This window comes from Streptomyces sp. NPDC007157, from assembly GCF_040634235.1.
Lineage (GTDB): Bacteria > Actinomycetota > Actinomycetes > Streptomycetales > Streptomycetaceae > Streptomyces.
On sequence record NZ_JBEYFE010000004.1, the window covers coordinates 229,150 to 286,258 of the forward strand.

Genomic DNA, 57,109 nt, shown 5'->3' on the forward strand with positions numbered 1-57,109 from the left:
GTCAATAACTAGATAGTTACTTGGTAGGGTGGTGGGCATGTCACGCGATTCCAGTGCCACCAAGGCCCGGCTGCTCGACGCCGCCTTCAGCGAATTCGCCGCCTACGGCATCGCCGGTGCCCGGGTGGACCGGATAGCCGAGGCCGCGGGGGCGAACAAGCGGCTGATCTACGTCTATTTCGGCAACAAGGAGCAGCTCTTCGACGAGGTGTTGCGGCGGGCGATGACGGCGGGTGCCGAGTCCGTGCCGTTCGACGTCGAGGACCTGCCCGGATACGCGGGCGCGATCTTCGACCACCTGGTGGCACGGCCCGACCTGATGCGCCTGCGGCTGTGGAAGCTGCTGGAGCGCCCCTCCGTCACCGGACTCGAACAGGACGCGTTCCGCGACAAGGCGGCACTGGTGGCCGAGGCGCAGGGGCGCGGCGACCTCGACGGGGACATGGCGCCCGACGACCTGCTGACCATGGTGCTCGCCGCGGCCCAGGCCTGGTTCTGGGCCGCGGAGGGGGTCGACCCCAGGGAGGTCAGCGAGTCCTGGCCGCAGGAGCGCCTCGCCCTGCACCGCGCGGCGGTCGTCGAGACGGCCCGCCGGATGACCGAGCCGAAGAAGCCCTAGCCGAAGAAGGGTTGGCCGAAGAAGGCCGAGCCGGAGAAGGGTTGGCCGATGAAGGCGGAGCCGGAGAAGGGTTGGCCGATGAAGGCCGAGCCGAAGGAGGCCGAGCCGAAGGAGGCCGAGCCGAAGGAGGCCGAGCCGGGGAAGCCCTAGTCGACGGGGGCCGTCCGCTGCCACGGCCGCAGGGTCTCCAGTGTCCGGGCCACCTCCAGCAGGACCGCCTCCGAGCCCGGCCGGCCCACCAGCTGTACGGCGCACGGGGCGCCCGAGGACAGCGTGCCGAACGGCACCGACATCGCCGGCCAGCCGGTGAGGTTCCAGGCCGGGGTCAGCGGCGAATAGTTGGAGCCGGCCAGCGCGTTGCGCAGCCAGCCGCGCTCGTGCCACGGTGCCGCCTTTGGGGCGCGGCGCGCCAGCGCCGGGGTGAGCAGCACGTCGTACTCGGCGAAGAACGGGGTGAGCCGGGCGCGCAGCCGCTCGCGGGAGTCGCTCGTCCGGACCCCGCTCAGGAAGCGGCGGCCGATCGCCGCGTGCACCCGGGTCCGGCGGGTCAGCAGCGCAGGGCCCAGGTCGGCAGCGTCCACGGCCGTCCCCGCGGTCCAGTGCCGGAGCGCGGTGACACCGATCGACGCCGGATACGGCGGCTCCGCGCGCCGCACCTGGTGCCCGGCGCCCGCCAGCAGTCCGGCCGCCTGCGCCACCGCGTTCGTATACGGCCTGGTCACGGTCGTCCCGACCAGAGGGCTGCGCCGCGAGACGGCGATCTTCAGCGGAGCGCCCTGCGTGGTGTTCTCGAACCCCTTGTCCGCCAGGATCGAGAGCACCAGCCGGACATCCTCGACGCTGGTCGCCAACGGCCCGTTCTCCGACATGCCGAACCAGTCGCCGTGGCCGATCCCGGCGGGGACCACTCCGAACCCCGGCTTGATGCCGACCAGACCGCAGTTGGCCGCCGGGATGCGCAGCGAGCCCATGCCGTCGTTGCCGAGGGCGATCGGCGCCAGCCCGGCGGCGACCGCGGCCGCGCTGCCGCCCGAGGAGCCGCCCGCGCTGCGCTGGGTGTCCCACGGGTTGCGGGTGACGCCGTGCACCCCGTCGGTGGTACCGAAGACACACAGTTCGGGCACGTTCGTCAGCCCGACGACCACCGCGCCCGCGGCCCGCAGCCGGGCCACGGTGGCGTGGTCGGCGTCGGCGGGCGTGTCCGGTGTCGCGGCCGAACCGTCCAGATGTGCCTCGCCGCGCACCGCCAGATTGTCCTTCACGGCCAACGGCACACCGGCGAGGGGGAGTTCGTCGAGGTCGGCGCGGGCCGCGACCTCGTCCGCCTCGGCGAGCGCCGCATCGGCCCGGACCTTACGGAACGCGCCGATCCGTCCGTCCAGTCGCGCGATCCGCTCCAGATGTTCGGCCACCACCTCGCGGGGCGTGACCCGCCGTTCTCGTACGGCGGCGGCGATTTCGGCGGCGGTCCGGCCGACCCAGCTGGTCACAGGCGCTCCTGATGGTGCGGGAGAGAGGCTTACTCGTCGGTACGAAAGGGCACTCTGCCCCGCCATGGGCTTCGCGTCGAGAGCATCCGCTCCCGGACGCGCGGACGGGGTGTGCGGCGGGCCGGTCGGCGGTGTCCGTACTGTTCCCGCAGGTCCTCCGACCACTTTCTCAACTCCGGCGCGTGCACGCCCCATTGACAGGCTTCTGAGCCCGCTCAATCATCAGACATCCGATGAATGGAGCCGCGCATGAGCATGTCTCCCTATCCAAGACGCCAGGTTCTGGGGGCCGCCGCGGGTGCCGCCGCCGCGGCCGCGCTGCCGCTCGCCGCGACGACCCAGGCCCACGCCGCCGAACCTGCCGCGACTCGCGCCGCCGGGTCGGCCGACGCCGGTGCCGCGTCGCCATGGGTCCCCGTCCCCGCTCCGGTCCCCGTACCGCTCGACTCCCTCTACGACAACGACGGCATCGACACCGCCGACGCCCGGGGCGGTGACTTCGACGGCTCCGGCTACACGTTCCCGGGCGAGGAACTCCCGACCGGCCGGGTCGAGGTCGACGGCATCCCCATCGACTTCCCCGCCGCGACGGCGGGCGCCAAGAACAACGTTGTCGCGCTGGGCCAGCGCGTCGACCTGCCCCAGGGGCACTACCTGTCCGCCGTCTTCCTCACGGCCGGCAGCTACGGCACCGCTTCCGGCCGGGCCACCGTCCACTACGCCGACGGCACGACCACCACCGCCGGCCTGAGCGGCGGCGACTGGTACGCGGTGGGCGGCCCGTTGGCAGCGTCGTACCGCTACCAGCCGGACGGCGGCAAGGACCAGCACGGTGTCGGGATCGGCACCTGCGAGGTGTGGATCGACCCGCAGCGCGAGGCCGTCGCCCTCACCCTGCCGGTCACCAACCCGGCCGAGGCCGGCAAGACCGCCCTGCACGTCTTCGCTCTCTCCCTCCAGCCCGTCGCCCAGGGGCGGGCGCTGGCCCTGCGCGACGCCCGCTCCACCGGTTCCCTGCTGGACGCGACAGGCGCCCAGAGCGTCGAGGCCACCGTCGTCAACGCGGGCACCGTGGCGATCCTGGCCCGCGACGAGGTGTCCGTACGCGTCGACGTCCCCGGCGCCCGCACCGTCGAGCCCGCCCGCATCCGCCGTCTCGACCCCGGCGAACAGGCACGCGTCCGCGTCGGCATCCGCAGCCGTACCGGCACCGCGCCGGGCAGCGAGCGCGACGGCACGGTGAGCGTGCACGGACGCGGCACCCAAGTGGCCTCCGGCAAACGCTCGTTGACACTCGGCACCGCCGACTACCAGCCCACCGAGACCTCGTTGGCCGGGCACCAGGCCCCGTACTGGTTCAACGAGGCCAAGTTCGGCATCTTCATCCACTGGGGCGTCTACTCGGTGCCCGCGTGGGCGCCCGTCGGGGTGCAGTACGCCGAGTGGTACTGGGACCAGATGCAGGACCCGAACAACCCCACCTACGCCTACCACCGGGACACCTACGGCGAGGACTTCGCCTACGACGACTTCATCCCGCGCTTCACCGCCGAGAAGTTCGACCCGCGGGCGTGGGTGGAGCTGTTCCGGGACGCCGGTGCCCAGTACCACGTACTGACCTCCAAGCACCACGAGGGCTTCGCGCTCTGGGACACCAAGGTCTCCGACCGCAACGCCGTGAAGCTGGGCCCGAAACGGGACCTGGTCAAGGAGCTCTTCGAGGCGTCCCGACGGCACACCCCCGAACTCCACCGCGGCCTGTACTTCTCCATGCCCGAGTGGTTCAACCCCGACAACCCCTGGATGGGCCACGCCCCGCGCAACCCTTACACACTGGAGCCGCTGCCCTACACCGGATACACCTCCGGCAAGGACTACGTACGGGACTTCCAGGCCCCGCAGATGCTCGAACTGATCCACGGCTACGACCCGGAGATCATCTGGTGCGACATCGGCGGCGCGAACGACAGCGTCCACGTCCTCGCCGAGTACTTCAACCACGCCAAGAACCGGGCCCGTCCGGTCGACGTGACCGTCAACGACCGCTCGGGCATCGGCTTCCACGACTTCACCACGCCCGAGTACACGACGTACGCCGACACGGTCGTCGCCAAGTGGGAGGCCAGCCGAGGCCTCGACCCGCGCAGCTACGGCTACAACCGGGCGACCCCGGACGACGCCTACATGACCACGGAGGAGGTGGTGCACAGCCTGGTCGACATCGTCTCCAAGAACGGCAACTTCCTGCTCGACATCGGCCCCCGCGCCGACGGCACCATTCCGGAGATCATGCAGACCCGGCTGCGGGAGACCGGCGCCTGGCTCGCGGTCAACGGAGAGGCGATCTACGGCACCACGTACTGGTCGCGCATGGGCCAGCTCGGCGAGGACCTGCGGTTCACGGTCCGCCCGAACGAGGCCTTCTACATCCACTCCCTGACCCGGCCCGGCGCCAAGCTCACCGTCGAGGCACCCGTGCCGGTCCGGGCCGGTGACAAGGTGACCATGCTCGGTCACCACCGGCCGCTGACCTGGACCGTCGCGGGCGGAGCACTGGTGATCGACGTGCCCGAGTCGGCCCGGCGGGCGGGACAGCACGTGTGGGTGTTCAAGGTGGAGTGGCATGGGTGAGGAACGACGCGCGGTCCGGCCCGCCGGGTTCGCGCTGTTCCGGTCCGCGGTCTAGGAGCGGACGGCGGCGGGTGCCGTGCTGCCCCGTATCGTCAGTCGGGGCACCGGCACCCGCACCGCGCGGGCCGAGCCGCCGTCCAGCAGGGCCGTCAGCTCGCGGGCCGCCACCCGGCCGAACTCGGCGCTGTCCCGGGAGAGCGCCGACAGCCACGGCTTGACCATGCGGCACAGGGCCGAGTCCTCCCAGGAGACCACCGAGACGTCCTCCGGGACGGAGTAGCCGAGTTCGGCGGCGGCCGCGACCCCGGCCACCGCCATCACGTCGTTGTCGTAGATCAGGGCCGTCGGGGACGGGGTGGCACGCAGCACGCGGCGGGTGACGGCCGCGCCCTCGGCGTCGGAGTAGTCGGTGGTGACCGAACGGACCTCGGTCAGACCCCGGCCGTCCGCCTCGCCGCGCAGGGCGCGGATCCGGCGCTGGGTGTGGGCGAGGCCGGGCAGTCCCGCGATGTGCACGATCCTGCGGTGGCCCAGTGCCGTCAGCTCGTCCACCACCGACGCCATCGCGGCCGCGTCGTCCGCCCAGACCGTCGACAGCCCCGGGTGGCGTTCGTCGGGGGCGCCGCCGATCACCACCGCCGGCAGGCCCAGCTCGTCCAGCAGGTCGGGGCGGGGGTCGTCGGCGCGCGGGTCCACCATCAGGATGCCGTCGACGCGGTGTTCCGCCCACCAGCGGCGGTACACCGCGCACTCGTCGGCCACGTCCTCCGCCATCTGGAAGAGCAGGCCGAGATGGCGTTCGGCGAGCACCTCCTGGATGCCGGAGACCAGTTGGAGGAAGAACGAGTCCACGCCCAGCGAGTGCGCGGGACGGGCGAGGACGAAGCCCACCGTGGCCGCGCCCTCGCCGGACAGGGCGCGGGCGGCCGTGCTGGGCCGCCAGCCGAGCTGCTCGGCGACCCGGTGCACCCGGGCCCTGGTGGTCTCGGAGACCCCGGGGCGGCCGTTCAGCGCGAAGGAGACCGCGCTCTCGGAGACTCCGGACCGGCGTGCGATGTCCTTCATCGTCGGCCGGCGCGCGGGGATGCGTTTCTCCGCCAACTCAGTTCCTCATTCGGTCGGGACCGTGATCCGCTAATGCGCTTGAGTTCGAACACTCTAAAGCGTATTAGTGATCGACCGCAATACGTTCGTAACGCCTTGCTGAGCAGGGGTTTTGAGTCACTAATGACTTTAGCTCCGCCGAATCCATTGACTCGTCCCGGAAACGGCGTGCAAGGTCTGCCGCGGCACCTTCGGCCGCCCCCCGCTGCAAAGGAGCAACGGACCATGCGCATCTCCCGCAGAGCCCTCGCCCTCGCCGCTGCCGCCTTCCTCGCCCTGCCGCTGAGCGCCTGCGGCTCCGGGGCGGACGGCGGTGGTTCCACCGACGCCTCGGGCAAGGTGGAGGGCGACATCACGTTCCAGACCTGGAACCTGCGCGCGAACTTCAAGTCGTACTTCGAGGGCCTGATCGCGGACTTCGAGAAGAAGTACCCGGACACCCACGTCAAGTGGATCGACCAGCCCGCCGAGGGCTACGCCGACAAGATCAGCGCGGACGCGGCCGGCGGTACCCTGCCCGACGTCGTCAACGTCTCCCCGGACCTCGCCGCCCCGCTCGCCAAGGCGGGCCTCGCCCTCGACCTCGACAAGGCGGCGGCCAAGTACCGGCCCGAGTATCTGGACGGGGCGTGGGCCAGCCATCGGATACCGGGGATGAGCGGGACGTACGCCTTCCCCTGGTATCTGAACACCGGACCGCTCTTCTACAACAAGGCCCTGTTCAAGCAGGCCGGACTCGATCCCGCGCAGCCGCCGAAGACCTACGACGACCTCTTCGCCGACGCCCTGAAGATGGCACAGCAGAGCGACGGCAAGGTCGCCACCCTCGCCAACGTCCCCACCGTCGAGGACTTCGGGCGCTACGGCGTCGAGCTGATGGACAAGCAGGGCACCGGGTTCGCCTTCAACGACGCGAAGGGCGTCGAACTCCTGACCAAGTACAAGGAGTTGTACGACGCCAAGGCGCTCGACCCGCAGGCGCTGACCGCGACCCCGGAGTCCTCCGGCAAGAAGTTCCTCACCGAGGCCGTCGCCATGAACCCCGGCAGCGCCCTCGACCTCGCCAACTTCCAGAAGCAGGCGCCGAACCTGTACAAGAACATCGGGATCACCGACCAGATCACCAGCACCGGGCACGTCAACATGTACGTGATGGGTGTGATGGTCAACTCCCGGACCAAGCACACCGCGGCCTCCGTCGCCTTCGCGCACTTCGTGACCGACGCGCAGAACCAGATGTCCTTCGCCAAGCAGGTCGCCATCTTCCCCAGCACCGCCGGCTCCCTCGACGACCCGTACTTCACCAAGGAGGACGGCACCGACGAGACCCGGGTGCGGATCGCCGCCGCCAAGTCACTGAAGAACGCGGTCAACTACACGCCGGTGCTGTTCAGCGACCAGATGAAGACCGCGCTGCGCAACGAGGTCGCCAAGGCCCTGCAGGGCAAGGAGAGCCCCAAGACGGCTCTGGACAACGCTGTCAAGGCCTGCGACCAGCTGCTCCAGCAGCAGGGCTGAGCGGGGAGACATGGCCGGCGTGTCCCGCGTGCGGCGCCAACTCCCCACCAGTCCATGGCTGTTCGCCGCGCCCGGACTGCTGGTCATCGGCGCCTTCGTGCTCTATCCGTTCGTCTCGACGGTGGTCAACTCCTTCACAGACCGTCGCACCCTGATCCCGGGCCGGTTCGTCGGCCTCGCCAACTTCCGTGAGCTGATCCACGACGACATGTTCTGGACCGGCCTGCGCAACAGCACGCTGTACGTCCTCGTGGTCGTGCCGGCACTCGTCGTCCTGCCGCTGCTGCTCGCACTGCTGGTGCAGAAGAACATCCCGGGCATCACCTTCTTCCGGTCCGCCTTCTACACCCCGGTCGTCGCCTCGATCGTCGTGGTCGGGCTCATCTGGGTCTGGCTCCTCGACGAACGCGGCCTGGTCAACTCCCTGCTGGAGACGGTCGGGGTCGGCCGGATCGGCTTCCTCAGCGACCAGTGGCTGCTTCTGCTGAGCGCGATGGCGGTCACGGTCTGGAAGGGCCTCGGCTACTACATGATCATTTATCTGGCGGCGCTCGCCAACGTCCCGCGCGAACTGCACGAGGCCGCCGCCGTGGACGGCGCGGGAGCGGTGCGCCGCTTCCTCTCCGTCACCGTGCCCGCCGTACGCTCCACGATGGTGCTGGTCGCCGCGCTCTCCTCGGTCGCCGCCTTCAAGGTGTTCTCCGAGGTGTACCTGATGGCGGGCCCGAGCGGCGGCCCGGCCGGCGAGGACACCACCCTCGTGATGCTCGTCCAGCGCACCGGCACCGGACTGACCGGCCGGGTCGGGTACGCCTCGGCGCTCTCCGTCGTGGTCTTCGTCGTCACCGTCGCGCTGATGCTGCTGGTGCTGCGCGCCGACCGGAGGGACCGCTCATGAGCACCCCCAGGGCCCGCTTCACCGACGAGCACGGCCGCCGCATCCGGACCGGCGAACTGGCCCTGCGCTACGGCCTGCTGCTGCTTGTGCTGGCCGTCACCGTCGGACCGTTCCTGTGGCAGCTGTCCACCTCGCTCAAGGGACCGACCGAGGACATCTTCAGCTCGCCCCCGAGCTTCCTGCCCGAGCATCCCACCCTGCACAACTACCAGCGGGTCGCCGACACCATCCCCGTCTGGGACTACGCCCTCAACTCGCTGAAGGTGGCGGGCGCGAGCGTCGTCACCAACTGCGTCGGCTCGGCGCTCGCCGGATACGCCCTGGCCCGGCTGCGCTACCGGGGCCGCCGGGTGGCCACCCTCGTCTTCATCCTCGCGATGCTCGTGCCGGTGGAGGGGATCATCATCGCCCAGTTCACCACCATGCGGGAACTCGGCCTCAACAACACCCTGATCGGCGTCGTGCTGCCCGGCTCCATCGGCGCCATGAACGTGCTGCTGATGCGCAACGCCTTCCTCAACCTGCCCTACGAGATCGAGGAGGCGGCCTATGTCGACGGCGCCGACGTCTGGCAGCGGTTCCTGCGAATCGCACTCCCGTCGGTCAAGGGCACCGTCGCCGTCGTCGCGATCTTCGCCTTCATGGGTGCCTGGGACGACTTCCTCTGGCCGCTGATCGTGCTCAGCGACCCGTCCAGGTTCACGCTCACCATCGGCCTCAACTACCTGCACGGCACCTTCGCCAACGACGAACGTCTCGTCGCCGCCGGCACCGTGATCGCCGTGGCCCCGCTCATCGCCCTGTTCGCCTGCCTCCAGCGGTACTTCTTCCGCGGGGTCGGCGAAGGCGCCGTCAAGGGCTGAACCCCCGTTCCCGCAAGGAGACCGCATGCCTCCGGCCGTGCGCTTCGGCGTCAACTACACCCCCAGCGAAGGGTGGTTCCACCACTGGCTCGACTTCGACCTGGACTCCGTGCGCGCCGACCTCGACTCGATCGCCGCCCTGGGACTCGACCACATCCGGGTCTTTCCGCTGTGGCCCTACTTCCAGCCCGACCGCACCCTGATCCGGCCGCGGGCCGTGGAGCAACTGGTAGCCCTCGCCGACGCGGCCGCCGAACGCGGGCTCGACGTCAACGTGGACGGCCTGCAGGGGCACCTGAGCAGCTTCGACTTCCTGCCGGCCTGGACCAGGACCTGGCACCGGCGCAACCTCTTCACCGACCCGGAGGTCGTGGCGGGGGAGGCCGCCTACCTGCGCACCCTGGCCGCCGCGCTCGCGGACCGGCCGAACTTCATCGGGATGACGATCGGCAACGAGGTCAACCAGTTCGCCGCCGGCCCGCATCCGGATCCGGACCGGGCCACCGAGGCGGAGGCCGAGCGCTGGCTGGCCCGGCTGCTGGCCGCCTGCGCCGAGGCCGCCCCCGGCAAGCTGCATCTGCACGCCTCCTACGACGCCGCCTGGTACCAGGACGACCAGCCCTTCACCCCCGCCCACTCGGCCCGCCTCGGCGACCTCACCGCCGTGCACTCCTGGGTGTTCGACGGCACCGCCCAGCGCCACGGCCGTACCGCCCCGCAGACCGAGCAGCACGCCGCGTACCTGGTGGAGCTCAGCAAGGCCTGGGCCGAGGACCCGCACCGGCCCGTATGGCTCCAGGAGGTGGGCGCGCCCGCGCCGCTGATCCCCGCCGAGCACGCGGCCGCGTTCACCGAGGCGACCCTCACCGCCGTACTGGACTGCCCCGACCTGTGGGGCGTCACCTGGTGGTGCTCGCACGACGTCAGCAGGAGCCTCGCCGACTTTCCCGAACTCGAGTACGGACTCGGTCTGTTGACCAACGACCGCAAGCCCAAGGACCTCGCGCACGCCCTCGCGGCGGCCGAGCCCAGGGCGGCGAAGGCACGCACCACGGCGCTGGTCGTGCCCTCCGACCCCGCCCGGCGCTCCCGGTGCGCTCCCGGTGGCCCCGTCTTCGACGCCTGGTTCCGCCTCGCCGTCGACGGCGCCCGCCCCACCACCGTCCTCGACACCCGCGCGGACGACCAGGAGCATCTCGCCGCGCGCGGCATCACCGAGGTCGTCACTCCCGATCAGGTACTCCCCACCCCACCAGGAGGCGCCCGCTCGTGAACCCGAGAAGACGCGCCGTCCTCATCGCCGCCACCGCGGCGGCCCTGGCCTGCTTACTGCCGGCGACGGCGGCGACCGAGGCGGCGGCCGTCACCCGGCGCTTCCTCGGCGCCACCGGCCAGCGGGCCTTCCACCTGACCGGGCTCCAGCCGGAGCAGGGCGAGGTGACGGCACGGTTCGAAGTGCGTGCCGCAGGGGAGCTGTACACCTCGTCGGACCCCGCAACGGTCACGCACACCTGGTAACCGGTAACGAACAAACGGAGCACCCCACATGCATGACGACCGCAGCTTGGTTGAAGCCCGCCTCAGGCGCGTCCTCGACGAGCGCATCCGTCCCGCCGTGTACCCCGAGTCCGTGCCGCTCGACGTCGCCGTGTGGCACGCACCCGGCGAACCCGTGCCGGTCGCCGAAGGGCTCGCGGCCGAGCCCGGGCCGATCGAGGTGGGCGCCCGGTGGGGTGCTCCGTGGGGCACCAGCTGGTTCCGGGTGACCGGAACCGTTCCCGAGGAGTGGGCGGGGCGGACCGTGGAGGCCCTGCTCGACCTCGGATTCGACGAGAACATGCCCGGCTTCCAGTGCGAGGGCCTGGTCTACCGGCCCGACGGCACCCCGGTGAAGGGCCTCAACCCGCGCAACCAGTGGGTCCGGATCGGCGCCCCGGTGGCGGGCGGCGAGCAGGTACGGCTGCACGTCGAGGCCGCGTCCAACCCCGTCATCCTCGACTACCACCCCTTCCGGCCCACCCGGCTGGGCGACAAGGACACCGCCGGGCACGAGCCGCAGTACACGCTCACCCGGATGGACCTCGCCGTCTTCGACGAGACCGTGTGGCAGCTGGTGATCGACCTGGAGGTGCTCGGCGAGCTGATGGCCGAGCTGCCGGCGGACGCCCAGCGCCGCTGGGAGATCCTGCGCGCGGTCGAACGGGCCCTGGACGCGATCGACCTCCAGGACGTCAACGGCACCGCTGAGCAGGCGCGTTCCCAACTCGCCGGCGTCCTGTCCGTACCCGCCGCCCCCTCCGCGCACCGGATCAGCGCGATCGGCCACGCGCACATCGACTCGGCCTGGCTGTGGCCGCTGCGCGAGACGGTCCGCAAGGTGGCCCGTACGACCGCCAACATGACCGCCCTCATCGAGGACGAGCCCGACTTCGTGTTCGCCATGTCCCAGGCCCAGCAGTGGGCGTGGGTGAAGGAGCACCGGCCCGAGGTGTGGGCGCGGGTGAAGAAGGCCGTCGCGGACGGCAGGTTCGTGCCGGCCGGCGGCATGTGGGTGGAGTCGGACACCAACATGCCGGGCTCGGAGGCGATGGCCCGTCAGTTCGTGCACGGCAAACGGTTCTTCCTCGACGAGTTCGGGATCGAGAACGACGAGGCCTGGCTGCCGGACACCTTCGGCTTCGCGGCCGGGCTCCCGCAGATCATCAGGGCGGCGGGCTCCACCCGGCTCCTCACCCAGAAGATCTCCTGGTCCCAGACGAACAAGTTCCCGCACCACACCTTCCAGTGGGAGGGCATCGACGGCACCCGGATCTTCACCCACTTCCCGCCCGTCGACACCTACAACTGCTCCATGAAGGGCAGTGAACTCGCGCACGCGGCCCGTAACTTCAAGGACAAGGGCCGGGCCCGGCACTCCCTCGCGCCGACCGGCTGGGGCGACGGCGGCGGGGGCACGACCCGCGAGATGGTCGCGAAGGCGGCCCGGGTACGGGATCTGGAGGGCGCGCCGACGGTCGTCTGGGAGACCCCGGAGGAGTTCTTCAAGAAGGCGGAGGCCGAATACCCGGATCCGCCCGTCTGGGTGGGCGAGCTCTACCTCGAACTCCACCGCGCCACCCTCACCAGCCAGGCCAGGACCAAACAGGGCAACCGGCGCAGCGAACACCTCCTGAGGGAGGCCGAGCTGTGGGCCGCGACGGCCGCCGTCCGCACCGGATTCCCCTACCCCTACGAGGACTTGGACCGGATCTGGAAGACGGTCCTGCTGCACCAGTTCCACGACATCCTGCCGGGTTCGTCGATCGCCTGGGTGCACCGCGAGGCCCGGGCGACCTATCAGCGGGTCGCCGCCGAACTCGACGGGATCATCGAAGCGGCCCAGCGGGCCCTGGCCGGGGAGGGCGACCGGCCCCTCCTGTTCAACGCGGCGCCGCACAGCAGGAACGGCGTACCGGCCGGGGGCGCCGGCGAGGAGGCGCCGCCCGGGGAGGTGACGGTCTCGGAGCGCCCCGAGGGCGGCCGGATCCTCTCCAACGGCCTGCTCCGGATCGAGATCGACGACCGGGGCCTGGTCGTGTCCGCGTACGACGGCACGGCCGTCCGCGAGACCATCGCCCCCGGCACGGCCGCCAACCTGCTCCAACTCCACCCGGACTTCCCGAACATGTGGGACGCGTGGGACGTCGACGCCTTCTACCGCAACGCGGTCACGGACCTCACCGACACCGACGAGCTGACGGCCGGCGCGGACGGCCGCTCGGTCCGGATCACCCGGTCCTTCGGCTCCTCCCGCGTCACCCAGGTGCTGTCACTGGAGCCCGGCGAGCGCCGCCTGCTGATCGACACGGAGGTGGACTGGCACGAGACGGAGAAGTTCCTGAAGCTGGCCTTCCCGCTGGACCTGCACGCCGAACGCTATGCGTCGGAGACCCAGTTCGGCCACTTCCACCGTCCGACCCACACCAACACCTCATGGGAGGCGGCCAAGTTCGAGGCCTGCAACCACCGCTTCATCCACCTGGACGAGCCGGGTTGGGGCGTGGCGATCGTCAACGACTCGACGTACGGCCACGATGTGACCCGCGCGGTCCGCACGGACGGTGACCGGGGTACGACGACCACGGTCCGCGTCTCCCTGCTGCGCGCCCCGCGCTTCCCCGACCCCGAGACCGACCAGGGCGTGCACCGCTTCCGGCACGCACTGGTACCGGGCGCGGCAGTCGCGGACGCGGTACGGGAGGGCTGGCGGATCAACCTGCCGGAGCGCAGGGTGACGGGTGCGCGGGAGGCGGCTCCGCTGGTCACGGTCGACCACGACGGCGTGGTCATCACCGCCGTGAAGCTGGCCGACGACGGCAGCGGCGACGTCGTGGTCCGCTTCCACGAGGCCCACGGCGGCCGGGCCCACGCGACCCTGACGGCGGGCTTCGAGGTCACGGGGGTCACGGCGACGGACCTGCTGGAGCGGCCCCTGGCCGATGCCCCCGCACCGATCCTGGACGGGGCCGACGTGACCCTGCGCCTGCGTCCGTTCGAGCTGAGGACACTGCGCTTCAGCAGGGCGTGACCCACCACGTCCCGGCCGGAACACCGCCGGATGCCCCCGCCCCGCGCGGAACGCCACGTCATGCGCGCGGTGGTGGGGGCACCGGCGCCCCCACCCGGCCGGCCCGCCGGCGGTCACGTACTCACCCGACAGGGACACCGGCCCCCGCCCCTCCGTATGTCCGCCGTCGACTCTGGTGGCACAGCGGGCCGACCGGTGAAACCCCCTTGTCCCCAAGTCAGTTGTGGACCCCTGCCACAACAGGCCCGGCGGATCGGTGAATCCTCTGCCTCAGGCGCCCAGCTGCGCCCGCAACCACTCCTCCACCTCACCCACATGCGCGGCCGCCGCGGCCCTCGCCGCCTCCGGATCCCGGGCGACGAGGGCCCGATGGATCGCGGCGTGCTCGCGGCGCGTCCTTGCGAACGCCCCCTCCTCCTGAAACCCCCGCCACACCCGCGCCCGGAACGTCCGCGACGACAGTCCCTCCAGGATCGCGGCCATCGTGTCGTTCCCCGCCGCACCCGCGATCACCCGGTGGAACGCGAGGTCGTGCGCGAGGATCTCCTCCGGGTCGTCCGTCGCGTTCATCGCCGTCAGATGCTTCTCCACCTCGGCCAGTTGGTCGGGCGTGATCCGCGCGGCGGCCAGTGCCGTCGCCGTCGACTCCAGGACCCGCCGGACCTCCAGCAGTTCCACCAGCTGCGGTCCACGTGACAGATCGGCGACCACTCCGAACGTCTCCAGCAGGTCACCCGCCTCCAGCTGGGTGACGTAGATGCCGGAACCGTGCCGGGCCTCCAGGACGCCCAGAACCGTCAGCGCGCGGATCGCCTCGCGCATCGAGCTGCGGGACATGCCCAGCTGTGCGGCGAGATCCCGTTCCGTCGGCAGCCGCTGGCCCGGCTCCAGGCGGCCCTCTCCGATCATCGCCTTGATCCGCTCGATGGCGCGCTGCGTCACCGTGCCCTTCTGCGGGGCTGTCTCGTCCACACCGCTCCTCCGTTCGCCGGTGCGCCGCAGTCTAACCAGCGATGTGGTCCGACCACTACGGCTGATTTCGCGGAAAAACGCGTCCGCAGGGTGTTGACGGCGCCGAGTGGTCTGATAAGTATGCGGGCATCTGCTCGAACACGCTCGATGAGGAGCTGCCAGATGCCCGGCAGAACACTGGGGAAGCGGAACAGGTACCGGATCTTCGGCGCGACGGCCGTGGCCGTCGGCGCCTCGCTCGCGCTGGCCGCATGCGGCAGCACGAAGGACACCGGCAGCGGGAGCGCCGGAGGCGGCGGCACCGGCAAGGTCGGGGTGATCCTGCCCCTGCTGACGTCGCCGTTCTGGCAGTCGTACAACGACTACGTGCCCAAGATGGCGAAGTCGGAAGGCGTCGAGGCGCTGAAGACGGTGAACTCCAACAGCGACCCGTCGCAGCAGATCACCGACATCAACAACGAGCTGAACCAGGGCGTGAAGGGCCTGGTCGTCGCCCCGCTCGACAGCGCGGCCATCGAGGCGGGTCTCGATCAGGCCGAGCGCAAGGGGGTGCCGGTGGTCGCCGTGGACGTGGCGCCCGACAAGGGCAAGGTCGCCATGGTGGTGCGCGCCGACAACGTCGCCTACGGCACCAAGGCCTGCGACTACCTCGGCTCGCACGTCACCAGCGGCAAGGTCGTGCAGATCATGGGCGACCTGGCCTCGGTCAACGGCCGGGACCGCTCGGAGGCGTTCCGGGACTGCGTGAAGAAGAAGTACCCGAAGCTCAAGGTGCTGGAGATCCCCGCCAAGTGGGAGTCCGACACCGCCGCGTCCAAGCTGGACACGCTCCTCAACGCCAACCCCGACATCAAGGGCATCTACATGCAGGCCGGCGGTGTCTACCTCGCGCCGACCCTGCAGACCCTGAAGTCCAAGGGCATGCTCAAGACGGCCGGGCAGAGCGGGCACATAGTCATCGTCTCCAACGACGGCATCCCGCAGGAGTTCGACGCCATCCGCAAGGGCCAGATCGACGCCACCGTCTCCCAGCCCGCCGACGCCTACGCCAAGTACGGCATGTACTACATCAAGGCGGCGATGGCGGGGAAGACCTTCAAGCCGGGTCCGACCGACCACGACTCCACGATCGTCAAGCTGCCCAGCGGCATCCTGGAGGACCAGCTCCCCGCGCCCCTGGTCACCAAGGACAACGTGGACGACCCGAAGCTGTGGGGCAACACGGTCAAATGAGCACGCCACTTGTTGAGGCCCGGGACATCGTCAAGCGGTACGGCCCCACCGTCGCCCTCGCCGACGGCCGGCTCACCGTGCGGCCCGGCGAGTCCCACGCCCTCGTCGGCCGCAACGGCGCCGGCAAGTCCACCCTGGTCGGCGTCCTCACCGGCCTCCAGGCCCCGGACGGGGGCACGGTCCGCTTCGACGGCGAGCCCGCGCCCCCGCTCACCGACCGGGATGCCTGGCGGAGCAAGGTCGCCTGCGTCTACCAGAAGCCCACGGTCGTACCGGAGCTGACGGTCGCCGAGAACCTGTTCATCAACCGGCAGCCGCTGCGCCGAGGTCTCATCAGCTGGCGGCGGCTGCGGAGCGAGGCGGCCGCCCTGCTCGACACCTGGGACGTCCATGTCGACCCCGAGGCCCGCACCGCCGACCTCAAGGTCGAGGACCGCCAAATGGTCGAGATCGCCAGGGCGTTGAGCTTCGGCGCCCGGTTCATCGTGCTCGACGAACCGACCGCCCAGCTCGACAACCGGGAGATCGAGCGGCTGTTCAGCCGGATGCGGGCGCTCCAGGACTCGGGCGTGACCTTCCTGTTCATCTCGCACCATCTCCAGGAGGTCTACGAGGTCTGCCAGACCGTCACGGTGCTCCGTGACGCCCGCTGGATCACCACCGCGCCCGTCGCCGAACTCCCGCGCCGGGCCCTGGTGGAGGCCATGGCGGGGGAGTCGATCGCCGAGCAGGACCACAGCCGCGACGCGGTGGCGGACGGATCCCCGGTCGTGCTGGACGCGCGGGGGCTGACCTCGCCGACGTACCAGGACATCGACCTCACCGTGCGCCGGGGCGAGGTCGTCGGGATCGCCGGATCCAGCGGCAGCGGCAAGATCGAGCTGGCGGAGTCCTTCGCCGGCCTGTACACGCCGACCTCCGGAGTCGCGCAACTCGGCGGCGAGCGGCTGCCGTTCGGCGATGTGCAGGCCGCGCTCAAGGCCGGTGTCGGCTGTGTGCCGCGCGACCGGCACGGGCAGGGGCTGGTCTTCGGGATGAGCATCGGCGACAACGCCACCATGAGCGTCCTCGACCGGCTCGGCCGCTTCGGTTTCGTCGCCGGCGACCGCAAGCGCCGCTTCGCCGACGAGCTGATCGAGCGCCTCGACATCCATGCCGAGGGCCCCGAGCAGCCCGTCTCCGACCTGTCCGGCGGCAACGCGCAGAAGGTCGTCATGGCCCGCGCCCTCGCCTCCGACCCCCGGCTGCTCGTGCTCATCAACCCGACCGCGGGCGTCGACGTGAAGTCCAAGGAGTCGTTGCTCGCCCGCATGGACAACGCCCGCGAGGACGGCACCGCCGTACTGGTCGTCTCCGACGAACTCGACGACCTGCGCCGCTGCGACCGGGTCCTCGTCCTCTTCCACGGCCGCGTCGTCGCCGAGCACCCGGCGGGCTGGCGCGACCATGAGCTGATCGCCTCCATAGAAGGAGTGGACTCCATGCCCCCAGGAGCTGGCTCCCCGGCCGAAGGAGTGGACCATGGCTGACACGAAGGCCCCGTCGGCCTCGACCGCCGGCCCCGTACGCGTCCCGGACGCCCGTGCCGCCAAGACCGTGCTGCTCCGCAGGGTCCGTGAACTCGCCCTCGTACCAGCGCTGTTGGTTCTCCTGATCCTCGGCGCGATCGTCAACGACTCGTTCCTCACCGAACGGAACCTGATCTCCATCCTGGGCGCCTCGGCCGCCCTGGCCATGGTGGTCCTCGCCGAGTCGCTGATCCTGATCACCGGCAAGATCGACCTGTCCCTGGAGTCGGTGGTCGGCATCGCCCCCGCCGTCGGCGCCCTGCTGGTGCTGCCCACCGCGGAGTCCGGCTGGGGCACCGGGTGGCCGGCCGGGCTCGCGCTGCTCGCCGTGCTCGTCGTCGGCGGGGTCATCGGCGCCTTCAACGGCGTCCTGGTGGTGAAGTTCAAGCTCAACGCCTTCATCGTCACCCTCGCCATGCTGATCGTGCTGCGCGGGCTGCTCGTCGGCGCCACCAAGGGCAAGACGCTGTTCGGCATGCCCGACGCGTTCTTCTCCCTGGCCACCTCCACCTTCCTGCGGGTCCCGCTGTCGGTGTGGCTGGCCGCGGTCGCCTTCGGCGTGGCCGGACTGATCCTCAAGTACCACCGGGTCGGCCGCGCCCTGTACGCCATCGGCGGCAACGCGGAGGCGGCCCGCGCGGCCGGTATCCGTGTCGACCGGGTGGTGCTGGGCGTCTCCGTCGTCGCGGGCGTCCTCGCCTCCGTCGGCGGGATCATGCAGACCGGTTACGTCGGCGCGATCAGCGCCAACCAGGGCAACAACATGATCTTCACGGTGATGGCGGCGGCGGTGATCGGCGGCATCAGCCTGGACGGCGGCAAGGGCACCATGTTCGGCGCCCTGACCGGCGTACTCCTGCTGGGTGTCGTACAGAACCTGCTCACCCTGGCACAGGTCCCCTCGTTCTGGATCCAGGCCATCTACGGCGGCATCATCCTGGTCGCTCTCATGATCGCCCGTGTCACCACGGGACGGGCGCAGGACTGAGCGGCCCGCGTCCCGAACTCCCCCTGACCGAAAGGCAATCCGTGTCCCCGAGCCCCGGCCCCTCTTGTCGCGTCACCGCGGTCGACACCTACGACATCCGCTTCCCCACCTCGCGCGAGCTCGACGGCTCGGACGCGATGAACCCGGACCCCGACTACTCGGCGGCCTATGTCGTGCTGCGCACCGACGCGGCCGACGGGCACGAGGGACACGGGTTCACGTTCACCATCGGGCGGGGCAACGACGTCCAGGTCGCCGCGATCGACGCGCTGCGGAACCATGTGCTCGGCCGCCCGGTGGACGAGATCTGCGACGACCCCGCAACCCTCTACCAGGACCTGATCGGCGACAGCCAACTGCGCTGGCTCGGCCCCGAGAAGGGGGTGATGCACATGGCGATCGGCGCGGTGATCAACGCGGTGTGGGACCTCGCCGCCCGCCGGGCCGGCAAGCCGCTGTGGCAACTGCTCGCCGACGCCGAACCCGAGTGGATCGTCCGCCAGATCGACTTCCGCTATCTCACCGACGCCCTCACTCCCGAGGAGGCCCTCGGCATCCTCCGGCGCGCCCGCGAAGGCGCCGACGAGCGCCGGGCCCGGCTGCTGGACGTCGGCTTCCCCGCCTACACCACCTCCGCGGGCTGGCTCGGCTACGACGACGAGAAGCTCACCCGGCTCGCCGCCCAGGCGGTAGCCGACGGCTTCCGGCAGATCAAGCTCAAGGTCGGCGCCGACCTGGAGGACGACATCCGGCGCTGCCGGGTGGCCCGCGCGGTCGTCGGCCCGGACATCCGGATGGCCATCGACGCCAACCAGCGCTGGAACGTCGACGAGGCGATCCGGTGGACCAAGGCGCTCGCCGAGTTCGACCCGTACTGGATCGAGGAGCCCACCAGCCCCGACGACATCCTCGGCCATGCCGCCGTCCGCCGGGCGGTGACCCCGGTCAAGGTCGCCACCGGCGAACACGTGCAGAACCGGATCGTCTTCAAGCAGCTTCTCCAGGCCGGCGCGCTCGACATCGTCCAGATCGACGCGGCCCGGGTCGCCGGCGTCAACGAGAACCTCGCCATCCTGTTGCTCGCCGCCAAGTTCGGCGTCCCGGTCTGCCCGCACGCGGGCGGTGTCGGACTGTGCGAACTCGTCCAGCACCTCTCCATGTTCGACTACCTCGCGGTCGCCGGCACCACCGACGACCGGGTCATCGAGTACGTCGACCATCTGCACGAGCACTTCCGCGACCCGGTGGTGATCCGGGAGGGTCACTACACGGCACCCACCGCACCGGGCTTCTCGGCCGCCATGCGACCGGAGTCCATCGCGGAGTACACCTATCCGGGCGGCACCTTCTGGGCCGCCGACGCGCAGACGCAGGCACAGACGCAGGCGCCGGTACAGACGCAGGCACAGAAGCAGAAGGGACAGGCCGCATGACCGACTTCGAGGGCCTGAAGGCACTGGTCACCGGCGGGGCCTCCGGGATCGGCCGGGCCACCGCCGAACTCCTCGCCGAACGCGGCGCGCAGGTCGCCGTCCTCGACCTCGACCCGTCCGCCGTCGAGAAGCCGCTGCTCGGCTTCCAAGCCGACGTCACCGACGACGCCTCCGTGCGTACGGCCGTGGAGAGCGCGGTGGAAGCCCTCGGCGGCCTCGACGTCCTGGTCAACAACGCCGGCATCGGCGCCCAGGGCACGGTCGAGGACAACGACGACGACGAATGGCGCCGCGTCTTCGACGTCAACGTCCTCGGCATGGTCCGCACCGCCCGCGCGGCCCTGCCGCACCTGCGCCGCTCCGACCACGCGGCGATCGTCAACACCTGCTCCATCGCCGCCACCGCGGGCCTCCCGCAACGCGCCCTGTACAGCGCCACCAAGGGCGCCGTGTACTCCCTCACCCTCGCCATGGCCGCCGACCACCTCCGCGAGGGCGTCCGCGTCAACTGCGTCAACCCCGGTACGGCGGACACCCCGTGGATCGGCCGCCTCCTCGACAAGGCGCCCGATCCGGCCGCCGAACGGGTCGCCCTGGCGGCCCGCCAGCCCTCCGGCCGACTGGTCTCCGCCGCCGAAGTCGCGGGCGCCATCGCCTACTTGGCGAGCCCGCTCTCCGGCGCCACCACCGGTACCTCCCTCGCGGTCGACGGCGGCATGCAGGGCCTGCGGCTGCGCCCGGCGGGCCAGTGAGCACCCTCGGCCGAAGCGGCGTCCCGGTCAGCCCCCTGGGCCTCGGCGCCGCCGTCATCGGCAACCTCTACACCGAAGTCTCCGACCGGCAGGCGCACGACACCGTCACCGCCGCCTGGCAGCAGGGCATCCGCTACTTCGACACCGCCCCGCACTACGGCCTCGGCCTGTCCGAACGGCGGCTCGGCGAGGCGCTGCGGGAGTACGACCGCGACGCCTACACCCTCTCCACCAAGGTGGGCCGCCGCCTGGAGCCGGGGCCCGGCGACGGCGACGACCTCGCCCACGGCTTCGCCGTGCCCGACCGCTACCGCAGGGTCTGGGACTTCACCGCCGACGGCATCCGCCGCACCCTGGAGTCGAGCCTGGAGCGGCTCGGCCTGGACCGGATCGACGTCGTCTATCTCCATGACCCCGACGACCACGACGAACAGGCCTTCCGCGAGGGCTACCCGGCCCTGGAGAAGCTGCGCTCCGAGGGCGTCGTCGGTGCGATCGGCGCCGGCATGAACCAGACGGCCATGCTCACCCGGTTCGTCCGCGACACCGACGTCGACGTGGTGCTATGCGCCGGCCGCTACACCCTCCTCGACCAGAGCGCCCTGGCCGATCTGCTCCCGGCCGCCGGGGAACGCGGTGCCTCGGTGGTGATCGGCGGGGCCTTCAACTCCGGTCTGCTGGCCGACCCGAAGCCCGACGCCACCTACAACTACGCTCAGGTCTCGCACGAGTTGCTCGCCCGCGCCCTGCGCCTCAAGGAACTCGCCGAACAGCACGGCACCACGCTCCGCGCGGCGGCCCTCGCCTTCTGCGCCGCCCACCCGGCCGTGGCGAGCGTGCTGGTCGGCGCCCGCTCGGCGGCGGAGATCGAGGACGGGGCACGGCAGTTCGCCACCCCGGTGCCCGCCGCCTTCTGGCGGGAACTGCGCGACAGCGGACTCGTGCGCGGGGACGCCCCGCTCCCGACGGAGGAGGAGCCGTCATGAGAGTCGCCCTGCACACCAAGGTCCGCCCGGACCGCGTCGCCGAGTACGAGGCCGCCCACCGCGACGTACCCGTCGAACTCACCGAGCCGGAGAAGCCGCCGGTCGGCATCGCCTGGCAGGCCCGGACGGCCGCACTGCTCGATGCCGTCCACGACCACTCCGAGGCAGGCCCGGACGCCGGTCTGCCCGTCGCAGGGGAGCTGCCATGACCGTCGACGCCCACCACCACGTCTGGGACCTCTCGGTACGAGACCAGGACTGGATCACCGGCCCCGAACTCCGGCCGCTCAGAAGGAACTTCACCGTCGAAGACCTCGAACCCGAGGCACGGGCGGCCGGAGTCACCCGTACGGTCCTCGTCCAGACGGTCACCGTCCCGGAGGAGACCCCCGAGTTCCTGGCCCTCGCCGACACCCACGACCTGGTCGCCGGAGTCGTCGGCTGGACCGACCTGACCGACCCGGCGATCGCCGACGAACTCGCCCGCCTGAGCGAACTTCCCGGCGGTGCCTACCTGAAGGGCATCCGCCACCAGGTCCAGGGCGAACCGGACCCGGAGTGGCTGCTGCGCCCGGACGTCCACCGGGGCCTGGCCGCGATCGCCGACGCGGGCCTCGTCTACGACCTGGTGGTACAGGCCCACCAGCTTCCGGCCGCCGTCAAGGCGGCCGACTCCCACCCCCAGCTGACCTTCGTCCTCGACCACCTGGGCAAACCACCGATCGCCTCCGGAGACCCCGGCGCCTGGGCCACCGCGGTACGCGCCCTCGCCGCCCTGCCCAACACCGTCTGCAAACTCTCCGGCATGGTCACGGAGGCCGACCCCGCCTCCTGGACGGTCGACGACCTCCGCCCGTACGCCGACACCGTCCTGGACGCCTTCGGCCCGGACCGCCTGATGTTCGGCTCGGACTGGCCGGTGTGCGTCCTGGCCGCGACGTACGCCGAAGTCTTCGACGCGGCGGAGCAGTTGATCGGCCCCGACGAACGCACCCGGGTCTTCGAGACCACCGCCACCCGCGTCTACGGCCTCTGAGCCCCGTCTCCGTCACCCGCGTCTACGGCCTCCGGGCCGCCCCCGCCAGCCGCGTCGGCGGCATGAACTCCCGCACATACGTCCGCTCCCAGCACGCGCCCGTCTCCCGCAGCTCCCGCCAACTGGTGTAGCGGTAGCTGAAGAGGCGGGCGCGGACGAAGCGCGGGGGGCGGTCGGGCGGAAAGGGGGAGCGGCGCAGCAGCCGTAGCGTGTCGCGGTCGTTCTCCAGGAGGCGCTCCACCAGGCCGCCGAACCAGTCGCCGGCGTAGGCGGGGGAGAGGGCGGCGAACCACATCAGCCAGTCCAGGCGGAGATGGTAGGGCGCGAACTGGCGCGGCCAGTACCGTGGATCGCCCGGCTTGCCCTTGAACTCGTACTCCCGCCAGTCCGAGTCCTCGTGCGGCGCCTCGTCCAGCGTGCCCTCGACCACCACCTCGTACCGCACCCGGCTGACGCTGCCGAACGCGCCGTAGGTGTTGACCAGGTGGAGCGGGTCGAAGGAACGGTTCATGACCTGGCGACGCGAGATCATGTTCACCACCGGGCGGTAGCTCAGGAAGAGCAGCAGCGCGGCCGCGGCGAGGACGACGATCTCGTACCAGAGCGGGGTGGGCGGCGCGGAGCTGTGGCCGGTCGGCAGCCGCAGCGCCGACAGGGCCAGCACGATGGTGATCCAGTTCAGCCAGGAGAAGTTGCCGGAGACCACCAGCCACAGCTGGGTGAGGACCATCAGCGACGCGGCCGCCGTCGCGATCGGCTGCGGAGTGAACAGCAGGACGGGGACCACGAGCTGGGTGACGTGGTTCGCCGCCACCTCCGCCCGGTGCACCGGTTTGGGCAGGTGGTGGAAGAACCAGCTCAGCGGACCCGGCATCGGCTGGGTCTCGTGGTGGTAGTAGAGGCAGGTCAGCTTGCGCCAGCAGGCGTCCCCGCGCATCTTGATCAGGCCCGCGCCGAACTCCACCCGGAACAGGATCCAGCGCAGCAGGAACAGGACGACGACCGGCGGGGCCACCTCGTCGTTGCCGAGGAAGACGGCGAGGAAACCGACCTCCAGGAGGAGCGACTCCCAGCCGAACGCGTACCAGGTCTGGCCGACGTTGACGATCGAGAGATACAGGGCCCAGGGGATCAGCCACAGCGCCATCGCGGCCCATAGCGGGAGCCGGGAGTCCAGCCCGGCCAGCAGCGCCGCCGACACCGCGCAGCCCGCCCAGGCACAGGCCGCGAAGAAGCGGTCCGAGTAGTGCAGGTGGAAGAGGCTCGGCGCCCGCCGGAAGGGGACCCGGTCGACGAACCTCGGGATCGGCAGCATCCCGCGCTCGCCCAGCAGGGCCCGGAACTGGAGCGCCGGCACCAGGAACGCCACGAGATACACACCGGCCAGTGCCCGCTGGAAGACCAGCCTGCTCAACCAGTACCCGGGTGCGGTGAACCAGTCCACGGCCGTGCGCCCCTGCCTCTCTGCGGTCTGCGGTCTGCGGCCCCGGTGACGGGAAAGGGCCCGTCACCCTGTGTACCGCGTCCCTCCGGGCACGTAACCCGAGCGGGTGAAGTGGACAGTATGGGATAAATTGCCCGGCCGGGGTTCCCCTGGCAAGGTGGCCCCATGGCTGATCGGGGAGCGAGCGCTCCGTCTCTCCCGGACGACTGGCCCGCCCACCCGGACCACCCGATCCTGGCGCTCAACCGCCTGGGCACCTTCGACTGGGACTTGGACGCCGGTCTGTTCCACATGGACGCCCAGGCGTACGAGGTGTTCGACCTGACCCCCGAGGAGTACGACGGCCACCCCGAGAGCCTCGCCGTCCGGGTACCCCTGGCGGAGGGCAGCCGGCTGGACGCGGTGGTGTCCCAGGCCATCAAGGACGGCAGCGAGAACTACGGGGCGTACTTCCGCATCCGCCGACGCGACGGCACCCCGCGCTGGACCCACACCCAGGGCTACATCCGGCGTGACGAGACCGGCCGCCCGCGCCGGGTCGTCGGCGTGGTCCGGGACGCCACCCAGGAGCTGGAGGACAGCGAGGTGCGCAGCCTGCGGGCCGCCCAGGACCAGGCGCTGCGCCAGCAGACCGGCGTCGTCCAGGTGGTCACCGCGGCCCTCGCGCACGCCCGCAGCGTTCAGGACGTCATCGACGCCCTCAAGGACACCCAGGGCATCCCCAACCTGGGCGCGACCAGCCTGGTGATGGGACTGGTCGAGGCCGGCCGGATCCGGCTGGTCGCCGAGGGGCCGGCGGGCAGCTTCGTGCCCGGCACCCGGATCACCCGGATAGACGAGCCCTACCCGATGGGCGAGGTGGTGCGGACCCTCAGCCCGCGGTTCATCGAGTCGCCGGAGGAGTTCGCCGAGGGCTACCCGATACTGTGGCCGCACATCACCGAGCTGCACATCACCTCGGCCGCCTATCTCCCCCTCATCGCCCAGGCGCGCCCGATCGGGGCCATGGGCCTGCTCTACAACGACCGGCTCGGCTTCTCCTCCGAGGAACGTGCCGTCCTGGTCGCCCTGGGCAGCAGCATCGCGCAGAGCCTGCAGCGGGCCATGCTCTACGAGCAGGAGAAGGACCTCGCCCAGAGCCTCCAGCAGGCGATGCTGCCGCGCACCATCCCCAGCGTGCGCGGCGCCGACATCGCCGTCCGCTACCGCTCCGCGTCCGCCGGGGGTGCCCTGGGCCCGGACATCGGCGGCGACTGGTACGACCTGATCCCGCTGCCCGGCGGCCGGGTCGGCGCGGTCATCGGGGACGTCCAGGGGCACGACACGCACGCGGCGGCCGTCATGGGCCAGCTGCGGATCGTCCTGCGCGCCTACGCCGCCGAGGGCCACGCCCCGGCCACCGTGATGGCCCGCGCCTCGGTCTTCCTGGACGAACTCGACACCGACCGGTTCGCCACCTGCCTGTACGCCGAGGCCGACCTGTCCACCGGCGTCGTCCAGGTGGTCCGTGCCGGGCACATCGACCCGCTGATCCGCAGTGCCGACGGCAGCTGCCGTCGGGCCCCCGTGGAGGGCGGGCTGCCGCTCGGCCTGTCCGCCGAGTTCAAGAGCCTCGAATACCCGGTGTCCACCCTGGAGCTCGACGCCGGCGAGACGCTGCTGCTGTGCACCGACGGGCTGGTCGAGCAGCCGGGCACCGACCTGGGGGACGGGATGCGGTCCCTGATCCGGCAGGTCGCCGAGGGGCCGGAGGACGTGCGCAGGCTCGCCGACCGGCTGATCGAGGTCGCCGAGGACCGGGGCGGCGACGACGACGTGGCCCTGCTCCTGCTGCGCCGCCGCGGCCCGGACACCGCGCAGGCCGTCGGCCGCCTCCAGCAGCACGTGGCCTCCGGCGACCCCGAGGCGCTCACCCTGGCCCGGCACATGATCCGTGCCGCCGTCCGGGCCTGGGGCGCCGGGGACCGCGCCGACGAGATCGAGCTGGTCGCCGACGAACTGATCACCAACGCGCTGATGCACACCGAGGGCTCCGCGATCGTCACCCTCAGGGTTCTGTGCGGCGGCGACCGCCGGCTCCGCGTCGAGGTCGAGGACTCCTCCAGCGCCCTGCCACGCCGGCGCGAGGCGGGTGAGGACGGGGTCTCCGGGCGGGGCCTGCTGCTGGTCGACGAGATCACCGACGTGTGGGGCGTGGAGGCACGCGGCGGCGGCAAGGCGGTCTGGTGCGAGTTCCGGATGCCGGAGCCCGCCTGACCCATGGGGCCACGGGTGGCACCCTGGACGCATGCCCGAACTGCCCGAGGTCGAAGCGCTCAAGGACTTCCTGACCGAGAACCTGGTCGGTCACGAGGTCGTGCGCGTCCTGCCGGTCGCCATCAGCGTCCTGAAGACGTACGACCCTCCCCTCGGCGCCTTCGAGGGCAGCGAGGTCGTGGCCGTGCACCGGCACGGCAAGTTCCTGGACATCGAGGGCGACGGCGGACTGCGCTTCGTCACCCATCTGGCCCGTGCGGGCTGGCTCCACTGGAAGGACCGGCTGCCGGACGGACCGCCCCGCCCGGGGAAGGGCCCGCTCGCCCTGCGGGTGGCCCTGGAGACCGGCGCGGGCTTCGACCTCACCGAGGCCGGCACCCAGAAGAAGCTCGCCGTGTACATCGTCCGGGACCCGGCGGAGGTGCCCGGGATCGCACGGCTCGGCCCGGACCCGCTCGCCGCCGACTTCGACGAGGCCCGGCTCGCCGCCCTGCTGGGGAGCGAGCGGCGGCAGCTCAAGGGCGCCCTGCGCGACCAGAGCCTGATCGCCGGGGTGGGCAACGCCTACAGCGACGAGATCCTGCACGCGGCGAAGATGTCCCCGTTCAAGCTGGCCGCGTCCCTGACGCCCGAGGAGGTCCACGGGCTGTACCAGGCGCTGCGCACCACCCTCACCGAGGCGGTGGAGCGCTCCCACGGCCTGGCGGCGGGCCGGCTCAAGTCGGAGAAGAAGAGCGGGCTGCGTGTCCACGGCCGGACCGGCGAGCCCTGCCCGATCTGCGGCGACACCATCCGCGAGGTCTCCTTCAGCGACTCCTCGCTGCAGTACTGTCCGACCTGCCAGACGGGCGGCAAGCCGCTCGCGGACCGCCGGTTGTCCCGGCTGCTCAAGTGACCGGCGGTCACTTGGGGTCCAGGGTCACCAGGCGCTGCCCGTCGGCGTTGCGCACCTCGTAGCGGTCGATCTCGTCGGGGTGCATCGAGGAGCCGCCCGTCATGGTGGACACCCGGTCGTCGTGGTCCCGCTCGGCCCAGGTGGTCACGATCTGCTCGGAGCCGTCCCGGCCGACCGCGACCAGGCGGCAGGAGCGCGGCCCGTCGGCGTCCTTCACCTGCAGCTCGATCGTGCTGCCCGAATCCGTGTCCTCCGACTTCACCTGCGCCCACACGCCCGACTGCGTGTCGGTGGCCGCGGTGACCTGGACGGCCGGCGGGGCGTCATGACCGGCGTACGTCACGATGCCGGGGCCGACGACCGCGAACACCACCGAGGCGGCGAGGCCGTAGAGCAGCTTGCGTCGTTTGGCCCGGTGCCGGCTCGCGACCTCGGCGAGCAGCCGGTCCAGCAGCCGGGGACCCGGCTGGGCCATGGGGTGCACGAAGCGCGGCGTGGCCCGGCGATACAGCATCAACTGCCGTGCCGCGGGGCCGAACTCGGTCACGTGTGCCGAGCAGCTGGGGCACTCCATGAGATGGTCCTCGAAGCGGAAGGCCTCCGCCTCGTCCAGCACGCCGAGCGCGTACGCGCCGACGTCGCGATGCCTTTCCAGGGACCTCATGCCGAATCCTCGTGCCGTGAGTGCGGGTGGGGGTTACTCATTGCTCCTTGCTCCCACCCGTACGCAGTCGGCCGCCGTTTCACTCAAGGCACGTACAGAATCGTAATCAACGGATTCGGAGCGGCCGGGCCCGCGGATTGGTGCCGATTCAAAAAAGATGGATGGCGAGATGTCCGAGGGGCAGACCGAGCCGCCAGGCGGGGGTCCACACCTTCGGCCCGTCGTCCTCGCCGAACACCGAGCCGCCGCCCGGTACCGCGTCCAGGTCGGGCGCGAGCAGCTCCGTCTCCTCCAGCCAGCGCCAGGCCGCCGTGGCCAGATCCAGGTCCGGCGACGGCCCGCCCGACTCGATCGCCTCGGCGGTCAGCCCGGCCATACGTTCCCCCACCCAGTACTGCCACGGCTGGTCGTACGCCGTCAGCGAAAGCCAGTTCTCCAACTGGGACACGACCCGGATGCCCGACAGTTCGCCGTCCGTGTCGGAGAGGAAGATCGTCAGCGCCAGCGCGTCCCGGCCGGCCCGGAACTCGAAGGACGTCGGCGGCATGAGATCGCCGGTGCGCAGCAGCTCGTCGGCGATGTACTCGGCGTACAACCAGGCCATCGGGACCGCCAGTTCCCCGCTCCCGGCCCCGTCCGTGCTCTCTTGACCTCTGTGCAGCATCCCGTCCTGCCTTCCTCCGGTGCGCGCGCGTGGCCCCGACCCCGGGTCCGTCCCTCTCCCGGTGCGGAACACGGATGAAGACAGCTGATTGCTCAAACATGGTCCTCAGCAAGGCGCTTTACCGAGGTTTGACCTGGCTTACGGTTTCATCGCAGGTCGGGTGCATAACCGGGCAGAACCCGACGCAGGGCGCGCAGCGCGTAGTACGCCCGCGACTTCACGGTACCGGGTGGAATGCCGAGGGTCGCGGCGGCCTCCGCCACACTCGCCCCTTGGAAATACACCAGCACCAGGACTTCACGGTGTTCAGGGGTGAGAGTCTTCACAGCCTCCCGCACGTCCAGCGCCGCGGCGGCGCGCTCGGCGTGGTCGCCGATGGCCCGGGTGTTCTCCAGGACCGCGTCGTGCACCTCGGGCGGCCGCGCCTGCCGGGCCCGGCGCGCGTCGATGGCGAGCCGTCGGCCGACCGTCAGCAGCCAGGGCAGGACGGAGTCGAAGTCGTCGGCGCGCAGCGCCTCGGGGTGCTGCCAGGCGCGCACGAGGGTCTCCTGCACGAGGTCCTCGGCCCGTTGCCGGTCGCCGTCGCTGAGCCGCAGCAGCAGCGCGAAGAGCGGGCGGCCGTGCGCGCGCTGGAGCGCGGCGAGCTCGTGCTCGGCGGTCGTCGTCCCGTCGGGAAGGGTGGTTCCGGCCGTCATGGCCGTATGGCATCGCAGGGCCGGGCCGGGGGACAGGGGGCGCACAGGGATCTGCGGCGGACGGTCGATCGCGTCGGCGAACGGTGCGACGAACGGTCCGTCATACCGCTTACCCGACCCGGATGGGTCAATCGGGACGCCTGAGTTGTTTGCGACCCGGCTCGGCTTCGTACCCATTGATCTGTAAATCGGACAAGGCTTGCGACTCTGGGGTGCTCCTGATGATCAATCGCAGACGCCAGGTGGCCCTGGCCCTGACCGCCCTCCTCGCCACCGCAGCCGCCTGCCAGAACCATGTGCGGCAGGAGAACGCCGCCCCGACCGGCCGGCCGGCACCCGCCGTGCCCGCCCCCGGCGGCGGCTTCACCCTCGTCGCCTCGGGTGACGTCATGCCGCAGAAGTCCGCGCTGGACCACGCGAACCTCGACGCGGGCGGCAACGGCCACGACTTCCGCCCGATGCTGGCCGGCGTCGAACCCGTGGTCTCCCATGCCGATCTGGCGCTCTGTCACCTGGCGACCGTGACCGACGCGGAGGGCAGGGAGGACGGGGGGTCCGGCCCCGCCGGTGTCACCTCCCCGCCGCAGCTTGCCGAGGGCCTCGCCGCCATCGGGTACGACAGCTGCTCCACCGCCTCCGACCGCGCCCTCGACGGCGGCGCCGACGGGATCCAGCGCACCCTCACCGACCTGGACCGGACGGGCCTGCGGCACGTCGGCACCGCCCGCACCCAGGCCGAGGCGGCCGCCGTCACGCTGCTCAACGCGGGGCGCACCCGAGTCGCCCAGCTCTCCTACACCTTCGACGTCAACGGCAACAGCATGCCGCCCGGGCAGCCCTGGGCGGTCAACCTCCTCGACGAGAACCGCATCCTCGCCGACGCCCGAGCCGCCCGGCAGGCCGGCGCGGACGTGGTCGTCCTCTCCGTGCACTGGGGCACCGACGGCCAGGACGCCCCCGACCAGCAACAGCTCACCCTCGCCAAACGGCTCACCGCCGCCCGCACCGGCGGCCGGCCCGACATCGACCTGATCCTCGGCACCCACGCCCACATCCCGCAGGCGTACGAGAAGGTCAACGGCACCTGGGTCGTCTACAGCCTCGGCGACCAGATCGCCGGCGAGCTGAACAACAGCCAGGGCCACCAGGACCCGCGCGGCAACCAGTCCACCCTCGCCCGCTTCACCTTCACGCCGCCCACCCGCCCCGGCGGCCGCTGGGAGGTGGCCAAGGCCGAGTTCATCCCCCAGTTGTACGACCTCGACGCCGGCCGGGTCGTCGACCTCAACGCGGCCATCGACCAGGGCGCCGACTTCACCGCCGTACGCGACGGCATCCGGGACACCGTGCTCAGCCGCGGGGCCGCCAAGGACGGGCTGGTGATGGGGGAGTAGCGGCGCTCACTCCACGTCGACGTGGTCGAACGTCCGCAGCAGCTCCTTCAGCACCCGCACGCACGCCGTGATCTCGGCGTCGGTCAGACCGCCGCCGACCTGTCGGTTCACCGCGTGCTCGCGGGCGAGGATCGCGGTGATCGTGGTCCGGCCGCCGTCCGTGAGCCGGATCAGGGAGGAGCGCTGGTGCGCCGGGTTGGGGATGACCTCGGCCCAGCCGCGTGCCACCGCGTCGTTCACCGTGCGCTGCACGAACTGCCGGCTCAGCGCCATGATCCGGCCCATCTGGGGCACCGTCATCGGCCCGAACCGGAGCAGCAGGTCCAGCACGGAGCGCACGCCGACGGAGGCTCCCTCGATCTGCTCGCCCAGCTCGATCTTGCGGAAGGCGCGCCGGTAGAGCGGGCCGATGAGGTCGTACACCTCGGTGATGCGCTCACCCAGCTCGTCGGGGGCGAGGGGCTTGTCGATGTCGTTCACCCGGCCATCATGCACCGGACCGTGGTGACACCTCGGGTGTCAAAGTCATCATGACAACTCGGTTGTCAAAACCCTCCGATGATGACACCTTGGTTGTCATGAATGGTGCTGCGGACGTCCGCTTCCTCCCGTCCTCCGACGGCGACCTCGCCTACCTCGACACCGGCTCGGGCGACCCGGTGGTCCTGCTCCACTCCGGATACGTCGACCACCGCTTCTGGTCGGACCAGATCCCGGCCCTCGCCGCCGAGTACCGGGTGATCGCCCCCGACGTCCGCGGTCACGGCGCCTCCGCCAACGCGAGCAGGCCGTTCCGCTGGGCCGACGACCTCGCCGAACTGCTGCGCCACCTCGACGCCGGGCCCGCCGTCCTCGTCGGCGTGTCGATGGGCGGGGTGATCGCCACCGACACGGTGCTGGAACACCCCGAGCTGGTCCGCGCGGTGGTCACCTGCGGCGCCGCCACCGGCGACTTCCGGTACACGGATCCCTGGCACCAGGAGCTCCAGGCCGAGTACGCCCGCACCCTGGGCGCCGGTGACATCGAGGGCTGGCTGGACGCCTTCGTACGGGTCGCCACGGGCGCCCACCGCGCACCGGACGCCCTCGACCCGGAGATCCCGCGCCGGCTCCGCGAGATGGCCCGCCAGACCCTCTCCAAGCACACGCCCGACGAGACCGACTGGCATGTGCGGGTGACCGGCTCCTGGCCCCGCGTACCGAAGATCGACGTCCCGGTCCTCACGGTCAACGGCGGCCTGGAACCCGCCGATCTGCTCGCCGCCGCCGAACGCCTCGCCCGCGAGGTCCCCGACGGCCGCGCCGAGATCGTCGAAGACACCGACCACTACCCGAACCTGGAGCGGCCGGACGTCTTCAACGACCTCGTGCTCGACTTCCTGCGCGCGCTCTAACGCCCGGCCAGCCGCGACCTCTTGTACGAGTAGGCGAAGTAGATCACGCATCCGATCACGAACCAGACCGCGAACCGCACCCAGGTCTGCCACGCCAGGAACGTGATCAGCCAGATCGAGAAGACGACGCCCAGCGCCGGCACGAACGGCATCCACGGGGTGCGGAAGCCGCGCGGCAGATCCGGCTGCCGGTAGCGCAGCACGATCACCGCCACGCACACCACCACGAACGCCAGCAGGATGCCGATGTTGGTGAGTTCGGCCGCCTCGCCGATCGGCACGAATCCGGCGAGGAGGGCCGAGGCCAAGCCGACGATCCAGGTCACCCGGGTCGGCACGTGCCGCGTCGGGTGCGTCTTCGCGAACCAGCCGGGCAGCAGCCCGTCCCGGGACATCGAGAACCAGACCCGGGTCACACCCAGCATGAACGTGAACATCACGGTGAGGATGCCGATGATCGCGCCGACCGCGATCACGTCCGCGAGCCCGCTCAGCCCCACCGACTTGAACGCGGTCGAGAAGCCGCTCTCCGGGTCGATGTCCTTGTAGTTCTGCATGCCGGTGAGGACCAGACAGGCCGCCACGTACAGCACCATGGAGATCGCCAGCGAGTAGATGATCGCCTTCGGCATGTGCCGCTGCGCGTCCTTCGACTCCTCGGCCGCCGTCGACATCGCGTCGTACCCGAAGACCGCGAAGAACACGGTGGCCGCACCCGTGAACGCCCCGCTGACGCCGAACGGGAAGAAGGGGTGGTAATGCGCCGAGTCGATGTGGAACACCCCGACGCCGATCACCAGCAGCACCACCAGCACCTTGAGCACCACCACGACCGTCTCGAACCGGGCCGCGCTGCGGATGCCGAGGTTGAGGAGGTAGGCGATCAGCAGGCAGAGCACCGCGGCGAACAGGTCGACCCGGTGGCCGGCCCCGGTGCCGGGCGCGCCCAGCATCCACCGCGGCAGCTCCGCGCCCATCTCCTCGACCAGGAAGCCGAAGTACCCGGAGATGCCGATCGCGACCACCGCCACGATCGCCGTGTACTCGAGGAGCAGGTCCCAGCCGATGAACCAGCCCGCGAACTCGCCGAGCACCGCGTAGCCGTAGGTGTACGCCGAACCCGCCTTCGGGATCATCCCGGCGAACTCGGCGTACGACAGCGCGGCGCAGGCGCTCGCCAGACCGGCGATGAGGAAGGAGAGCAGCACGGCGGGTCCCGCCGTCTCGTTGGCGACCGTGCCGGCGAGGGTGAAGATGCCCGCCCCGATGATGCCGCCCACCCCGATCGCGGTCAGCTGCCACAGTCCGAGCGATCTGTCGAGCCGGGGCCCCTCGCCGACCTCCGTCTCCTCGATGTGTTCGATGGGTTTGCGACGGAGAATTCCTTCACCCATGCGCAGCTTGGCCATGTGCCTCACCTCTTCGCCGATCGCGAACGGCTGACGGCGGATCATGATGGCGCAGGTGAGTCACGGCCGGAAGACGCCACGCACGCTCTCGGCCCAGCCGGGCACCCAGGTCCGGGTCGCGGGGCGGGGCGGCCGGACGTCGGTGAGACGGGCGCGCAGAGCGACCAGCGCCGGGTGCGGGTTGGCGGCGGTCCAGAGCAGGGAGTGCGGGTAGACGGGGGTCGGGTCGACCAGCGGCACACGACGCAGATCGTGGCCTTCCGGCCAGGCCAGCCGGGTCCCCTCGCTGACCAGCGTCGCCAGGGTGTCGGAGCCGGCCAGCGCGTCCTGCACCGCCCCGCTGAAGTTGGGGCCCGAGGAGTCGATGGTGAGCCCGAACTCGGCGGCGAGGGAGGCGTAGTAGGCGGCCCACTCGGTGCCGTCCACGATGCCCGGCATCCAGATCCGGTGCCCGGCCAGCTCCCCGGGCGAGACCGAGCGACGGCCGGCCAGGGCATGCCCCGGGCCGGTGAGCAGCTGGACCGGCTCGTCGTACACCCGGGCCGCCTCGACGCCCCTGGGCAGCGGCCGGCCGGGCATGGCGACGGCCCGGAAGGACGCGTCGATCGCACCGGAGCGCAGCGCGGCGAGTGCCGAGTCCACGTCGAAAAGCGTGACGACGTCCAGGGCGATCTCCGGGTGCGCCTCGTGGAAGCCGCGCAGCAGCGCCGCCGGGGCGAGCCGCGCGCCGACCACGTCGACCCGCAGAGGGCGCCGCCCGGACCGTACGGAGGCGGTCGCGCGCTCCTCGGCCAGCAGCAGCTCGCGGGCGTGTGGCAGGAAGGTCCGGCCGTCCACGGTCAGATCGGCACCACGCGAGGTTCGGCTGAACAACCGCACCCCCAGCTCCTTCTCCAGCGTCGCGATTCGCTTGGAGACGGCCTGCTGGGTGACCGCCAGTACGGCCGCGGCCTCCTGGAACTGCCCCGATTCGGCGACGGCGACGAAGGTGCGTACGGCTCTGAGGTCCACGTCGACACCGTACAACCGCCGGTTGTGACAGACGGTCCGTGAGTTGTTTGATTCGGCGGCCACCTGCACGTTTTCATGTCCCGGGTCAACGGGAGGTTGTGCATGGGACGGCGGTTCGGATGGCTGTGGGCCGCGTACTCGGTGAGTGCGGTCGGCACCTATCTCGCCTTCGACGCGTTCTCGGTGATCGCGGTCATCGCACTGCACGCCGACTCCGCCGAGGTGGCGCTGCTCGCCGCGACCGGGCCCGCCGTGGGTGCGGTGGCGGCCGTGCCGCTCGGGCCGTGGGTGGAGTTCCGGCGCAAGCGGCCGGTGATGATGGCGATGGACCTGGTCCGGTGCGCCGCGCTGCTCACCGTCCCCGCCGCCTACGCGCTCGGCGGCCTCGGCCTCGGCCAGCTGCTGCTGGTCTCGGCGCTCGTCGCCGCGGCCGACATCACCTTCAACGCGGCTTCCGGCGCCTTCCTGAAGAGCCTCGTCCCCGCCGACCGGCTGCTCACCGCGAACGCCCGGTTCGAGTCCTCGAACTGGACCGCGCTGGTCCTCGGACCGCCGCTCGGCGGTGCCGCGATCGGCGTGTTCGGCCCGGTGACCACGGTCGTGGCGAACGCCGTCAGCTTTCTGCTGTCGGCGCTGGGCATCCGGGCCGTCGGCGGCGGCGAGCCCAGGCCCGAACGCACCGGCACGGACCGCCTGCGCGCCACCGACCTCCTCGACGGCTGGCGGCACATCCTCGGCAGTCCGGAGCTGCGGCCGCTGTTCTTCAACAACCTCGCGGCCAACGCCCTGATCATGGTCGCCGCACCACCGCTGGCCGTCCTCATGCTCGGCCCGCTCGGCTTCGCCCCCTGGCAGTACGGCCTCGCCTTCGCCGCACCCTGCCTGGGCGGCCTCCTCGGTTCCCGGCTGGCCCGCCCGCTGGCCGCCAGGTACGGGCAGCAGCGGGTGCTGCGCGGCGCGGCCACCCTGCGCACCCTCTGGCCCCTCGGGCTGGCCTTCGTCCGACCCGGGCTGCCCGGTCTGCTGCTGGTGATGGTCCTGGAGTTCGGGGTGATCACCTGCTCGGCCGTCTACAGCCCGGTGTACGCCACCCGCCGCCTGGAGTGCACCCCGAACGACCGGGTCGCCCGCACTCTGTCCGCCTGGTCGATCACCGGCAAGGCCACGACGGCGGCGCTCACCGCACTCTGGGGCCTGCTGGCGAGCCTCACCGGCCCCCGCACCGCGATCGCCGTGGCCGGTGTCCTGCTCCTCGCGACTCCGGTCCTGCTCCTCAGGGAGCCCCGGAAGGCGGTTACGGCACCACCGTCACCGGCCACCGTCCCGCCTTCACCAGGCGGATCGCCACCGAGCCGATGAACCGGTGGCCGGCCTGCTCGGAGGCGCCCACCACGACCGCGTCCGCCTTCAGTTCGTCGGCCGCCTTCACCAGGCCGGTATAGGGGTCGCCGCGGAAGGTGTGGAACTCCCAGCGCACCTCGAATATCCCCTTGAGCCGCTCGGTCGCGTCCCGGACCTGGGCGACCAGGTCCTCCGCGATCTCGTCGGTCGTCTCCGCCACCGGGGCCCCGAGCGCCGCGCCGGCCGCCAGGACCGGCTGCACGTACACGACGGCGAGCAGCGCGTGCTGCCGCCGGGCCAGACCGCCGGCGTAGGAGGCCGCGCGCCATGAGGAGTCCGAGCCGTCCACGCCGACCACGATGACCTTGGGGCCGTCCGTGCCCCGCTCGAACTGGTGTTGTTCCGCCACGTTCCGAGGCTATCGGAAATCGCAGGTCCCATGGCTGCCGGGGCGCCTCGCCGGGCAAGCGATGCCCAGTTGGCCGCAGGCCGCTCGACGGGCGAGGTGGGCGGGCGCTTCCTAAAGTCGGAGCATGAGTGCCGCCGTGCAGCCCGCCCCGGGGAAGGAGACCGCGGGGCCCGCGCGCCCGCGCGGCGGCGGGCGGCTCACCTGGGTGCCCGAGGCCTTCGGGACCTTTTTCGGCGTCCTCGCCCTGCTGTGCGCCCTGCTCTCCTTCGTCGCCCCGCTGCGCGCCCTGCTCCGGCCGGTCGTGCACTTCCTCAACGCCGTCGTGGTGCCCGTCAGCCCCAACCTGGCCTATGCCGTCTTCCTGTTCCTGCTCGGCGGCGCCACCGCCGCCCGCAAGAAGGTCGCCTGGTGGCTGGTGGTGATCTACCTCGGCCTGCTGGTGCTGGCGGACATCCTGACGGTCGCCTTCGGCTTCGACTGGTACTCCTTCAGCTCACTGCTGGTGTGCGGACTCGCCCTCGCCCTCCTGATCGTCGCCAGACGCGAGTTCTACGCCGCCTCCCGCCGGGCCGCCGTACGCCGTGCCCTCGGCGTCCTCCTCGTCGGCCTGGTCGTGGCGATCCTGGCCGGCTGGGGCCTGGTCTCGCTCTTCCCCGGCTCACTGCCGCACGGCCAGCACCTGGCCTGGGCCGCCGACCGGGTCTGCGGCGGCCTGGTCGACGGCGGCAGCTACCGCGGCCGCCCGCCCCGGTTCGTCGCCTTCCTGCTCGGCCTCTTCGGTGCCCTCGCCCTGCTCAACGCCGCCACCGCCCTGTTCCGTTCACAGCGCCTGGAAGCGGCCCTGCACGGCGACGAGGAGAACCGTGTCCGCGCCCTCCTCAAGGCCTACGGCGACCGGGACTCCCTCGGCTACTTCGCCACCCGGCGCGACAAGGCCGTGGTCTTCTCGCCGAGCGGCAAGGCCGCCGTCACCTACCGGGTCGAGGCCGGCGTCTGCCTGGCCAGCGGCGACCCCGTCGGCGACCCGGAGGCCTGGCCGCACGCCGTCGCCGCCTGGCTGGACGTGGCCCGCCGGCACGCCTGGGTGCCCGCGGTGATGGGCGCCTCGGAGGGCGGTGCCAAGGCCTACGTCCGCGCCGGGCTCGGCGCCCTGCAACTCGGCGACGAGGCGATCCTGCACGTCGCCGACTTCGACCTCGGCGGCCGGGAGATGCGGGTCACCCGGCAGGCCGTCAACCGGGTCCGCCGTTCCGGCGCCACCACCCGGGTGCGCCGCCACGCCACCCTCACGGAAACCGAGATGGAGGAGGTCGTCGACAAGGCCGACGCCTGGCGCGACACCGAGACCGAGCGCGGCTTCTCCATGGCCCTGGACCGGCTCGGCGACCCCGCCGACGGCGACTGCCTGCTCGTCGAGGCCCTGGCCGAGGACGGCCGGCTGCTCGCCCTGCTCTCCTTCGTGCCCTGGGGCGGCGACGGTGTCTCCCTCGACCTGATGCGCCGTGACCGCGCCGCCCCGAACGGGGTCATGGAGTTCATGGTCGCCGACCTGTGCGCGGCCGCACCCAAACTCGGCGTCCGCCGCATCTCGTTGAACTTCGCCGTCTTCCGCTCGGTCTTCGAGGAGGGCGCCCGCATCGGTGCCGGACCGGTGCTGCGCCTGTGGCGCCGGCTGCTGCTGTTCTTCTCCCGCTGGTGGCAGCTGGAGGCCCTGTACCGCTCCAACGCCAAATACCACCCCGAGTGGTACCCGCGCTTCCTCTGCTACGGCGAGGCCGGCTCCCTCGCCCGTATCGGCGTCGCCTCCGGAATCGCCGAAGGCTTCGTCTCCGTACCCTCCTTGCGCAAACTCTGGGGAAAGGGGCACCCGAAGACCGGGCCGCGGCCCGTCGAGGCGCCGCTGTCTTCGCCGGTGCCCGGTCTCGACGGAGGGGACGAGGCCGGGTCCGGCGCCCCGGACCGGGGCCTGCCGGACCAGTTCCGGGTCCGGCGCGGCAAGCTGGACCGGCTGCGCGCGGCGGGCGTCGACCCCTACCCGGTGGCGACCGTACGGCCCACCCGGGCCCTCGCCGACATCCGCGACGGCGAGACGGTCACCGTCGCCGGGCGGATCATGCTGGTCCGCGACTTCGGGGGCATCGTCTTCGTGACGCTGCGTGACTGGTCCGGCGACCGCCAACTCGCCCTCACCCGGGCCGAGTCCGGCCCCGCCCTGGCCCGCTTCACCGCCGACACCGACATCGGCGACCAGATCACCGCCACCGGCCGGGCCGGCCGCAGCGACAAGGGCGCGCCCACCGTCTTCGTCACCGACTGGCAGCTCACCGCCAAGTGCCTGCGGCCCCTGCCCGACAAGCACCGGGGCCTGGCCGACCCCGAGGCCAAGGTCCGCCGCCGCTACCTCGACCTCGCCACCAGCCCAGCCGCCCGCGAGGTCGTCCGCGCCCGCTCCAGCGCCGTACAGGCGCTCCGCCAGGGCCTGCTCGACCGCGGCTACCTGGAGGTCGAGACCCCGATGCTGCAGCAGATCCACGGCGGCGCCAACGCCCGCCCCTTCACCACCCACATCAACGCCTACGACCTCGACCTCTATCTGCGCATCGCCCCCGAGCTGTATCTGAAACGGCTGTGCGTAGGCGGGATGGAGAAGGTCTTCGAACTCGGCCGCACCTTCCGCAACGAGGGCGTCTCCTACAAGCACAACCCCGAGTTCACCATGCTGGAGGCCTACCAGGCGTACGCCGACTACGACGTGATGCTCGACCTCGCCCGTGAACTGATCCAGGGCGCCGCGACCGCCGCCCTCGGCTCCCCGGTGGCCCGCAGGGACGGGCGGGAGTACGACATCTCGGGGAGCTGGCCCGTCAAGACCGTGTACGGGGCGCTCTCCGAGGCGCTGGGGGAGGAGGTCGGCCCCGGCACCGAACTGCTGCGGCTGCACCGGCACTGCGACCGGACCGGGGTGCCGTACACCGCCGACGACGGGCCCGCCGACGTCGTCCTGGAGATGTACGAGCGGCTGGTGGAGGAGCGGACCCAGCTGCCCACCTTCTACAAGGACTTCCCGATCGACGTCTCCCCGCTCACCCGGCAGCACCGCACCGACCCGCGGCTCGCCGAGCGCTGGGACCTGGTCGCCTTCGGCACCGAACTCGGCACCGCCTACTCCGAGCTGACCGACCCCGTCGAACAGCGCCGCCGGCTGACCGCCCAGTCGCTGCTCGCGGCCGGCGGGGACCCCGAGGCGATGGAGCTGGACGAGGACTTCCTGGACGCCCTGGAATACGCGATGCCGCCCACCGGCGGGCTCGGCATCGGCGTCGACCGGCTGGTCATGTTCCTCACCGGCCTGACGATCCGTGAGACGCTGCCCTTCCCGCTGGTCCGCCGCCGCTGAGGGCTCCCGCCGCCCGGACACGCAGTCGGTCCGGGGCACTTGACCATTTCTTTCCGAAACCTCCGTGCGCTGGTCCGTGCGGGTGTTTTCACGCCGCCGCACCGGTGTCTAAGTGGTGCGCCCCAGCCCGGCCGGGCGACTGATGAGTCATGCAGAAGGATCAGTTGTTCACCCGACGCCGGCTGCTGCTCGCCGGCGCCGCCGCTCTGGGCGCCGCGGGCACCGCGGGCATCGTGCTGGCGAGCGACGGCGAGGAGGCGGCGGGCACCGTCGCCCCGGCCGCCGGACCACCGGCCCGCCAGGCGTTGAAGTCCTCCGCCTTCCGGCTCCAGCCGCTCACCGGATACGGTCCGCCGCCCACCGAGCCGCGCAAGCTCAAGGTCCGCAAGCAACCCATCATGCGGATCTCCGGGACCGGCCGGCACATGATGCTCACCTTCGACGACGGACCCAACCCGGCCTACACCCCGCACATCCTGGACACCCTTGCCAAGTACGACGTGCGCGCGATGTTCTTCCTGTGCGGGGAGTGCATCGTCCAGAACCGGGAACTGGTGGCGCGGATGGCCGCCGAGGGCCATGTCGTGGGCAACCACACCTGGACGCACCCGCTGCTGACCACCTTGGACCGCCGGGAGATCCGCGACGAGATGGAGAGCACCAGCGATGCCATCGAGGACACCTACGGCGAGCGCCCCCAGTGGTTCCGCGCCCCCTACGGCGCCTGGAACCGCGCGGCCTTCCAACTCGGCGCCGAGATGGGCATGGAGCCCATGGCCTGGACCGTGGACAGCACCGACTGGACCACCCCGGGCACCCGCACCATCGTCGACACGATCGAGAAGGGCGCCGCCCCCGGCGTCGTGGTCCTCTCCCACGACGCCGGGGGCGACCGCTCACAGAGTGTCAAGGCCCTGCGCGAGTATCTGCCCTATCTGCTGGACAACGGCTACCACCTGACGGTGCCCCGCCGCCGGACCTGAACCGGCCCGTCGCCGCCGACGGGCTTTCGCCCGCCCGGCCGGGTCCGCCTCAGCGGGCCTCGACCAGGCGGGCGAACACCACCACGTTCCCGTCGTAACCGTTCTGCTTCGAGAAACCGCCGCCGCAGGTGATGACCCGCAACTCCGGTGTGCCCTTGGAACCGTAGACCCGGTCGCCGGGGAAATCGGCTTTCGCGAAGACCTCGATGCCGTAGATCTCGAACACCGCGGTCTTTCCGTCGGTGCGGTCGATCTCGATCCGGTTGCTCTTCTTCAGGGAACCGAGACCGTAGAACACCGCCGGCCCCTTCGTGTTGTCGACGTGGCCGACGATCACGGACGTGCCCTTCTCGCCGGGCGAGACGCCCCCGGTGAACCAGCCGGCCAGATTCGGGTCGTCCGGCGGCGGTGCCGCGACCCAGCCGTCCGAGTCCAGACCCACCGGCATCACGGGCGCGTCGACCCGGATCGCGGGGATCCTGATCCGGTTCGCCGCCGAGTACGGGAGCGAGGCGGGCGCGGTGGCGAAGGTGTCCGGGACCGTGCTACGGCTGTCCGGAGCGGCGGCCGAGGCCGGCTGCGGCGGGCCGACGTCGAATTCCCCCGAACCATTGCGGATGAGCGCCAGACCGGTCAGCAGAACAAGCGCTATCACTCCCCAGGGGGCACGCTTACGCCGCCGCTCCTCCTCTTCGGCCAGCTCGGAAAGTTCGGACGCAGACATTCGCCATCCCCTCTCGACGCGGCCGCCGCGATGTCCGTGGCGCGCAGGTCCGTAGCGCGTATGGGAAAACGCTAAGTCCCGCGCGAGCGTGCGGCGACGGGGCAACGGGCGAACGGGTGGCCCGCGCGCACTCCGGTGCGCCATCCGAGTTGCCGTTCTCAGGTTTTTTCTGACGGTCCGTGACCTGCGGCAATATCCGATTGTGTGCTTTTCGCGCGGCGTGTCCCCTCACCAGGACGGACCATTCTCGAAATGCGGGCGTGTTCAAGGCATCTGAGGGTCTATTCGGGAGGTGCTTTCTCGCCGATCTACCGGGGACGGTTCCCGGGGCGCCTTCCGCGGAGGAAGAGATGCGAAACTCACGTGCGCTGGCGGCCGCGTGCACCGTGGTCGCCGTTCTCGGCGCCGCCGCCCCGGTGGCCGTCGCCGACGGCCTGGGCAACCCCGGCGGCCCGCCCAACACCCAGGCTCCGGTCGTCGGTGGGACGGGCGTCGCCCCCGGGACCGGTGTCGCCCCCGGGGCGGGCGTCGGTGTCGCCCCCGGAGTCGGTGTCGCCCCCGGAGTCGGGGTGGGGGCCGTCCCCGGTATCGCGGCGGTCCCCGGAGTCGTCGTTCCCGGGTACGGCGTCGGCGGGTTCAACGGAGGCGGGTTCGGCCGAGGCGGCTTCGGCCGAGGCGGCTTCGGCGGGCGGGGTTGTGAGGGGTTCGACGGGCGGGGCGGCAATGACTTCGGCGGGCGGGGCGGCAATGACGCCGGAGGGCGGGGCGACGACGGGTTCGGCGGGCGGGGCGACGACGGGTTCGACGACGGCTTCGGTGGCCGAGGGGACGACGGGCGGTTCGACGGCGGCTTCGGCTGCAGGGGAGAGGGGTTGCGCGACATCAACGCCCAGCCCAGGGCGATCACGAGCGGGGCCCGCCTCACCGTCACCGTCAACGGCTGCCGCAGCGGCTCCATGAGCTCCCGCGCCTTCCGGACGACGTCGCTGTTCCCTTTCGGCGGCGACATGGCGCGCGGGGTCGCCACCATCGACCGGGATGCCCGCCCGGGCCCGTACGACCTGACCGTCCGCTGCAACGGGGGGCGGACCCTGACCCGGCCGAACGCGTTCTATGTGCTCGGCGGGGTCAGGGGCGGCCTCGGCGGCAGTGTCTCCAGCGGGGCCACCCCGGCCGACATGGCGATCGGCGGTGGGCTGGTGGGCGCGGCCGTGCTGGCCGGCTGCGGGTTCTGGCTGCGCCGGCGGCACGAGAAGCGGCTCTGACCCGTGCGGGCCGTCTTCGCCCCGGATCCGCGTGGGACCGGGGCGAAGACCCGCGCGGGCGTGCGCGGGACGGGCGGCGGTCCGGCACCGCCCTCGCCGGCCCGACGGGAGGCGATCAGGCACCGCCCACGCCGGCCCGTCGGCGTGCGATGCGGTACGCCGTGCCGACCGAGCCCACGACGAGCACGATGCCGAGGCCGATCTCGTTCAGGTCGAACCCGTCGACACTGCCGCCCGCACCGGCTCGCACGCCCCGATCGGGCGGGAGGGGCTGCGGGTTCAGTTCCTCGCGTCCGCCGGCACCGCTGTCGGCACCCCCGTCGGTACGGTCGGCGGACTGGTCGTCGCTGTCGTCGTCGGACTGGCTGTCCGTGCCCCCGTCGGTGCGGCCGACGGTGTGGTCGCTGGTGTGGTCGGTGGACTGATCGTCGGACCCGCCGTCCGCGCGTCCGTCGGTGCGCCCCTCGGACTGGCCGTCAGCGCGGCTGTCCGTGCCGCCGTCGCCGTGTCCCGTCGACTGGGCGCCCGCGATGCTGAGTTGAGTCGACCCCCTCGCCCCGTCGCAGTCGACCGTCACCCGGTACGACGTCTGCGATCTCGCGTCCCGGTCGACCGTGGCCGCCACCGAGTCCCGTCCCTGGGGGATCCGGACCGTGTCGAACACGTCCGAGGTGACCGTGGCGGCGCCCCGGCAACTCTCGTCGCGGTTCAACTGCAGGCTGACCCGGCCGCCGGCCGAGACGGTGGACGGCGTGACGTGGACGCCGAAGGTGGTCTGCCGACCGCTGTCACCGCCTCCGTCGCCCTGGTCGTCCGTGAGGGCGGCCGGAGCGCCCAGGACGAGGGCCCCGACGCCGAGCAGCGCCGCCGAGGCGAGGCGTATTGCGTGCATGGTGGTTCCTCCGGTCCCCGAGGAGCTGTCCGCGGATCTGTTCCGCTCGTGCCGGAAATGCACCTCGATGATCGGAACGCTAGGAACATCCGTACACGCGCGCGAACGCAGTAGTGCGAACGGGGGAAGCGGCTGGGCCGACCGGGGGACGCGGATACGGCAGCCGGGGGACACCCGCGGCGTGGCACCGCGCGATGACCCCCGGGTGCCCCCGGCGTCCGGGGTCCCCTTACCCCTTGATGTGCGGGAAGAGGTTCAGGAAGGGCTGCGCCGTCGCTGTGATGCCCCGGCTGTACGGTTCGTCGAAGTCCCAGATCAGGAAGAGCATGAAGGCGATGGTCGCGGAGAACAGCCCCGCCAGGATCAGTTCGCGCCGGGTGCGCCTGATCTGCAGCGCGAAGACCATGCCGACGGTGACCAGGGCTCCGGTCAGCAGCCCGAACCACACCACGTTCGGCATGGTCGCCCCGGTCGAGTCGGCCCGGGCGCTGCGCGACTGGTCGAGCGCGGCCACCTGGTCCACCAGCGGCTGGTAGGCCTGTGCCTGGAAGTCGGTCTTCGGCTGGTAGTCGGTGACGTCCTGACGGATCTTCGCGAGCAGATCCGCACCGCGCGGGGTGAGACGGCCGTGGTCGGCCATCTCCTTCCACTCCTTGTCGACGACCTGCTGGGCGTAGGCCTCGACGTCCGCCCGGATCCGGTCACGGGCGTCGGGCGGGTACACCCGCACCCGTTCGTAGATCTCGTGCAGTGCCTGCGCCTCCGACTGCACATGGTCCTGGGCGGCGCTGCGGGCCTCCCACACCCCGGCCACCGCCAGACCGAGGACGATGGCGTAGATGACGCCGATCCACATGGTCATGTACTCGATGACGTCCGGCGTCTCGGAGGGATCCTCGTCCTCCGCCGCCCTCTTGTGCCGGACGAGGGTGATGATGACCACCACGGCACAGGCCGCGAGCATCGCGAGGACGAGAACAAGCCAATCCGGCAACGGAAGCCTCCAGAAATCAGCGGGCCGGCCGTCAGCGCGCGCGGAACGCGGCGATGGCGACGATGGCGGGTACGGCGATGAGCAGGACGTAGGTGACCGGTGAGGTGCGGTTCGGGGCCGCCGCGCCGGTCGACTGGATGCGGTACGGCGGGTAGGTCACCGGGGTCGGTGAGGGCCGCGGGGTGGGCTTCGGCGACGGGGTCGGGGTGGGCGTCGGCCTCGGCTGGGGCCGGGGAGCCGGCGGCGGGGTGGGCGCGGGCTTCGGGGCCGGCGCGGGTGGTGGCGGTGCCGGCGGGACGGGCCTCGGGCGCGGCTTCGGGGTGGGCTTCGGCGTGGGCTTGGGTTTGGGGGTGGGCTTGGGCGTGGGGGTCGGAGGCGGAGGGGGCGTCGGGGTCGGGGTGGGTGTCGGCGTCGGGCAGGGCGGCGGTGTGGGAGGCGGGCACGGCGGAGGAGTGGGCCAGGAGTCGCCGGCGACGGCCACCGCGTACGTGCCGTCGGGGCCCGTCGAGGCGTAGGCGCAGGCGTCGGCCGACGCCGTGCCGACCGGGCAGCCCAGCAGGGTCCAGGTGAGTGTCAGCAGAGCCAACACCCTCGGGACGGGCGCGAGTCGGGTCGCTTCGGGTGCATGCACGACCGAGATCATGAGGCGTCGAGTGCCGTCGCACGCCGGAGTGCGGAGGGATTGGCCCGAACGGGGGACAGGTGGCGTAAACCGGTTTGAATCACACGGTCCGTCGGTTGGCTTGATGCGTACGTCCGTGCGGGATGTGCACCGAGGGCACAGTGTCCCGAAAGAAATTCGTGCGGCCGTTGAACACTTCGGCCCCCGGCGTCCGTACCTGGTGTCGTGCGGCGGAACACAGGCGCTGCAATATCCAGGCGATGCATGGGGAGTTGAAGATGAAGACCTCCTGGAGGAGCGCCTCTCTGGTGGCCACGGCCGCAGGCGTGCTGGCTTTGACGACGGGGTGCGGTCAGGACAACGTGACCACTCCGTCCTCGGCGGCTCAGAACGTCGGTGCCACGGCCCCGGCCGGTGTCGGCAGCGTGGGCAGTGTGACCAGCCCCTCCACCGGTGCGGGCAACGGTTACGGCGCGGACGGCAGTCAGGCTTCCAGCTCTCCGGCCGTGGTCGCCCCCGCGGGCAAGCTGACCGTGGCCAGCAACCCCGATCTTGGCAAGGTGCTGACCGACGGCAGCGGCCTCACCCTCTACCGTTTCGACGCGGACACCGCCAAGCCCCCCAAGTCGAACTGCGACGGCGACTGCGCCACCACCTGGCCGCCGGTGCCCGCCGACGACGCCACGGCCGGTGAGGGCATCGACAAGGCGCTGCTCGGCGAGGTCACCCGCACCGACGGCACCAAGCAGCTGACCGTCGGCGGCTGGCCGGTGTACCGCTATGCCAAGGACGTCAACGCCGGTGACGTGAACGGCCAGGGGGTGGGCGGCAAGTGGTTCGCGACGGCCCCCGACGGCAAGAAGGCCACCCTGGCCGACCTGCCCGGCCTGTCCGTCCGCAAGGACGCCAAGCTCGGTGACATCGTCGTCGACAAGAACGGCAGGACCGTCTACCGCTTCATCAAGGACAAGGCGTGGCCCAAGTCCGTCTCGAACTGCACCGGTGACTGCCTGACGAAGTGGCCGGCCGTCGCGGAGGTCGCCGCCAACGACACCAAGGGCGTCGAGAAGAAGGGCCTGATGGGCTTCACCCGGTCCGACAACGGCCAGAAGCAGATGACGGTCGACTGCTGGCCGATCTACACCTTCTCCGGCGACTCGAAGGCCGGGGACACCAACGGTCAGGGCGTCGGCGGCACTTGGTACGCCGTCTCGCCCGAAGGAAAGCTGGTCGGCGCGCCGAGCAAGTAAGGGATCACCTCCCCAGGGTTGATCGCCCCGCCCAAGTCCACATTCGCGCACCGCGGAAGGGAGGACAGAGGCCGGCGAGAGCCCCGGACGACACGACGGCGCACGACCGCCCGCCCCCTCCGCACCGCACGGAGGGGGCGGGCTCCTGTGTTTTGCATCTCCTTCGCAGATGCTTCGCATCGCACCCGGATGTGCTCTGCATCGCATCCGCGTCCGACGGAGTGCCCGAACACCCCCAAAGTGCACACCGAATTCCCAGGTGGTGACCGGGAACGGACGGTCAATTTCCGGTTCCACTCGCCCAGTTCGCAGGCGATCAGTAGCCTCTGCTCGAACACCGGATCGCCTCAGCCTTGGAGAGATACATGGAGCGTCCCGCCTGGGCCCCACGGAGCATCGACATCTCGGTGCCGAGCGTTTCGCGTATCTACGACTACTACCTGGGCGGTTCGCACAATTTCGAGGTCGACCGGGAAGCGGCCCGCAAGGCGATGACGTTCCTGCCGGGCCTGCCGAAGATCATGCAGGCCAACCGGGCCTTCATGCGCCGCGCCGTCCGCTACGCCGTGGGCGCCGGCATCGAGCAGTTCCTGGATATCGGCTCCGGCATCCCCACCTTCGGCAACGTCCACGAGGTGGCGCAGGCGGCGCACCCCGGCGCACGGGTGGTGTACGTCGACCACGACCCGGTGGCCGTGGCCCACAGCCAGGCCGTGCTCGCGGGCAACGAGGAGGCGGACGTGGTCGCCGCGGACCTCCGCAAGCCCCAGGAGATCCTGTCGAGCCCTCAGGTGGAGCGCCTCATCGACTGGAATCGGCCAGTGGCCTTGCTCCTCGTTGCCATACTGCACTTCGTGGAAGACGCGGACGACCCGTACGGGACTGTGGCACAGCTGCGCGAAACACTCGCGCCCGGCAGCCTGTTGATCCTCACGCATGCCTCGTACGAGGGAATCCCGCTGTCACCCGAGCGGGCCGAGAGCGCGGTGGACGTATACAAGGACATTCGCAACCCGCTCATCATGCGCTCACGCGACGAGATCGCCAGGTTCTTCGAGGGGTACGACATGGTGGAACCCGGACTGGTGCCGATGCCGCACTGGCGGCCGGAGTCGGCGCCGGAGGACGAGGATCCGTATGCCTTCTCCGGATTCGCCGGCGTGGGGATCGCGGCGTGAGCGCGGAGCCGGACGGCCCGGAGGACAGACTGCGCCGGTTCGCGACGATCTGGAGCCGGGCGGTGTTCCCGGTGACCTCGACGTCCCTGACCCGGCCGGAGTTCGAGGAGCAACTCCTCCCGCTGGCCCGCCGGTTGAGCGAGGTGCTGCTGGCGCACGGCTTCGAGGCCGAGGAGGCCCGGCAGGTGGGGGCCGCGCTGATCGACGCCCACTGCACCGACCCCGAGGCGCTCACCCGCAGCCTCGACTGCGTCGACGCCTATCTGGCCCTGTACTGCGGCGGGGACGGCCCCCAGGACGAGCTGCGGATGCGTTCCTCGCGGATCCAGCACGCGATGGCCGCCGGGTACGCCCAGGCGCTGCGCGAGCGCACGCTGGCCGAGCAGGAGGCCATCGCGCAGGCCGCGCTGCGGGCCCAGGGCGTGGTCGCGCAGGCGCTGCACGCCAGCGAGGCACGCTTCCGCGCCGTCTTCGAGGGCGCGGCGATAGGAATCGGCATCGCCGACCTGGAGGGCAACGTCCTTCAGGTCAACGGTGCGCTGCTGCGCATGTTCGGCGGCTCCGAACAGACCCTGCGCGGCCGCAAGGTCATGGAGTGGGCGCATCCCGAGGACGCGCCCCAGACCTGGCGGCTCTACGAGGAGCTGGTCCGCGGCGAGCGCGAGCACTACCACGTCGAGAAGGCGTTCAACCGCTCCGACGGAACGGTCCTGTGGACCAACCTGACCGTCTCCCTGCTCCGGGACGCGGACGGCGACCCGCAGTACCAGCTGGCCCTCATGGAGGACACCACCGAGCGCCGGCTGCTCAACCTGCGGCTGCGCTACGAGGCCACCCACGACGCGCTCACCGGTCTCCCGAACCGCACGCTGTTCTTCGAGCGCCTGGAGAAGGCACTGGCCGCCGGTGAGGGCCAGCGCTTCGGGCTGTGCTACCTCGATCTGGACGGCTTCAAGACCATCAACGACAGCCTCGGCCACTCGGCGGGTGACCGGCTGCTGGTGGAGGTCGCCGACCGGCTGCAGTCCTGCGCGACCGCGCCCGGCGAGATGGTCGCCCGGCTCGGCGGCGACGAGTTCGTGGCGCTGACCACCGGACCGGCCACCCAACGCGAGGTCGACGACCTGGCCGACCGCATCATGAACGCCCTGGTGACCCCGATCAGCATCGACGGCCGCGAACTCATGGTCCGGGGCTCCATCGGCATCGTGGAGGGCCCGGCGGGCGAGCGCACCCCGGCCGAGGTGCTGCGCAGTGCCGACATCACGATGTACCGGGCCAAGTCGGCGGGCGGCAACCGCTTCGAGCTGGCCGACCCGGAGGCCGACGCCCGCGTCATCACCCGGCACGGCCTGACCACCGCGCTGCCGGCGGCCCTGGACCGCAACGAGTTCTTCATCGAGTACCAGCCGCTGGTCCACCTCGGCGACGGCAGCGTGCGCGGCGCCGAGGCGCTGGTCCGCTGGCTGCACCCGCAGCACGGCGTCCTCGGCCCCGACCGGTTCATCCCGCTCGCCGAACACACCGGGCTCATCGTCCCGTTGGGCCGCTGGGTCCTGGAGGAGTCGATCCGCCAGGCCCGCGAGTGGGGGGAACGCTACGGCGAGCAGACCAGCGCCGGCCCGCTGCGGATCAACGTCAACCTGTCCCCGTGCCAGCTCAGCCACCCCGGCCTGGTCCAGGACACGGTGGACATCCTGGAGCGGACCGGGGTGTCCCCGGACGCCCTCTGCCTGGAGGTCACCGAGTCGGCCCTGATCGGCGCCGACGACGATCTCCTCAAGCCGCTGCGCCGGCTCGCCGAGATGGGTGTCGACATCGCCCTGGACGACTTCGGCACGGGCTACTCCAACCTCGCCAACCTGCGCCGCCTCCCGGTGAGCATCCTCAAGCTGGACCGCTCCTTCACCCAGAGCATGCAGCAGTTCCCGGCGGACCCGGTCGACCTCAAGATCGTGGAGGGCATCGTCTCCCTGGCCCACAGCCTGGACCTCGCGGTCACGGTCGAGGGCGTGGAGACGGGCGCCCAGGCCGAGCAACTGCGCATACTGGGCTGCGACACGGCCCAGGGCTGGTACTACGCCCGCCCGGGCCCACCGGAGCGCCTGCACGAACTGGCGCTGGTGGACGCGACGGGCTGACGAGCCGGCGTCCCTTCGTGGGCCCTCAGTCGAGGTGGAAGACCTCCTCGGCGGGGGCCCACCACTCGCCCTCGGCGGCGGTGTCGAGCGGCTGCTGACAGGGGTCGGTCAGCGCCCACCAGTCGCGTGTCACCGGGTCGGCGGCGATCTCCGCGGTGTCGGCGGCGTAGTCGCTGCCCGTGTACTCCAGATAGCTGAACAGCAGCCCGTCCCGCAGGAAGATCGAGTAGTTGCCGATCCTGGCGCGCTTGAGTGCCGCCAGCACGCCCGGCCACGCGGCGGCGTGCAGGGCGCGGTACTCCGACTCCTTCTCCGGACGCAACCGGATGACGGCGGCGAAGCGCTGCATCTGGCTCACCTCTCCTTCCTGAGGGACGAACCGCGAAAAATCAGTTCCATCTGACGAGCAGGACCCTAAGGATCGGATCCTTCCCGCGCAATGGTCGGAGCGATGTCCCTCACGGGCGGTATTCCTCTGCCCCATCAGGCACTTGGAACAAGTTCCGTTCGGAATCGTCCCTCCGTGTTGCGCGGATGTCATGGCGGCCACCACCGATGAACCTGATCAATCAGAACATCGATGAGGGGGTGCACCGTGGCCGATCCGGCACCGGTCTCCGAACAACTCCTGGAGCACATCGCCGAGCAGAACCTGCGGCCGAGTGTCGGGAATGCCGGCGGGGCGACCAGGGAACAGACGTTGCCGACAACGCGCCCCTCCAGCGGTGCGGGGAACTGCGCGACGAGCCACAACGAGCCCGCAGTCCGCCACGGCGCACACCCCTATGGCGCTCCCGATCGCTCACCTCTCCAACAGCATCCTCTGCAACTCCCTGGCCGCCCGGGGAGGAGCCACATCACTCCGGTGCGCCAGAGCGATCGTCCGATGCAACCCCGGCCGAGCCAACGGAGTCACCCGCAGCCCCCGCCCCGACCGGGCGGCCACCATCCGAGGCACCACGGCCACCCCCAACCCGGCCCGCACAAACCCCAACACCGCGTCCATCTCGCCCCCCTCGACAGCGAAACTCGGCTCGAACCCGGCGGACCGGCACGCCGCGACGGTCAGCTCCCGCAGGTCGTAGCCGTGCCGGAACATCACCAGCCGCTCCCCTTCCAGGTCGGAGACCTTCACCCCGCCCCGCCCCCGCCCGGGCGCCGTCGCCTCGGGCGAGGACACCACCACCAGGTCCTCCCGCAGCAGCTCCACCGTGGTCAGCGCGGGCGACGCCGGCGGCAGCGGCAGCACGATCAGCGCCAGGTCCAGCGCCCCGCGCGCCAGCTCCCGTACCAGGTCGTGGGAGCCGCTCTCCTCGATCAGCAGCTGGATGCCGGGGTAGCGGTCGTGGAAGGCCCGCAGCACGTCCGGCAGCAACCCGGTGCACAGGCTCGGCGTCGCCCCCAGCCGCACCCGGCCGCTCCGCAGCTGCACCAGCTCCTGGACCTCGTGCCGGGCGGTGTCCGCGTCCGCCAGGATCCGCCGGGCCAGCGGCAGCAGCGCCTCGCCCGCGTCGGTGAGCGTGATGTTGCCCCTCGCCCGCAGGAAGAGATCTGCCCCCAGCTCCCGCTCCAGCGTCCTGATCTGCTGGGACAGCGACGGCTGGGCGACATGGACCAGCTCGGCGGCCCGGGTGAAGTGCCGGGTCTCGGCGACGGCGACAAAGTACTGAAGCTGCTGGAACTGCATGGTGACACGATAGCTTCCGACTATGGAATCGAGCCGTACCATGTCTTGGACCGATCGGGTGTCCGGGCCCTACCGTCCTGAACATGGCTCTGGCAACGCGGACGGACCGACGGCCGTCCATGGCACGCACGATGTGGGACAGCTCCGTCGGCAAGAAGACCGTGATGGCCGTCAGCGGCCTGATCATGCTGCTCTACCTGGTCGTGCACATGATCGGCAACCTGAAGATCTACTTCGGGGCGGGCGAGTTCAACCATTACGCCCACTGGCTGCGCACCGTCGGCGAACCGTTCATGCACTACGAGTGGACGCTCTGGCTCATCCGGATCGTCCTGGTCGTCGCCGTGGTCGCGCACGCCACGTCCGCGTACCAGCTCAGCCGCCGTGACATCAAGGCGCGCCCGACGAAGTACGTCCACAGCAGGCCCCGGGCCAGCTACGCGACCCGCACCATGCGCTGGGGCGGGATCATCCTCGCCCTCTTCATCGTCTGGCACATCCTCGACCTGACCACCGGCACCGTGCACTCCGGCGGCTTCCAGGAGGGCCACCCGTACCAGAACGTCGTGGACACCTTCTCCACCTGGTACGGCGACGTCATCTACATCGTCGCGATGCTCGCGCTCGGCCTGCACGTCCGGCACGGCTTCTGGAGCGCCGCCCAGACCCTCGGCGCCGGCAGCCGCACCCGCGACCGCGCCCTCAAGGCCACGGCCAACGTCCTCGCGCTGCTGCTCACGGCCGGCTTCATCGCCGTACCCGTGGGTGTCATGACCGGAGTGGTGAGCTGAACATGACCGACTACGTGAACTACACGACCGGCGAAGCCGTCGCCGACGGCAAGGCGCCCTCCGGCCCCGTCAACGAGCGCTGGGACAAGCGCCGTTTCGAGGCCAAGCTGGTCAACCCCGCCAACCGGCGCAAGCACACCGTGATCGTCGTCGGCACCGGTCTCGCCGGCGGCTCCGCCGGGGCCACCCTCGCCGAACAGGGCTACCACGTCGTCCAGTTCTGCTACCAGGACTCCCCGCGCCGCGCCCACTCCATCGCCGCGCAGGGCGGGATCAATGCGGCGAAGAACTACCGCAACGACGGCGACTCCGTCCACCGGCTGTTCTACGACACCGTCAAGGGCGGCGACTTCCGGGCCCGGGAGTCCAACGTCCACCGGCTCGCGCAGATCTCCGTCGAGATCATCGACCAGTGCGTGGCCCAGGGCGTGCCCTTCGCCCGCGAGTACGGCGGCCTGCTCGACACCCGGTCCTTCGGCGGTGTCCAGGTGTCCCGCACCTTCTACGCCCGCGGTCAGACGGGTCAGCAGCTGCTGCTCGGCGCCTACCAGGCGCTGAGCCGGCAGATCGCCGCCGGGAACGTGGAGATGCATCCGCGTACCGAGATGCTCGACGTGATCGTGGTCGACGGACGGGCCCGCGGGATCGTGGCCCGGGATCTCATCACCGGTCGCATCGACACGTACTTCGCGGACGCCGTCGTCCTCGCCAGCGGTGGCTACGGCAACGTCTTCTACCTGTCGACGAACGCCATGAACTCCAACGCCACCGCCGTCTGGCGGGCGCACCGGCGCGGCGCCTACTTCGCCAACCCGTGCTTCACCCAGATCCACCCCACCTGCATTCCGCGCACCGGCGACCACCAGTCCAAGCTCACCCTGATGAGCGAGTCGCTGCGCAACGACGGCCGGATCTGGGTGCCCAAGGCCAAGGGCGACACCCGGCCCGCGAACCAGATCCCCGAGGACGAGCGCGACTACTACCTGGAGCGCATCTACCCGTCCTTCGGCAACCTGGTCCCGCGCGACATCGCCTCCCGCGCCGCGAAGAACGTCTGCGACGAGGGGCGGGGCGTCGGCCCCGGCGGGCAGGGCGTCTACCTCGACTTCGCCGACGCCATCGCACGGATGGGGCGGAGAGCCGTCGAGGCCAAGTACGGCAACCTCTTCGACATGTACCAGAGGATCACCGACGAGGATCCGTACCAGGTGCCGATGCGGATCTACCCCGCGGTGCACTACACGATGGGCGGGCTGTGGGTCGACTACGACCTCCAGACCACCGTCCCCGGGCTGTTCGCGGTCGGCGAGGCCAACTTCTCCGACCACGGCGCGAACCGGCTCGGCGCGAGCGCGCTGATGCAGGGGCTGGCCGACGGCTACTTCGTGCTGCCGGCCACCATCAACGACTACCTCGCCCGCAACCCCCACCAGGAGGCGGTGACGGCCGAACACCCCGTCGTACAGGAGGTGCTGGCCGAGACCGAGGACCGGCTGAACCTGCTGCTCTCCGTCGACGGCGACCGCACCCCCGACTCCTTCCACCGTGAACTCGGCGAACTGATGTGGGAGTTCTGCGGCATGGCCCGCACGGACGCGGGGCTGCGCAAGGCACTGGAGCGCATCCCGCAGATCCGCGAGGAGTTCTGGCGGCGGATCAAGGTGCCCGGGACCGGCGAGGAGTTCAACCAGTCCCTGGAGAAGGCCAACCGCATCGTCGACTACCTGGAGCTGGCCGAACTGATGTGCCTTGACGCGCTGCACCGCGCCGAGTCCTGCGGCGGCCACTTCCGGGAGGAGTCCCAGACCCCGGACGGCGAAGCCGCCCGCCGGGACGAGGAGTTCTCCTACGCGGCCGCCTGGGAGTTCACCGGCACCGGGGACGCCCCGGTCCTGCACAAGGAAGACCTGGTCTTCGAGTACGTCCACCCCACCCAGCGGAGCTACGCATGAAGCTCACCCTGCGCGTCTGGCGGCAGAAGAACGCCGACGCCGACGGCGCGATGTCCACCTACGAGGTGGACGGCATCTCGTCGGACATGTCCTTCCTGGAGATGCTCGACACCCTCAACGAGGAGCTGATCCTCAACGGCGAGGACCCGGTCGCCTTCGACCACGACTGCCGGGAGGGGATCTGCGGCGCGTGCTCCCTGGTGATCAACGGGGACGCGCACGGTCCGGAGCGGACCACCACCTGCCAGCTGCACATGCGGTCCTTCGAGGACGGCGACACGATCGACATCGAGCCGTGGCGGGCCTCCGCCTTCCCGGTGATCAAGGACCTGGTGGTCGACCGGTCCGCGTTCGACCGGATCATCCAGGCCGGCGGCTACATCACCGCGCCGACCGGCGCCGCTCCGGAGGCGCATGCCACCGCGGTGCCGAAGGCCGACGCCGACTTCGCGTTCGAGCACGCGGAGTGCATCGGGTGCGGGGCGTGCGTGGCGGCCTGCCCCAACGGAGCGGCGATGCTGTTCACCTCCGCCAAGATCAACCATCTGAACGTGCTGCCCCAGGGGGCGCCCGAGCGGGAGACGCGGGTGCTGGACATGGTGGCGCAGATGGACGACGAGGGCTTCGGCGGGTGCACGCTGACGGGGGAGTGCGCGACCGCCTGTCCGAAGGGCATTCCGCTGGTGTCCATCACGAGCATGAACAAGGAGTGGCTGCGGGCCACCCGGAAGGCGGGAAAGCGGTAGCGCCGTCGGAGGCGCGTAGATGAACGTTCGCCGTCAAGTGCGGACGGGCGGGGCCGGGGCTGGTGCTCCCCGGCCCCGTTTCGCCGTTCTCCGGCCGCCGTGCCAGGGGCGCGCAACGACCCGGCCGGGTCACGGTAGCGTTGCTTCAGCGCGTCCATCAGGACACCAGCGGGGGTGAGTCACCCACCGAATCCCGGCATTCAGCAGCCGCACATCCACGGGTCCCGCGCACGTCACGCCGAGTCCAGCCTGCCACGGAAGAAAGCAGGTGCAGATTTCCTCAGCTACCGCTCGGCGCAGGAGACCTCCATGACCGCCATGCCCGCCTCACCCCCTGCTCTCGCCGCCCCGCCCGGGGACTCCGGCTATCTGGTGCAACTCGCCCGTGACGAGGACGACGTCCGGGCCGCGCAGCGACTGCGCCATCAGGTGTTCGCCGGAGAGATGGGCGCCCGGCTCGACGGGCCGGAACCGGGGCTGGACGTGGACGCCTTCGACGCGTTCTGCGACCACCTCCTGATCCGGGAAGCCCTGACCGGCGAGGTCGTCGGCACCTACCGACTGCTGCCGCCCGAGCGCGCCGCCGTCGCCGGCCGCCTCTACTCCGAGGGCGAGTTCGACCTGAGCCCGCTCGCCGGCATCCGCTCCGGACTGGTCGAGGTCGGCCGGTCCTGCGTGCACCCCGCCCACCGCGACGGCGCCGTGATCGGCCTCATCTGGGCCGGCATAGCCCGGTACATGGTGGACCGCGGCCACGAGTGGCTGGCCGGCTGCTGCTCCGTCCCGCTCGCCGACGGCGGCGCCCTGGCGGCCGCCGCCTGGGAGCGGGTGCGGGCCAAGCACCTCGCCCCGGAGGAGCTGCGGGTACGACCGCTGCGCCCGTGGGTGCCCGAGGGACCCGTTCCCGAGGGCCGGGCCGAACTGCCCGCGCTGCTCCGCGGCTACCTGCGCCTCGGCGCCTGGGTGTGCGGCGAGCCCGCGCACGACCCCGACTTCGGGGTCGCCGACATGTACGTCCTGCTGTCGATGCGCCGGGTCAACGCGCGCTATCTGCGGCACTTCCTCTCGCTCGTCCCGGCCTGATGAGCGTCTGGCTGCCCAGCGCGCCGTGCACCCCCGGCGCGTGCGTGGAGTCCGCGGGGTCCCGCACGGTCCTGCCCCGCGCCGTGCTGCGGTTCGCCGCGGTCGTGGCCCTGCTGCTGGTCGCGATCGTGCTGCTCCCACTCGGCGGGCGGATTCCCGCCGAGTGGGTGCGGCGGTTCTCCCGGCTGGTCGTCCGGGCCGCCGGGGTCCGGGTCCGGACCACCGGCAGTGCCCCGGGCACCGGTGGGGTGCTCCTTGTCGCCAACCACATCTCCTGGATGGACATCCCGCTGCTGGCCGCCGTACGGCCCGCGCGGATGCTCGCCAAGAAGGAGATCCGCGAGTGGCCGGTGGCCGGCGCGCTGGTGGCCGGCGCCGGGGCGCTGTTCATCGACCGGGACCGGCTGCGCGCGCTGCCGGACACGGTCGGCCGGATCTCGGGCGCGCTGCGGGAGGGCGCCGCGGTGGTCGCCTTCCCCGAGGGCAGCACCTGGTGCGGCCGGGCCCAGGGCCGGTTCCGCCGGGCCGTGTTCCAGGCCGCCCTGGACGCCGGCGTGCCCGTGCAGCCGGTGCGGCTGCACTACCGGCTGGAGGCAGGCGAGGCCAGCACCGTGCCCGCCTATGTCGGCGAGGACACGCTGCTGGCCTCCCTGTGGCGGGTGGTGTCGACCCGCGGCCTGGTGGCCGAGGTGGACATACGGCCGCTGATACCGGCCGGCCGCCACCCGGACCGTCGCACCCTCGCCCACGCCGCTCAGCCGGTGACCCACGGGCCGGCCTGGACGCACGCGGCTCTGGTGAGCCCCGGCCAGGGCTCTCAGTGGTCGGTCTCCAAGTGGAGCTTGAGCAGGTCGACCCCGTAGTCGCCGCCGTTGGGCGTGCGGATGATGGTGTGGATGTGCTGCTGGGTCGGCGTGCCGCCCGGACCGCCCATGCCACCGCCGCCCGGCTGGCCGGTGGGCATGCCACCGGTGGGCTGGCCGGTGGGCTGGCCCGAGGGCTGGCCGCCGCTGCCGGTCTTCGTCCCGTAGGCGAGCGGCGACTGGGCGTCGTACTCGATGAGGACGACCGGGCTGTGCACCCGGTAGTAGAAGGCCGAGGTGTCCTTGGTCTCGCCGAGCCAGTAGAAGTACGTCTGGTCCAGGTGTTCCTTCACCTCCTTCATCCTCA

General features: G+C 71.2%; 50 protein-coding genes (1 of these 50 cut by a window edge). 32 read left to right on the forward strand and 18 right to left on the reverse strand.

What is annotated here, in order from left to right:
• The first annotated feature begins 37 nt into the window (after positions 1–37).
• The gene (locus ABZ642_RS08955; RefSeq protein WP_360479447.1) at positions 38–619 is read left to right on the forward strand and encodes a TetR family transcriptional regulator; all 582 of its coding nucleotides are present in this window, start codon (positions 38–40) and stop codon (positions 617–619) included.
• Between the two features lie 146 nt (positions 620–765).
• On the opposite strand, the gene ABZ642_RS08960 is transcribed toward ABZ642_RS08955, so the two are convergent.
• Positions 766–2,109, reverse strand: coding sequence for an amidase (locus tag ABZ642_RS08960; RefSeq protein WP_360479450.1), 1,344 nt, complete (start codon positions 2,107–2,109; stop codon positions 766–768).
• A 255-nt stretch (positions 2,110–2,364) separates the two neighbouring features.
• Here ABZ642_RS08960 and ABZ642_RS08965 point away from each other — a divergent pair, with 255 nt between their 5' ends.
• The gene (locus ABZ642_RS08965) at positions 2,365–4,740 is read left to right on the forward strand and encodes an alpha-L-fucosidase (RefSeq protein WP_360480185.1); all 2,376 of its coding nucleotides are present in this window, start codon (positions 2,365–2,367) and stop codon (positions 4,738–4,740) included.
• Positions 4,741–4,791: 51 nt separating this feature from the next.
• Here ABZ642_RS08965 and ABZ642_RS08970 read toward each other — a convergent pair whose 3' ends face one another.
• Positions 4,792–5,841, reverse strand: coding sequence for a LacI family DNA-binding transcriptional regulator (locus ABZ642_RS08970; RefSeq protein ID WP_360479453.1), 1,050 nt, complete (start codon positions 5,839–5,841; stop codon positions 4,792–4,794).
• Between the two features lie 228 nt (positions 5,842–6,069).
• Between ABZ642_RS08970 and ABZ642_RS08975 the strand changes: the two genes are divergently transcribed.
• The 6 genes from ABZ642_RS08975 to ABZ642_RS09000 are packed head-to-tail and all read left to right on the forward strand — an operon-like array spanning position 6,070 to position 13,690.
• Positions 6,070–7,362 (forward strand): extracellular solute-binding protein, encoded by a 1,293-nt coding sequence (locus ABZ642_RS08975; RefSeq protein WP_360479456.1) that lies wholly within the window; start codon positions 6,070–6,072, stop codon positions 7,360–7,362.
• Between the two features lie 10 nt (positions 7,363–7,372).
• Positions 7,373–8,260: a sugar ABC transporter permease gene (locus tag ABZ642_RS08980; RefSeq protein WP_360479459.1), complete on the forward strand. Its 888-nt coding sequence runs from the start codon at positions 7,373–7,375 to the stop codon at positions 8,258–8,260.
• On the forward strand, positions 8,257–9,123 hold the full coding sequence (locus ABZ642_RS08985) for a carbohydrate ABC transporter permease (RefSeq protein WP_360479462.1): 867 nt from the start codon (positions 8,257–8,259) through the stop codon (positions 9,121–9,123). Before ABZ642_RS08980 ends, ABZ642_RS08985 begins: the two co-directional genes overlap by 4 nt.
• Positions 9,124–9,148: 25 nt before the next feature.
• The gene (locus ABZ642_RS08990) at positions 9,149–10,396 is read left to right on the forward strand and encodes a glycosyl hydrolase (protein WP_360479465.1); all 1,248 of its coding nucleotides are present in this window, start codon (positions 9,149–9,151) and stop codon (positions 10,394–10,396) included.
• Positions 10,393–10,641, forward strand: coding sequence for a hypothetical protein (locus tag ABZ642_RS08995; protein WP_360480222.1), 249 nt, complete (start codon positions 10,393–10,395; stop codon positions 10,639–10,641). The genes ABZ642_RS08990 and ABZ642_RS08995 overlap by 4 nt, the downstream gene beginning before the upstream one ends.
• A gap of 28 nt (positions 10,642–10,669) precedes the next feature.
• Positions 10,670–13,690, forward strand: coding sequence for a glycoside hydrolase family 38 C-terminal domain-containing protein (locus ABZ642_RS09000; RefSeq protein WP_360479468.1), 3,021 nt, complete (start codon positions 10,670–10,672; stop codon positions 13,688–13,690).
• Between the two features lie 270 nt (positions 13,691–13,960).
• Here ABZ642_RS09000 and ABZ642_RS09005 read toward each other — a convergent pair whose 3' ends face one another.
• Positions 13,961–14,662, reverse strand: a complete 702-nt coding sequence (locus ABZ642_RS09005) for a FadR/GntR family transcriptional regulator (protein WP_360479471.1) — start codon at positions 14,660–14,662, stop codon at positions 13,961–13,963.
• A gap of 162 nt (positions 14,663–14,824) precedes the next feature.
• Between ABZ642_RS09005 and ABZ642_RS09010 the strand changes: the two genes are divergently transcribed.
• From ABZ642_RS09010 to ABZ642_RS09045, 8 genes are read left to right on the forward strand one after another with little or no spacing between them, the layout of a single operon-like run.
• Positions 14,825–15,895, forward strand: a complete 1,071-nt coding sequence (locus ABZ642_RS09010) for a sugar ABC transporter substrate-binding protein (protein WP_360479474.1) — start codon at positions 14,825–14,827, stop codon at positions 15,893–15,895.
• Positions 15,892–17,424, forward strand: a complete 1,533-nt coding sequence (locus ABZ642_RS09015; RefSeq protein ID WP_360479477.1) for a sugar ABC transporter ATP-binding protein — start codon at positions 15,892–15,894, stop codon at positions 17,422–17,424. Before ABZ642_RS09010 ends, ABZ642_RS09015 begins: the two co-directional genes overlap by 4 nt.
• Positions 17,417–18,451 carry an ABC transporter permease gene (locus ABZ642_RS09020; protein WP_360479480.1) on the forward strand — a complete coding sequence of 345 codons (1,035 nt, stop codon included), beginning with the start codon at positions 17,417–17,419 and terminating at the stop codon, positions 18,449–18,451. Before ABZ642_RS09015 ends, ABZ642_RS09020 begins: the two co-directional genes overlap by 8 nt.
• 41 nt (positions 18,452–18,492) lie before the next feature.
• Positions 18,493–19,884 carry an L-fuconate dehydratase gene (locus ABZ642_RS09025; RefSeq protein ID WP_360479483.1) on the forward strand — a complete coding sequence of 464 codons (1,392 nt, stop codon included), beginning with the start codon at positions 18,493–18,495 and terminating at the stop codon, positions 19,882–19,884.
• Complete coding sequence (locus ABZ642_RS09030) at positions 19,881–20,636, forward strand: SDR family oxidoreductase (protein ID WP_360479486.1); 756 nt, start codon at positions 19,881–19,883, stop codon at positions 20,634–20,636. Before ABZ642_RS09025 ends, ABZ642_RS09030 begins: the two co-directional genes overlap by 4 nt.
• Complete coding sequence (locus ABZ642_RS09035; protein WP_360479489.1) at positions 20,633–21,622, forward strand: aldo/keto reductase; 990 nt, start codon at positions 20,633–20,635, stop codon at positions 21,620–21,622. Before ABZ642_RS09030 ends, ABZ642_RS09035 begins: the two co-directional genes overlap by 4 nt.
• Positions 21,619–21,831, forward strand: a complete 213-nt coding sequence (locus ABZ642_RS09040; RefSeq protein WP_360479491.1) for a hypothetical protein — start codon at positions 21,619–21,621, stop codon at positions 21,829–21,831. The genes ABZ642_RS09035 and ABZ642_RS09040 overlap by 4 nt, the downstream gene beginning before the upstream one ends.
• Positions 21,828–22,658: an amidohydrolase family protein gene (locus ABZ642_RS09045; protein WP_360479494.1), complete on the forward strand. Its 831-nt coding sequence runs from the start codon at positions 21,828–21,830 to the stop codon at positions 22,656–22,658. The genes ABZ642_RS09040 and ABZ642_RS09045 overlap by 4 nt, the downstream gene beginning before the upstream one ends.
• A gap of 22 nt (positions 22,659–22,680) precedes the next feature.
• Here ABZ642_RS09045 and ABZ642_RS09050 read toward each other — a convergent pair whose 3' ends face one another.
• The gene (locus ABZ642_RS09050) at positions 22,681–24,102 is read right to left on the reverse strand and encodes a lipase maturation factor family protein (RefSeq protein ID WP_360479497.1); all 1,422 of its coding nucleotides are present in this window, start codon (positions 24,100–24,102) and stop codon (positions 22,681–22,683) included.
• A gap of 165 nt (positions 24,103–24,267) precedes the next feature.
• On the opposite strand from ABZ642_RS09050, the gene ABZ642_RS09055 reads away from it, so the two are divergent.
• Positions 24,268–26,358 carry a SpoIIE family protein phosphatase gene (locus ABZ642_RS09055; RefSeq protein WP_360479500.1) on the forward strand — a complete coding sequence of 697 codons (2,091 nt, stop codon included), beginning with the start codon at positions 24,268–24,270 and terminating at the stop codon, positions 26,356–26,358.
• Between the two features lie 31 nt (positions 26,359–26,389).
• Entirely contained in the window at positions 26,390–27,253 is an 864-nt protein-coding gene (locus tag ABZ642_RS09060) for a DNA-formamidopyrimidine glycosylase family protein (protein WP_360479503.1), read from the forward strand.
• Positions 27,254–27,260: 7 nt separating this feature from the next.
• On the opposite strand, the gene ABZ642_RS09065 is transcribed toward ABZ642_RS09060, so the two are convergent.
• The 3 genes from ABZ642_RS09065 to ABZ642_RS09075 form a co-directional block, all read right to left on the reverse strand.
• A complete protein-coding gene (locus tag ABZ642_RS09065) occupies positions 27,261–27,917 on the reverse strand; it encodes a zf-HC2 domain-containing protein (RefSeq protein ID WP_360479506.1) in 657 nt (218 codons plus the stop codon).
• A gap of 148 nt (positions 27,918–28,065) precedes the next feature.
• A complete protein-coding gene (locus ABZ642_RS09070) occupies positions 28,066–28,581 on the reverse strand; it encodes a hypothetical protein (protein WP_360479509.1) in 516 nt (171 codons plus the stop codon).
• A gap of 146 nt (positions 28,582–28,727) precedes the next feature.
• On the reverse strand, positions 28,728–29,276 hold the full coding sequence (locus ABZ642_RS09075) for a sigma-70 family RNA polymerase sigma factor (RefSeq protein ID WP_360479512.1): 549 nt from the start codon (positions 29,274–29,276) through the stop codon (positions 28,728–28,730).
• Between the two features lie 221 nt (positions 29,277–29,497).
• Here ABZ642_RS09075 and ABZ642_RS09080 point away from each other — a divergent pair, with 221 nt between their 5' ends.
• On the forward strand, positions 29,498–30,670 hold the full coding sequence (locus ABZ642_RS09080) for a CapA family protein (protein ID WP_360479515.1): 1,173 nt from the start codon (positions 29,498–29,500) through the stop codon (positions 30,668–30,670).
• Positions 30,671–30,676: 6 nt separating this feature from the next.
• On the opposite strand, the gene ABZ642_RS09085 is transcribed toward ABZ642_RS09080, so the two are convergent.
• Positions 30,677–31,150, reverse strand: coding sequence for a MarR family winged helix-turn-helix transcriptional regulator (locus ABZ642_RS09085; RefSeq protein ID WP_360479518.1), 474 nt, complete (start codon positions 31,148–31,150; stop codon positions 30,677–30,679).
• A gap of 98 nt (positions 31,151–31,248) precedes the next feature.
• Between ABZ642_RS09085 and ABZ642_RS09090 the strand changes: the two genes are divergently transcribed.
• Positions 31,249–32,064, forward strand: a complete 816-nt coding sequence (locus tag ABZ642_RS09090) for an alpha/beta hydrolase (protein WP_360479521.1) — start codon at positions 31,249–31,251, stop codon at positions 32,062–32,064.
• Here ABZ642_RS09090 and ABZ642_RS09095 read toward each other — a convergent pair.
• Both ABZ642_RS09095 and ABZ642_RS09100 read right to left on the reverse strand, forming a co-directional pair.
• Positions 32,061–33,473: an amino acid permease gene (locus ABZ642_RS09095; protein WP_360479524.1), complete on the reverse strand. Its 1,413-nt coding sequence runs from the start codon at positions 33,471–33,473 to the stop codon at positions 32,061–32,063. The genes ABZ642_RS09090 and ABZ642_RS09095 overlap by 4 nt on opposite strands.
• A 60-nt stretch (positions 33,474–33,533) precedes the next feature.
• The gene (locus tag ABZ642_RS09100) at positions 33,534–34,484 is read right to left on the reverse strand and encodes a LysR family transcriptional regulator (RefSeq protein WP_360479527.1); all 951 of its coding nucleotides are present in this window, start codon (positions 34,482–34,484) and stop codon (positions 33,534–33,536) included.
• Positions 34,485–34,586: 102 nt separating this feature from the next.
• On the opposite strand from ABZ642_RS09100, the gene ABZ642_RS09105 reads away from it, so the two are divergent.
• Positions 34,587–35,843 (forward strand): MFS transporter, encoded by a 1,257-nt coding sequence (locus ABZ642_RS09105; RefSeq protein WP_360479530.1) that lies wholly within the window; start codon positions 34,587–34,589, stop codon positions 35,841–35,843.
• Here the strand turns inward: ABZ642_RS09105 and ABZ642_RS09110 are convergent.
• A complete protein-coding gene (locus ABZ642_RS09110) occupies positions 35,779–36,234 on the reverse strand; it encodes a universal stress protein (protein WP_360479533.1) in 456 nt (151 codons plus the stop codon). The genes ABZ642_RS09105 and ABZ642_RS09110 overlap by 65 nt on opposite strands.
• Positions 36,235–36,358: 124 nt before the next feature.
• Here ABZ642_RS09110 and lysX point away from each other — a divergent pair, with 124 nt between their 5' ends.
• Positions 36,359–39,631, forward strand: a complete 3,273-nt coding sequence (gene lysX / locus ABZ642_RS09115) for a bifunctional lysylphosphatidylglycerol synthetase/lysine--tRNA ligase LysX (protein ID WP_360479536.1) — start codon at positions 36,359–36,361, stop codon at positions 39,629–39,631.
• Between the two features lie 149 nt (positions 39,632–39,780).
• Positions 39,781–40,614 (forward strand): polysaccharide deacetylase family protein, encoded by an 834-nt coding sequence (locus ABZ642_RS09120; RefSeq protein ID WP_360479539.1) that lies wholly within the window; start codon positions 39,781–39,783, stop codon positions 40,612–40,614.
• Between the two features lie 49 nt (positions 40,615–40,663).
• Here ABZ642_RS09120 and ABZ642_RS09125 read toward each other — a convergent pair whose 3' ends face one another.
• Entirely contained in the window at positions 40,664–41,338 is a 675-nt protein-coding gene (locus tag ABZ642_RS09125; RefSeq protein ID WP_360479542.1) for a class F sortase, read from the reverse strand.
• 350 nt (positions 41,339–41,688) lie between these two features.
• On the opposite strand from ABZ642_RS09125, the gene ABZ642_RS09130 reads away from it, so the two are divergent.
• Complete coding sequence (locus ABZ642_RS09130; RefSeq protein ID WP_360479545.1) at positions 41,689–42,603, forward strand: hypothetical protein; 915 nt, start codon at positions 41,689–41,691, stop codon at positions 42,601–42,603.
• A gap of 115 nt (positions 42,604–42,718) precedes the next feature.
• Here the strand turns inward: ABZ642_RS09130 and ABZ642_RS09135 are convergent, their stop codons facing one another.
• The 3 genes from ABZ642_RS09135 to ABZ642_RS09145 form a co-directional block, all read right to left on the reverse strand.
• Positions 42,719–43,495, reverse strand: a complete 777-nt coding sequence (locus tag ABZ642_RS09135; protein WP_360479548.1) for a hypothetical protein — start codon at positions 43,493–43,495, stop codon at positions 42,719–42,721.
• 229 nt (positions 43,496–43,724) lie between these two features.
• Positions 43,725–44,489 (reverse strand): DUF4239 domain-containing protein, encoded by a 765-nt coding sequence (locus ABZ642_RS09140; protein WP_360479551.1) that lies wholly within the window; start codon positions 44,487–44,489, stop codon positions 43,725–43,727.
• Positions 44,490–44,520: 31 nt separating this feature from the next.
• A complete protein-coding gene (locus tag ABZ642_RS09145) occupies positions 44,521–45,120 on the reverse strand; it encodes a hypothetical protein (RefSeq protein ID WP_360479554.1) in 600 nt (199 codons plus the stop codon).
• Positions 45,121–45,389: 269 nt separating this feature from the next.
• Between ABZ642_RS09145 and ABZ642_RS09150 the strand changes: the two genes are divergently transcribed.
• The 3 genes from ABZ642_RS09150 (at position 45,390) to ABZ642_RS09160 (ending at position 49,680) form a co-directional block, all read left to right on the forward strand.
• On the forward strand, positions 45,390–46,361 hold the full coding sequence (locus ABZ642_RS09150) for an SCO0930 family lipoprotein (protein WP_360479557.1): 972 nt from the start codon (positions 45,390–45,392) through the stop codon (positions 46,359–46,361).
• 365 nt (positions 46,362–46,726) lie between these two features.
• Positions 46,727–47,539 (forward strand): SAM-dependent methyltransferase, encoded by an 813-nt coding sequence (locus ABZ642_RS09155; RefSeq protein ID WP_360479560.1) that lies wholly within the window; start codon positions 46,727–46,729, stop codon positions 47,537–47,539.
• Positions 47,536–49,680, forward strand: coding sequence for an EAL domain-containing protein (locus tag ABZ642_RS09160; protein ID WP_360479563.1), 2,145 nt, complete (start codon positions 47,536–47,538; stop codon positions 49,678–49,680). The genes ABZ642_RS09155 and ABZ642_RS09160 overlap by 4 nt, the downstream gene beginning before the upstream one ends.
• Before the next feature lie 25 nt (positions 49,681–49,705).
• Here the strand turns inward: ABZ642_RS09160 and ABZ642_RS09165 are convergent, their stop codons facing one another.
• Together ABZ642_RS09165 and ABZ642_RS09170 are read right to left on the reverse strand one after the other, a co-directional pair.
• Complete coding sequence (locus ABZ642_RS09165; protein ID WP_360480188.1) at positions 49,706–50,029, reverse strand: L-rhamnose mutarotase; 324 nt, start codon at positions 50,027–50,029, stop codon at positions 49,706–49,708.
• A 453-nt stretch (positions 50,030–50,482) separates the two neighbouring features.
• A complete protein-coding gene (locus ABZ642_RS09170) occupies positions 50,483–51,367 on the reverse strand; it encodes a LysR substrate-binding domain-containing protein (RefSeq protein ID WP_360479566.1) in 885 nt (294 codons plus the stop codon).
• 119 nt (positions 51,368–51,486) lie between these two features.
• Between ABZ642_RS09170 and ABZ642_RS09175 the strand changes: the two genes are divergently transcribed.
• From ABZ642_RS09175 to ABZ642_RS09195, 5 genes are all read left to right on the forward strand, one after another.
• Positions 51,487–52,158 (forward strand): succinate dehydrogenase, encoded by a 672-nt coding sequence (locus ABZ642_RS09175; RefSeq protein ID WP_360480191.1) that lies wholly within the window; start codon positions 51,487–51,489, stop codon positions 52,156–52,158.
• A gap of 2 nt (positions 52,159–52,160) precedes the next feature.
• Positions 52,161–54,110 (forward strand): fumarate reductase/succinate dehydrogenase flavoprotein subunit, encoded by a 1,950-nt coding sequence (locus ABZ642_RS09180; RefSeq protein ID WP_360479569.1) that lies wholly within the window; start codon positions 52,161–52,163, stop codon positions 54,108–54,110.
• Entirely contained in the window at positions 54,107–54,856 is a 750-nt protein-coding gene (locus ABZ642_RS09185) for a succinate dehydrogenase/fumarate reductase iron-sulfur subunit (RefSeq protein ID WP_360479572.1), read from the forward strand. Before ABZ642_RS09180 ends, ABZ642_RS09185 begins: the two co-directional genes overlap by 4 nt.
• Positions 54,857–55,174: 318 nt before the next feature.
• Entirely contained in the window at positions 55,175–55,939 is a 765-nt protein-coding gene (locus ABZ642_RS09190; RefSeq protein ID WP_360480194.1) for a GNAT family N-acyltransferase, read from the forward strand.
• The gene (locus ABZ642_RS09195; RefSeq protein WP_360479575.1) at positions 55,939–56,802 is read left to right on the forward strand and encodes a lysophospholipid acyltransferase family protein; all 864 of its coding nucleotides are present in this window, start codon (positions 55,939–55,941) and stop codon (positions 56,800–56,802) included. The genes ABZ642_RS09190 and ABZ642_RS09195 overlap by 1 nt, the downstream gene beginning before the upstream one ends.
• Here the strand turns inward: ABZ642_RS09195 and ABZ642_RS09200 are convergent.
• Positions 56,757–57,109, reverse strand: partial view of a DUF3500 domain-containing protein gene (locus ABZ642_RS09200; protein ID WP_360479578.1) — the end only. It continues 1,021 nt past the right edge of the window; the window shows 353 of its 1,374 coding nt (coding positions 1,022–1,374); the start codon falls outside the window, past its right edge; it ends in the stop codon at positions 56,757–56,759. The genes ABZ642_RS09195 and ABZ642_RS09200 overlap by 46 nt on opposite strands.

What these genes read in the sequence shown, in the direction of transcription:
- ABZ642_RS08990 (WP_360479465.1), top strand. Translation starts at nt 9,149, where the DNA reads ATGCCTCCGGCCGTGCGCTTCGGCGTCAACTACACCCCCAGCGAAGGG.
- ABZ642_RS09020 (WP_360479480.1), top strand. Translation starts at nt 17,417, where the DNA reads ATGGCTGACACGAAGGCCCCGTCGGCCTCGACCGCCGGCCCCGTACGC.
- ABZ642_RS09120 (WP_360479539.1), top strand. Translation starts at nt 39,781, where the DNA reads ATGCAGAAGGATCAGTTGTTCACCCGACGCCGGCTGCTGCTCGCCGGC.
- ABZ642_RS09000 (WP_360479468.1), top strand. Translation starts at nt 10,670, where the DNA reads ATGCATGACGACCGCAGCTTGGTTGAAGCCCGCCTCAGGCGCGTCCTC.
- ABZ642_RS09130 (WP_360479545.1), top strand. Translation starts at nt 41,689, where the DNA reads ATGCGAAACTCACGTGCGCTGGCGGCCGCGTGCACCGTGGTCGCCGTT.
- ABZ642_RS09075 (WP_360479512.1), bottom strand. Translation starts at nt 29,276, where the DNA reads ATGACGGCCGGAACCACCCTTCCCGACGGGACGACGACCGCCGAGCAC.
- ABZ642_RS09040 (WP_360479491.1), top strand. Translation starts at nt 21,619, where the DNA reads ATGAGAGTCGCCCTGCACACCAAGGTCCGCCCGGACCGCGTCGCCGAG.
- ABZ642_RS08980 (WP_360479459.1), top strand. Translation starts at nt 7,373, where the DNA reads ATGGCCGGCGTGTCCCGCGTGCGGCGCCAACTCCCCACCAGTCCATGG.
- ABZ642_RS09095 (WP_360479524.1), bottom strand. Translation starts at nt 33,473, where the DNA reads ATGGCCAAGCTGCGCATGGGTGAAGGAATTCTCCGTCGCAAACCCATC.
- ABZ642_RS09195 (WP_360479575.1), top strand. Translation starts at nt 55,939, where the DNA reads ATGAGCGTCTGGCTGCCCAGCGCGCCGTGCACCCCCGGCGCGTGCGTG.
- ABZ642_RS09165 (WP_360480188.1), bottom strand. Translation starts at nt 50,029, where the DNA reads ATGCAGCGCTTCGCCGCCGTCATCCGGTTGCGTCCGGAGAAGGAGTCG.
- ABZ642_RS09185 (WP_360479572.1), top strand. Translation starts at nt 54,107, where the DNA reads ATGAAGCTCACCCTGCGCGTCTGGCGGCAGAAGAACGCCGACGCCGAC.
- ABZ642_RS09105 (WP_360479530.1), top strand. Translation starts at nt 34,587, where the DNA reads ATGGGACGGCGGTTCGGATGGCTGTGGGCCGCGTACTCGGTGAGTGCG.
- ABZ642_RS09135 (WP_360479548.1), bottom strand. Translation starts at nt 43,495, where the DNA reads ATGCACGCAATACGCCTCGCCTCGGCGGCGCTGCTCGGCGTCGGGGCC.
- ABZ642_RS09155 (WP_360479560.1), top strand. Translation starts at nt 46,727, where the DNA reads ATGGAGCGTCCCGCCTGGGCCCCACGGAGCATCGACATCTCGGTGCCG.
- ABZ642_RS09030 (WP_360479486.1), top strand. Translation starts at nt 19,881, where the DNA reads ATGACCGACTTCGAGGGCCTGAAGGCACTGGTCACCGGCGGGGCCTCC.
- ABZ642_RS08985 (WP_360479462.1), top strand. Translation starts at nt 8,257, where the DNA reads ATGAGCACCCCCAGGGCCCGCTTCACCGACGAGCACGGCCGCCGCATC.
- ABZ642_RS09080 (WP_360479515.1), top strand. Translation starts at nt 29,498, where the DNA reads ATGATCAATCGCAGACGCCAGGTGGCCCTGGCCCTGACCGCCCTCCTC.
- ABZ642_RS09125 (WP_360479542.1), bottom strand. Translation starts at nt 41,338, where the DNA reads ATGTCTGCGTCCGAACTTTCCGAGCTGGCCGAAGAGGAGGAGCGGCGG.
- ABZ642_RS08955 (WP_360479447.1), top strand. Translation starts at nt 38, where the DNA reads ATGTCACGCGATTCCAGTGCCACCAAGGCCCGGCTGCTCGACGCCGCC.
- ABZ642_RS09060 (WP_360479503.1), top strand. Translation starts at nt 26,390, where the DNA reads ATGCCCGAACTGCCCGAGGTCGAAGCGCTCAAGGACTTCCTGACCGAG.
- ABZ642_RS09010 (WP_360479474.1), top strand. Translation starts at nt 14,825, where the DNA reads ATGCCCGGCAGAACACTGGGGAAGCGGAACAGGTACCGGATCTTCGGC.
- ABZ642_RS08975 (WP_360479456.1), top strand. Translation starts at nt 6,070, where the DNA reads ATGCGCATCTCCCGCAGAGCCCTCGCCCTCGCCGCTGCCGCCTTCCTC.
- ABZ642_RS09045 (WP_360479494.1), top strand. Translation starts at nt 21,828, where the DNA reads ATGACCGTCGACGCCCACCACCACGTCTGGGACCTCTCGGTACGAGAC.
- ABZ642_RS09065 (WP_360479506.1), bottom strand. Translation starts at nt 27,917, where the DNA reads ATGAGGTCCCTGGAAAGGCATCGCGACGTCGGCGCGTACGCGCTCGGC.
- ABZ642_RS09175 (WP_360480191.1), top strand. Translation starts at nt 51,487, where the DNA reads ATGGCACGCACGATGTGGGACAGCTCCGTCGGCAAGAAGACCGTGATG.
- ABZ642_RS09180 (WP_360479569.1), top strand. Translation starts at nt 52,161, where the DNA reads ATGACCGACTACGTGAACTACACGACCGGCGAAGCCGTCGCCGACGGC.
- ABZ642_RS09170 (WP_360479566.1), bottom strand. Translation starts at nt 51,367, where the DNA reads ATGCAGTTCCAGCAGCTTCAGTACTTTGTCGCCGTCGCCGAGACCCGG.
- ABZ642_RS09090 (WP_360479521.1), top strand. Translation starts at nt 31,249, where the DNA reads ATGAATGGTGCTGCGGACGTCCGCTTCCTCCCGTCCTCCGACGGCGAC.
- ABZ642_RS09055 (WP_360479500.1), top strand. Translation starts at nt 24,268, where the DNA reads ATGGCTGATCGGGGAGCGAGCGCTCCGTCTCTCCCGGACGACTGGCCC.
- lysX (WP_360479536.1), top strand. Translation starts at nt 36,359, where the DNA reads ATGAGTGCCGCCGTGCAGCCCGCCCCGGGGAAGGAGACCGCGGGGCCC.
- ABZ642_RS08965 (WP_360480185.1), top strand. Translation starts at nt 2,365, where the DNA reads ATGTCTCCCTATCCAAGACGCCAGGTTCTGGGGGCCGCCGCGGGTGCC.
- ABZ642_RS09150 (WP_360479557.1), top strand. Translation starts at nt 45,390, where the DNA reads ATGAAGACCTCCTGGAGGAGCGCCTCTCTGGTGGCCACGGCCGCAGGC.
- ABZ642_RS09070 (WP_360479509.1), bottom strand. Translation starts at nt 28,581, where the DNA reads ATGCTGCACAGAGGTCAAGAGAGCACGGACGGGGCCGGGAGCGGGGAA.
- ABZ642_RS09190 (WP_360480194.1), top strand. Translation starts at nt 55,175, where the DNA reads ATGCCCGCCTCACCCCCTGCTCTCGCCGCCCCGCCCGGGGACTCCGGC.
- ABZ642_RS09015 (WP_360479477.1), top strand. Translation starts at nt 15,892, where the DNA reads ATGAGCACGCCACTTGTTGAGGCCCGGGACATCGTCAAGCGGTACGGC.